Consider the following 57,671-nt stretch of genomic DNA (forward strand, 5'->3'; position numbering starts at 1 on the left):
CCATAAGAATGCTTTCAGTCTACGGCACTCTCTCCCTATATGGCGATTTTGTAAGCTACTCTTCTCTATCAACGTTTTTCGTTATTTAACTTTTATTGTATGTTCATTACGAACATATACTTCAACTTATTATAAGAAGTTTTTTATTTGTTCGCAACTGGGCTTTGTAAATAATACGTTAAAATCCCTGCTGCAACCGCAACATTTAATGATTCTGCCCCTCCGTAAATCGGAATATACAAGTTTTGATCCGTTTTCGCAAGAATTTCTTGGCGTACGCCACTTCCTTCATTTCCTACAATTAATGCAAAACTTCCAGCCGGGGTTACTTCACCAAATGGAACTCCATTTTCAAGAGCCGTTCCATATACAGGGACGTTATTTTCTTTTAACTTGTCTACCCATTCTTCTAAGTTCCCTTTTACAACCGGTAAATGGAAAATAGAACCCTGTGTAGAGCGTAGTACTTTACTATTATAAACATCAACGCACCCTTCTCCAAGCACAACGGCATGAATACCAGCTGCATCAGCTGTACGAATAATCGTTCCCAAATTACCTGGGTCTTGAAGGCCGTCTAATAAAAGAAATTTCCCATCAGTAAGAGCTACTTCTTTCTCATGTTTCTCACAAACAGCAAATACGCCTTGCGTTGTTTCTGTTTCGCGAAGTACTTTTACAATTGCTTCAGGCACAATATACATTTCAACATCATTAACTGTCCAATCTTTCGGAAGATCTGTCTGATCTGAAACGATAAGTTCTGTTACAACTCCTGCCTTTAACGCTTCCTCTACTAAATGGAATCCTTCTACAAAAAATAAACCTTTGTTATCGCGCTCTTTTTTCGTCTGCAGCTTTTTCCACTGCTTCACACGCGGGTTTTGTACTGAATCAATGTTTTTCATAATATGTATTTCCCTCTCTTCTTGTCTTATCATTATAGCCTATTTTTCATACATATTTACATTAAAAAGAACAAAAACTAACGTCAGTTTCAATTCTGAAGAAGAGGTGAAGATAATGAGTTTTAATTTACGCGGCGCTGTATTAGCGAATGTATCTGGAAATTCACAAGACCAATTACAAGAAACGATTGTCGATGCAATTCAAAGCGGTGAAGAAAAAATGCTTCCAGGTCTCGGCGTTTTATTCGAAGTCATTTGGAAAAATGCTGATGAAAATGAAAAACACGAAATGTTAGGAACACTGGAGCAAGGATTAAAAAAATAAACAATAAAAGGTCACCTTAGAAAAAAAACTAAGGTGACCTTTTATGTCTATAAAATTTTTCTTCTCCTAAACATTTCTACTTTACTAACGCTGATTGATGGAGTACAATGTTCAAAATACATTTAAACCGATCGATTTTTCTTCATATACATCATTAGATAAAAGGAGTGAATGTTTTATGCACCGTATTACGCTTGAACAAATTTTTAAACATCACATTACACAAAAATATGTAAACCGTTCTGGAATGGTCCACGCGATTGCTGTCGCTTACCATGCGTTTCACTTAGCCAAAAAGCATCACGCCTCAGTCGATGCTGCGACAAAGGCTGGCTTCCTTCATGATATCGGACATCATACGTGGTACACAAGCGGCGAATGGGACTATGACTTGTATAAAAAGAACGATATACATGCGATTAAAGGGGCAGAAAGATCTCATAAATTGCTTATTAGATTAGGAGAACATCCGAAACTAGCAAAAGAAATTTCTGTTGCAATTCTTCTGCACACTGATTCTTTCCTACTAGAACAAACACTTGAAAGAACACCTCTACAAAACGTTATTAAGTGGGCGGATGAAGCCGATGAAGAACCCGGTGGTGCACATCATTATAGAACGATTTCTTATGAAAAAGCATTGAAAGCAATTCAGCAATTAGACCGATTGGTAGAGCGTGAATTACAAATAGAGCAAAAGAAATCGAATGACAAGGCAGAACATAGTTATCAATGAGAAAGAGGCATCACTACAGAGTGATACCTCTTTTTATTATTTTATAACAACTTCAAAAGAAGCTAAATGCTTCTGAATAATACTTTTTATAAGTCCGCCGTACTGGTCGATAATAAAGTATAGTGCTTTTTCATTACTTTTCCTTAGCTGATTAGCAACGTTCTCTTCTGTAATTTTCATATGTCCCCTCCTCTCTAACGTTCTCTACATCTATTAATTCGTATCGTTACTTCTCATTTCTATCAATTTATACATATTCATTAATAATATCCAAAATAAACCTCATATAGTAAAATATAACTGATTACATAGAAGGAGATTATATATGTTGAGCTTACTTTGGGTTGTTTATATGCCACTTCTTGTTTTATGCGGATTTTTCGGTGGTATTTTTTTAATTATTACTAGCATTAAACATCGTAAATTATTTGTTGGTTTAATGGGACTACTTAGCTTCTCCTTTATCACGCTACCTTTTGTTTTTTGGAGCATGGGGGTTAATACCGATACAATCCTCCCTATTTCAACTACTTTATATTGGATACTGTTTTCTTTAACTGGATTATTGGCAGGATTAAGTGGATTACAAGCAAAAATTAAAGGTATACGTAACATGGGATTCATTATTTTTATCACTGGAATATTAGGGGTTATCTTCTGGGAACTCATGTCTATAGGTGATTCATTCTATATCTAATATTTTTTAGACAGCCACAAATCGGAGGTAATACAGAAGTGTTTGGAATATTAACTTGGACGATTTTGGCTCTTACTTTGATGTTATGCGAATTCATCGTGGGCATTTTTTTAATTGTTGCTGGAATTAAATATCGAAATTTTTATACATTCATAGCAGGATTGATTTGCATATTGCTTATCGTTGTTCCTATCATTTGTATAGGTTATGGAATAGACATAGAGCAGATGATCCCAATTTCAGGAACTTTATATTGGTGTCTCTTCTCTTTAGCTGGACTATTAGCTATTATAAGCGGAAGACAAATATCAAGTATTCGTTCTATGGGGACGATTTTGTTTATAACAGGATTATGCTCTGTGAGTGGTTATCACCTTTTATATCTCACTCTTTAAAAAGATAAAAAAGCAGGGAAATTAATTCCCTGCTTTTCTATTTCGTTTATTGCCTGATGGTAAGAAGAACGATAACACCCAAGCAATACCGGCTAATATTGTTGCAATTAAGAAGGCATCGTTAATACCGTTAATTGCAGATAGCTTTGAAATTTGTCCGAATAATAGTTGCGTGCTCATCGCATCTCCTGCTTGAGCTGATCCGGCTAATGCCGCTAAGCTTTGGCCCATACCGTGTACTTTATCAACTAAAATTGGGTTTGATGTTGTTAACATGTTGCCGTAATCCGCTACGTGAGCAGTCGTTTGTTGCGTCATAAGTGTGATTAATATCGCTGTTCCAATTGAACCAGCTACTTGTCTTGACGTATTTTGCGTTGCTGTACCGTGAGAAATTAATTTCATCGGCAGTGCGTTCATACCAGCTGTCATAATTGGCATCATAATGAATGACATACCAATTGAGCGTATAATATAATCCGTCATAATAACGCTATACGGTGTATCCATCGATAACGTTGTAAATTTATATGTCGCAAATGTTGTAATGGCTAATCCGACAATTGCTAACGGACGAATACCATACTTATCAAATAGTTTACCTGCAACTGGTCCCATAATTCCCATAATTAATGATCCTGGAAGAAGTAATAAACCAGATTCCATTGGCGTAAAGCCGCGAATATTTTGCAGATATACAGGAAGTAATAACATACCTCCGAATAAGGCCATCGTTACAATCGCGTTAATTACTAATGTGAAAGTGAACGTCGGATATTTAAATACTTGTAAATCAAGCATTTTATTGTCCGTTGTTAACTCTCTCCAAATAAATACTGCTAAACCAATGACACCGATGATCATTGTTATAACAACTTCTGCACTAGTCCAGCCATTATTTCCAGCTTCACTAAATCCGTACAATAAGCTTCCTAGTCCAATACTTGAACTAATAACACCAAATACATCTAACTTTGTTTTAGACACCGGCTGTGCTAGTGTGAAGAATTTTAAAGATAAGAACGTAATAATTAAACCAATCACAAACATACCGTAGAACATTAAGTTCCAGCTATAATTTTCAATTACCCAACCTGTTATAGTTGGTCCGATAGCTGGTGCTAAAATCATCGCTACCCCTAGTAACCCCATCGCTGCTCCGCGTTTATGAGGCGGGAATAATGTCATGAAGATATTCATACCAACTGGCATTAAAATACCTGCACCGACCGCTTGAATAATGCGGCCCGTCATCATCATTGTAAAGTTACCTGATGTAGCACAAATGATAGATCCTACCGTGAAAAATAACATTGCCGCTACGAATAATTTACGATACGTAAATCGTGAAACTAAAAAGGCACTAATCGGCACTAAAATTCCGTTTACAAGCATGAAGCCTGTAATTAACCATTGGGCCGTTGAAGTTGATACGTTAAATTCGTTCATTAACGGAGGCAATGCAACATTAATGATCGTTTGATTTAAAATAGAAATGAACATACCGAGAATTAATACAGTTACAACTGCCTTTACATTCACATTCTCTACCGGCAATTGTCTCTTCAGCATTTCTTTTTCCTGTTTTACTTGCTCTTGCTTCCCTGTTTCTAATTCCACTACGTTAGAAGCTTCTGTTTCTTGTTTTTGTTCAATTTCTTTCTCTTCTGTTTCTAACTTACTTACTTCTATTTTACTTACGGCTGGGACTTGTTCTTCTCCCACGTTCGTTTTTTTCTTTCGTAAAAGACGATTTACAAGGAAGAAGACGATTATACAAAATAGTGCATATCCTACAATTGCAATTGAGGACATCTCATCTCCCCCTTACTTATGAATACGAACTGACACATTCATTCCAGGAACAATATTTACTGATTTACTATGGTCTAAAGAAATTTTAACTGGTACAACTTGCTTTACTTTCGTATAGTTCGCTGTTGCGTTACTTGATGGTAACATTGAGAATGTATTTGCTGTTGTTAATCCAACTTGTTCTACTTTTCCTGTTAACGTTGTATCTGGGTATGCATCTACATACACATCTACTGTTTGGCCTTTTTGAACATCATCAATAGTTGTTTCTTCAATGTTTGCTGTTACCCATAAGTTATTCATATCAAATGCGTAAGCAATTGGGCTACCCGCTCCAACGAACGCATTTGTTGTTGCGTTTGATTGTACAACTGTTGCATTTTGCGGAATCGTTACGTCTACTGTTTGCTCACCATTTGCTCCTGCTACAGTAACAGCACCTAATTTATCGTTCTCATTGTAGTTTTTTCCTACTTCTGCTTTCCAGTCAGTTAATTTACCCGCTACTGGTGATGCAATTGGAATTACCTTCCCGTCAATTTTTGCATTGTCTGTTTTTAAATAGTTTTCCGTTTGATTGTAATAGTAATAACCGCCGATACCGCCGCCAACTAATACAATTAATGTGATAATGTTGATAATTATCATTCTTCGAAACTGATTCATTGCATTCCTCTCCTTATATCGCATATAATTTTTTTCTAAACTATTTACATCCTTAGTGTTTATATTGTTTAATTGTTAATTATATTAACCTTTAAACAAAAAAAGCACACCTTTTACGACGCAAACTATGTTTTGTCTGCATCCTAGCGGTGCTGATTTCTAAAGGACTATCGTTTATAATTATAAATAATTATCCCGAATCTACAACCAACAATTTAAACCTATATGTTGTTTAAACAACATTACACTATACATGTGTTGTTTAAGTTTAAAAAATTAAACGAGGTGAAGTAAAAATGTCTATTAAAAATACAAATGATCCACGTGTAAAACGAACGAGACAACTCATACAGGATGCTTTTGTCGCTTTAGTAGGCGAAAAGGGCTTTGAAAATGTAACTGTGCAACATATCGCGGAACGCGCTCCTGTAAATCGTGCTACATTTTATAGCCATTACCATGATAAATATGATTTATTAGAAAAAAGCATAGAAGAAATGTTAGAAAAACTAGCTGAAGTAATTAAACCGCAAAAACGAAATAAAGAAGATTTTCAGCTCACATTTGACTCACCACATCCAACCTTTTTAGCTTTGTTTGAACATATAGCAGAAAACGTGAACTTCTATAACGTTATGCTTGGTGATAAAGCCGCTGGAAACTACTCTTATAAAATGATGAAAACAGTCCAAACACATTTAACATTAAGCTTATCTATTTCACAGCCGGATGATGAAGAACTCATGGTTCCTCGTGACATTCTTATTAGTTATGTTACAGGGGCTCATATCGGAATGATTATGTCATGGTTAAAAAGAGGCATGATTTATACCCCGCATTTCATGGCAATGCAATTAACTCGCTTAATTATTTTAGGCGCCCATACTGCAGCAGGATTAGAAAGACCATTTTAAAAATGGAAAAAGCGAAGGAAATTATCCTTCGCTTTTTTCTATTAATTAAATGTAATGTTATGTACAGCCTCTTTATCAAGACGTTTAATAACTTCTACAATTAACTTCACTGCGTTTTCATAATCATCACGATGTAACATCGCTGCATGAGAATGAATGTAGCGTGTCGCAATCGTAATTGCCATAGACGGAATACCATTTACAGAAATATGAATTGCTCCTGCATCCGTTCCCCCGCCCGCTACAGAATCATACTGATATGGAATTTGTAATTCATCAGCAACATCAACAACGAAATCACGTAAACCTGTATGACCAATAACAGAAGCATCATATAGAATGATCTGCGGTCCATCACCCATTTTACTTTGTGCTTCTTTTGCTGTTACACCTGGTGTATCCCCAGCAATACCAACATCTACAGCGAATGCGATATCTGGCTTAATATAGTTTGCAGATGTTTTCGCACCACGAAGACCAACTTCTTCTTGTACAGTCCCAACGCCGTATACAACGTTTGGATGCTTTTCATCTTTTAATTGTTTTAATACGTCAATTGCAATTGCACAACCAATTCGGTTATCCCATGCTTTTGCAAGTAACATCTTTTCATTCTTCATCACTTGGAATTCGAAGTACGGTACAACTTGATCTCCTGGTCTTACGCCCCACTCCATCGCTTCTTCTTGGCTAGAAGCACCAATATCGATGAACATATCTTTAATGTCAACTGGTTTTTTACGAGCTTCTGGAGGTAAAATGTGCGGTGGTTTTGAACCAATTACACCTGTTACATCTCCTTTACGCGTTACAATCGTTACGCGCTGTGCAAGCATAACTTGCGACCACCAGCCACCAACCGTTTGGAAACGAAGGAAGCCTTTGTCATCAATTTGCGTAATCATAAAGCCAACTTCATCTAAATGACCTGCAACCATAATTTTTGGGCCGTTTTCTTCCCCAACTTTTTTCGCAACTAAACTTCCTAAATTATCAGTAGAAAGTTCATCTGCAAACGGCTCAATATATTTCTTCATTACTTCACGTGGTTCACGCTCGTTACCCGCAATACCGCGTGCGTCTGTTAATTCTTTTAGCATTGTCAATGTCTCGTCTAATTTTATCATTGCCAACACCCTCCTTTTTCTTCAGTCACTTTATTATACAAAAGGAAATTGAAATATTCAAAAATTAAATTAGTATCCTTGTGTTTGACGCTGATGATTTACTTCATTTTTATCTAAATATGCTTTTTCAATTTCTTCTTGTTCAAATTCAAGCGCTTGTCCAAGGCGAAGATAGCTTGTAAATAGTTCAATATAATTCGTGATAGAAGGTTGATCTGTAAAACGAATTACTTTCGCATATGTGTCTAAGAAAATTTCCACTTGTGTTTTATTCGTTTGCGCACATTTATAGAATAAGAAGTTTTTATCAATTCCTAAATCGATTCCGATTGATAAAATAAAATGTAAACCATCTACGTATTCTTCTAATATTACTTCACGTTCTGACGCTGGTTTATTGCTCCAATATTTAAAACAACGTGTTTCATTTGCAAGTTCTCCAATTTCTACAAGAAGAGCTAACATTTTTTCTTTTAACAATTTCTTCGGTTGTAATTCATGCTCTTTCACAATACGGTCATCTAATTCTTTTTGTAATTTAAATAGTTGTAGTAAGTCCATTCTATTGTCCTCCTCCAACATCGCATTTTCCGCAACAATGTTGTTTCATCTCAAAGTTCATTATTATTTTTCATTTCTTATTAACAAGTCAGCTACCTACATCTTTATAAAGATAGCTTGTCCTTAATTTGCAAATACGTTTCAATCATCACTCATAGATTGTTCACTTGATGAAAGTTCCATATCATCTTTCCATTATAGCAGTGTCGTTTCTGCTAGGAAAGATACACTTCTTCACGAATGAGTTCAAATAAAAAAAGTCAGGAGGATTCTCCTGACCTTATATATATATTCTTTTATATCGCTATAGCTTTTATATTGATTTTGTCATATCGATAACGACACGTCCGTTAATCTTTCCTACTTTCATGTAAAAACCCCCTCGTTATCGTTACAAAAGTTCTTACAAGCACATCTTAATATACTAGAGAGAAATAAATCATTTAATTGTGACGACACTAAGCGGGAAATTTCACAAGTTATTGAATGGTTATAATGAATACAAATAAAAAAACCTTAGAAGAAAGATCTTCTAAGGTTTTAAACAATTAGTTAATGTTGTTTTTTGCAACTGTTGCTAATTCAGCGAAAGCTTTTTCGTCATGAACAGCTAAGTCAGCAAGCATCTTGCGGTTAACTTCGATGCCAGCATTTTTTAAACCGTGCATTAAGCGGCTGTAAGAAAGACCATTCATACGAGCTGCTGCGTTGATACGTGTAATCCATAATTTACGGAAGTCACGTTTCTTTTGACGACGGTCACGGAATGCATACATTAGAGATTTCATAACCTGTTGGTTAGCAACCTTAAATAATGTACTCTTAGAACCGTAGTAACCTTTTGCTAATTTTATAACTTTTTTACGACGTTGACGAGTAACTGTACCACCTTTTACTCTTGGCATAATATTACCTCCTAGTTTGTTCTATATATCAGCCGAACTTATTTTAAGTTGTCAAGCATTTGACGAATGCGTTTGAAGTCACCAGCGCTAACTACACCAGCTTTACGTAGTTTACGTTTAGCTTTTGTAGATTTGTTAGCGAATAAATGGCTTGTGTAAGCGTGAGAACGTTTCAGTTTACCAGATCCAGTCTTTTTGAAACGCTTTGCAGCGCCGCGATGAGTTTTTTGTTTAGGCATAGGTATTTCCTCCTCTATCTATTACTTATCGTTTTTCGGTGCTAAAACTAAGAACATACTGCGTCCTTCCATTTTAGGCTTAGATTCAATTGTACTAACTTCAGCACAAGCTTCTGAGAAGCGATCTAAAACACGTTGACCGATTTCTTTATGAGTAATGGCACGTCCTTTAAAGCGAATTGACGCTTTAACCTTGTCGCCTTTCTCTAAAAACTTGACAGCATTACGAAGTTTTGTGTTAAAGTCATGTTCATCAATTGTTGGACTTAAACGAACTTCTTTCATGCTAATTACTTTTTGATTTTTGCGCTGTTCTTTTTCTTTCTTCTGTTGCTCAAAGCGGAATTTACCGTAGTCCATAATGCGGCATACTGGCGGTTTCGCATTTGGAGCAACCAATACTAAATCAAGATTAAGACCTGCAGCTAAGTCTAAAGCGTCATTACGAGACTTGATTCCAAGTTGATCGCCGTTTGCGCCAACTAAGCGTACTTCACGTGCACGAATTTGCTCGTTAATCATCATATCCTTGCTAATAGTAAGCCACCTCCAAGGTTTTCTTAGAATACGTTTTGCAATTGTAGAACCCGAACAAAAAAAGTGCGGGCACACGGCACCCACACTTGTAATATCTTTAGTAAGAAATACATTTACCTGCTAACTGCGAATGCGTCCATCAGGTGAGAAGCGGGTGCTTCTACTTGTCAAAACCATATTCTATTATCCTTGATGAGTTTATCATAGGACATGACGTCTGTCAAGAAGACGCGATGTGTTTTACTAACAACAAGAAATATTGTAACAAACAACCAGCATACTTGCAATACTTTTTTATGATAAGTATCGTTTGGTTATTTTTTCTAGATTTTCTTTTTTATAATACATAAAAAAGCCGCGGTATACCGCGGCTCTTTCTTATCGTTTTCCTTCTACTTTAATCATGTCAACAAACGCATCTAATGCGATTGTTTCTGATTTTTGTTCACCATATTTACGTACGTTAACGCCATTTTCAGTAACTTCATTGTCACCTACTACAAGCATGTACGGAATCTTTTGCATTTGTGCTTCACGGATTTTGTAACCAATTTTCTCTTCACGAGTGTCTAATTCAACACGGATACCAGCACGTCGTAATTCATCTTGTACTTTCTTCGCATAATCTAAATGTACTTGCGGAGAAACTGGAATTACTTGTGCCTGAACTGGAGCTAACCAAGTTGGGAATGCGCCTTTGTATTCTTCAATTAAGAAGGCTACGAAACGTTCCATAGTTGATACAACACCACGGTGAATTACAACTGGACGATGTTGTTTACCGTCTTCACCAACGTAAGCTAATTCAAAGCGTTCTGGAAGTAAGAAGTCTAATTGTACAGTTGAAAGTGTTTCGTCTTTTCCAAGAGCAGTACGAACTTGAACGTCAAGTTTCGGACCATAGAATGCCGCTTCACCTTCAGCTTCATAGTAATCAAGACCCATTTCATCCATAGCTTCTTTTAACATACCTTGTGCTTTTTCCCACATCTCATCATCAGCATAATACTTTTTAGTATCTGCTGGGTCACGATAAGATAGACGGAATGAATAGTTTTCTAAACCGAAATCTTTGTACACTTCTAAAGTTAAGTTTACAACACGTTTTAATTCTTCTTTAATTTGATCTGGACGAACGAAAATGTGCGCATCATTTAAAGTCATTCCGCGTACACGTTGTAATCCAGATAATGCTCCAGACATTTCATAGCGGTGCATTGTTCCAAGTTCCGCAATACGGATTGGTAATTCACGGTAGCTGTGAATATCATTTTTATAAACCATCATATGGTGAGGGCAGTTCATTGGACGAAGAACTAACTCTTCATTATCCATTTCCATTGATGGGAACATGCCATCACGGTAATGGTTCCAGTGACCAGAAGTTTCATAAAGCTCTCTACTTCCTAATACTGGAGTGTATACGTGATCATAGCCTAAGCTTGCTTCTTTATCAACGATATAACGCTCGATAATACGGCGAATTGTTGCACCTTTTGGTAACCAAAGTGGTAAACCTTGTCCTACTTTTTGGCTATTAGTAAATAGTTTTAACTCTTTACCTAATTTACGGTGGTCGCGCTCTTTCGCTTCTTCAAGCATACGTAAGTGCTCATCTAATTCTGCTTTCTTAACGAATCCAGTACCGTAAATACGTTGTAACATTTTATTATTGCTATCGCCGCGCCAGTAAGCACCTGCAACGCTTAATAATTTAAACACTTTAATCTTCCCTGTAGATGGAAGGTGAACACCACGGCAAAGGTCGAAGAATTCGCCTTGCTCATAGATTGAAATAACTGCATCTTCTGGAAGATCGTTAATTAAATCTAATTTTAACTCATCGCCGATTTCTTCAAAGCGACGAAGTGCTTCTGCACGTGGTACTTCATGACGAACGATTTCTAAGTTTTCGTTCACGATTTTTTGCATTTCTTTTTCGATTTTCTTGAAGTCTTCAACTGTAATTGCTTCTTCCATATCAATATCGTAGTAGAAGCCATTTTCGATTACTGGACCAATGCCAAGCTCAAGCTTAACATCTTTATATAAACGTTTTAACGCTTGTGCTAAAAGGTGGGCTGTTGAGTGGCGTAAAATATATAAGCCATCTTCAGAATCTAATGTAATAATAGACACTGCACCATCTTCTTCGATTGGTGTAACAAGATCGATCATCTCATCGTTTAATTTTCCAGCCACAGCTTTTTTCTTTAAGCCTGGGCTAATAGAAGCTGCGATTTCTTCAGTTGTTACTCCTTTTGGAAACTCCTTCACAGCTCCATCAGGGAAAGTAATTTTAACTACATCTGCCATCACTGGTCACTCCTCTTTTTTTTCAAAATAAAAAACACTCATCCCATAAAAAGGGACGAGTGTTGAATTCGTGGTTCCACCCTTGTTCCAATTAACCTTATTGTTAATTGCTCAAGTTCAACATAACGGTGTTGTCCGTTAGCAATTACTAGAAAAACGTTCACTGCTAAAGTTTAGAGGTGGTAAGTAATAATCTCGTAATAGGAAGCTCACACCCTAAGGCTTCCCTCTCTGAAAATCGTAGAAAACTACCCATGTCCTCATCATAACATTTCGATATATTTCATTTATGTAGGTAATTATATGCTCAAAAACTTAGAAAATCAAGGGCGTTACCTTTATTTTTTAAATTTTTCACGTTGCGCTCAAATTCATGTAATCCATGTAGTTGCACTCGTTCCTGAAATACATTTCGCAAAGTAATAATCATATTATGATCTTGTTCTTTCGTATATAAATAAATCTTTTTCGGCGAAATAGAAAGAAGTGGTGCAATTACTTTCGTATCAATATATACATCCTGTTTCTTTAATAATTCTTCATCTATATATTGAACCAATTTATCCTGTTTTAAACGTCTACCTTTATCATCATAGAAAATAAAACTTTCATCAAAAATAAGATGCACACAGGACAAACGTGATTTCCGGCTACTTACTTGTTGGCGAAGTGTCTCAATGAACATTTGATATTCCTGCTCCATCTTATACTCATCAATTGCAACTTCAGCAAGCCTAGCTATCATTTCCCTATATGTACGAAGACGAAAACGAACGTATGATGAAAACGAGAATGAGAGCGGATCACAAAGCCAATCATTCAAAGACGACGCAATATAAGATTCAAATTTTTGACGTGTTAAATCACGAGCTACTCCTTTTCTTCTTTCCTTTAAAATCTCATGTGCCATATGCAATATTTGATGACACTCTTCTTGTTCTTCATAAAAAAACTTTTCCTTTAAAATGGTGTGAATCCATTCATTTTGTTTCACATTCATAATGAAATATAGTAATACTGGCAATAAAATCTTTTCAATATAATTCGATTCACATAATGGTATATGGATAACAACCTTTTGTTCGTTTAAATATACACTTGTTTCCTTATATAAGGATTCCGTTCTTTTCGTTAGTTGTCTGTATACGTGCACAGCATCATTTTTTTCTTCGAAGCAAATTTCAATCACTTTTGTCCCCCCTTTTATCCCCGCTCTAAAGGATTGCATCTATACGTTACAAATCCTATAAGAGTCCGACCTATGGAAGTTCACTCTTAGTAGAAACCTATCTCCCATTGTTAGAACATCCACTCGATATGGCTTGCTAATTTTATATATATTAAGGGAGGGAGAAAAAAATGATACAAGCTACTCTGAAAAAATGATTAAAATAAAGTGAAACTTTAATCAGTGGAGGTTTTGTCCATCCTCCACTGATTATTAGTTGAACCAATCGGGCTTTTACGGGCAGTTGATCTCCCACCTAACTTCTTTGCTTTACAGCCGAATTTTGAGGTGGGAGTCTTACTGCCCGGCAAATAGCGGGATAAAAAAGAGCAAGCTTCTCAGCTCGCTCTTTACTTATTACGACGGTTCTTCCCGCCAATTGGGATTGGCTTCGCTAAATATTTAATTCGTTCCATAATACGGGCCGCTTTCATCTCTTCTGCTTCACCGCGCTGTGTATACGTTAAATGATGTTCCAACTGTTTGAAATCAAAATTAGATGTAAAGAACGTCGGTAAGTTTTCCAACATACGGAACTGTAAGATTGCACCGAGTACATCATCACGTACAAAACTTGACATCGCTTCTGCCCCGATATCATCTAACATTAATACTTGTACACGTTTGACAGCATCAATCTTTCCGCTAATCGAATTATCTTGAATCGAACTTTTGATTTCACGTAAAAATTCAGGGAAGTATACGAGCATCGAACTAATTTTCTTTCGCGCAAGCTCATTTGCAATTGCCCCTAAAAGATACGTTTTCCCTACACCAAATTTACCGTACAAATATAAACCTTGTGCTTTTTTACCTGGTTCGTATGTGTTTAAAAATTCATTCGTTGCACCTATTGCATCAATACGTGCATCTAAATCTGAAGGATCTAAATTTTCCATAGTTGCCTGCAAAATGTCAACTGGCATATATACACTTTGAACAAGTTTTTCATATTTTTTTCTCTCATCATATGCTACTTTTCTAATACAACGATCATATTGAATATCAATCATCTTACCTTGGATGACGAGCTTCGGCTCATATCCTTGTAGCATATTTTTACATGACCCTAAATCTGGACAATCCGCACACCCTACACTTTGTCCAATATATTCATATAACTTCACAAGACTTCGTTCAATCATAGAAGTCGTTACTTCACCTTTATGTTCGTCTATAAATTCTTTCACACGAGGGTGCGCCATCACTTCTGCCTTTAAGACTTCATATCTATTTTTAAAGTTTTTATTTTCCATTAATTTCGTAAATGAATTTTGAATATGCTCCATTTTCTCACCTCAAAGAGCGTTCATTTTCTTTTATTAATCACGCTTATATTTTTTCAATACTTCTTCTAATCGTTTCCGTTCATCTTCTAACGTACTTGCATCTTTTTTCGCACTTACGTCATTTTTTACAGGTTCTTTCTCTTCTTCTTTCGACTCTTCTTTAAGCCAATCTGGTACCATTTCTTTTCGCACTGTTTTCTTCGCTGTACGACCTTTTTTCTTCGTCTCAGCCCACTCTTGATATTGACGATTCTCTTCTTTCGCTAGCGCCATCGCCTCGCCTACTGTACCGACCTTTTTTCGCGCCCAATGTCCAGCAATCTTCTCGACATACGTTTTAGCAAGCTTCATATCTGAGCGTAGCATAACGTAATAAATAAGTACATTCACAACCCCTGGCGTTAACTTTTGGTTTATCATTACATCCTCAACGATTTGCAAGTCCGCTTTCGTCGCCTCTGCACCGCCTGAAATCTCTTTCAATAGTTGTTTTGGCGAGATTTCCTCTAACTGCTTCATTAGCATCTCTTCTTGCGTAGATGGCTCTTTCTCTTTCATTGTACGAGCAGCATGAGGTTGCACTCTTTCACTTAATACAGGTAACGCTTGACCATTTTCGAATTGATACCAATCGCGTGCTCCCTTCCGAAGCCTTTCGATATCAATTGTTTGTATCTCTGTCACTGCGCCAAGAACGATATTTTGCATCGATAACACATCCACACCGTATACATAAGCGAGTGTAATGACACATTCTCTCACTTGATCTGTAATCGCCTTTTTAGGAACAAGCGCTGATAGTCCGTCTACAAATAAAGAGAAATCAAAGAAATCATTCCAAACTTTCGGAGCATCCCCATTCTCGTTACTTGGCATAATTGTCGTTTTCGGGATACGCAGTTCTTCTTGCGCATATTCAAACTGACCTGGGTTAAACGAATCAAATATATCGTTGAAGGAGCGCGTAACATTTTCATAAGAAGCAAAATCGAATTCTTCTTCTAAGAAATATTGTTTTACTTGGTTGTATTTTGTCCGACTCAAGCGATTATATAAAAAGATACTTAAAACAATATCATCAAAAAACTGCTTCGGAGATAAAGGTGGTTGCAATTCATATATAAACATTCGAATATCTTTTTCTTTCTTAATATATACATTTAAAAGACCAATCGCTTCTAACTTTACTCGTTCCCCATATATTTCAGGAAGTTGCATTTGCATAGTCACCATAAGGGAGTGATGTGTATTCTCTTTTCCAAACACACGATCTTGCTCTAACTCTCCCCATAGTGTCATGTATAAGCTAAAAGCTCTACTACCTATTAACGGCTGATACAACATCGTTAATACTTTCCGGTCGTAATTATGTAACAACCCTTTCGCACTTACTTTATAACGATCAATCGGCAATAGCTCCATCCATGACTGTTTTTCCATTCTTGCCTTTCCTTTCTCTCATCCAATCTAACCTACATTTCACTCGTTCTATCTTTATTATATAATTTATTAGCGAAAAAGAGCTATTAGCTTCCGCTTCTAGCTCTCTTATCTCGTTTACTTACAGTATATAAAGAGATTCCTTCTACTCTCTCTCTTTTTGCAGTATATCTTTTAATTCTTCAATAAATACATTTAAATCTTTAAATTGACGATACACAGAAGCAAAACGTACGTAAGCAACATCATCAATATCACGAAGTTCTTCCATAACAATTTCACCAATCATATCACTTTTCACTTCTGATATACCTAAGTTACGAAGTTCACGCTCCACACTTTGTGTTACTTCCTCTAACTGTCTTAAAGATACAGGTCTTTTTTCACACGCTTTAATTAAACCGCGTAAAATTTTCTCTTTATTAAACTCTTCTCGTGTTCCTTCTTTTTTAACAACGATAAGAGGTGATTCTTCTACTCTTTCAAATGTCGTAAAGCGACTTAAACAACTTTCACACTCTCTTCTTCTTCGAATAGAGCGCCCCTCGTCTACCGGACGCGAATCTAACACTCTTGTTCCATTATGAAAACAGGATGGACAACGCAATTCATTCACTCCTTTACACTATAATCTTTATTCTTTCGCTACTCACCTACATGTGAAAATATATATACAATATTATATAACTCATTCTTCTATAATGACCACTCTAAGTTATTACATATCGTGATCCTATTTTATATAAACTAAAAAAGAGGTGCATTATACACCTCTTTACATTTTAAATCAATTATGTTCTTTTTTAAAGAGCTTTTGTTTCTCTCTGCTTAATTTCGAAGCTACCAGTGCCTCGAGGAAGCTCGATGCTCTCACGCGTTTTCGCGTTTAAACCTTCTGCAATATATTCTGCAGCAACATTTGGATCAATACGATCCCCACAAGTATAAACATCAATACTTGCGTAACCGTGCTCCGGAAAGCTATGAATTGTTAAATGTGATTCCGAGATAATTACTACTCCACTTACACCTTGTGGTGCAAATTTATGAAAAGCAACCTCACGTACTTCAGCACCAGCTCTTAGTGCTGCATCCACAAATAATTGTTCAATATATGGCATGTCATTAAGCTTGTCGAAATCGCAATCCCAAAGTTCAGCGATTACGTGACGACCCATCGTATCCATAGTATCCATTCTACAGTTCCCCCTTGTAAATTTATTCTAACTGTTCGAATTGAAAACTAATTTGCAATTTGGCTTGCTCCACTACCACGGGGGAAAGTTAGTCCAGAGAGGTCCTAACCCTTTAAGTAGTGACTACGTACCTCAGCTCTTAAGTTTACGAGTGTTAGTATACTTTGTTTATTTTCATTTTGCAACAACAGTTTTTTCGATTTTCTGTCATAATTTCCTCTTTACTTTTCCCTAAAAAAAATAAATGATTCACAAATACAGTAATCACAACGTTTTTGGTCTGTCCACTATTTGAAAATATACCCATATAATTTTTTTCTTTTCAGAAAAAAATAAAAAAAGAGAGCAAATATTCACTTGCCCTCTCCCTTATTCACTTAAATATGTTGCACATTTTCTTGTTTTGCTAATTCATCAACAACTAACGTTACAAGATCTACAACACGACGAGAGTAGCCCCACTCGTTATCATACCAAGCAAGTACTTTCACTTTACGATCACCCATTACCATTGTAGATAAACCATCAATAATAGCTGAGTGTGTATTTGTATTAAAGTCGATAGACACTAAAGGCTCTTCACTAAATTCTACAATTCCTTTTAACGCACCATTTGCAACAGTTTTGAATGCTTCATTAATATCTTCAACTGTTACATCACGTTTTACGTCTACTACTAAATCAACAAGAGACACGTTTGGTGTTGGTACACGAAGTGCCATACCATGAAGTTTTCCATTTAAATGCGGAAGAACTTTTGCAAGCGCTTTCGCAGCGCCCGTCGTTGTAGGAATGATTGACTGTCCGCAAGCACGTGCTCTTCTTAAATCTTTATGTGGGTTATCAATGTTTTTTTGGTCATTTGTATAAGCGTGAACAGTTGTCATTAAACCGTTTTCAATTCCAAACTGCTCATCTAACACCTTTACAACAGGTGCTAAACAGTTTGTTGTACAAGATGCATTTGAAATAACGGTATGTTTTGTAATATCTAATTGGTCTTCGTTCACACCAACTACAATTGTTACATCTTCATTTTTACCAGGCGCTGTTAAAATAACTTTTTTCGCTCCAGCTTCAACGTGAAGAATTGCTTTTTCTTTTGAATTAAATTTACCAGTTGCTTCAATTACAACTTCAACACCTAGATCTGTCCAAGGCAATTCCTTTGGATCACGGTTGTTTAAAAGGCGAATCATTTTCCCATCTACTAATAAGTGATCTTCAAATGCTTCCACTGTTCCGGCAAACTTACCGTGTACTGTATCATATTTAATTAAATGTGCTAACGTTTCGGACGGATAGCTTGCATTGATTGCTACAATTTCGAATGCGCTTTCTTTTATTGCTTGACGAAACACCATTCTCCCAATACGTCCAAATCCATTAATTGCCACACGAGTCATAATATGTTTTCCCCCTTGAATGCGTTATACTATTTATCTCCAATCCCAATAATAGTATAACACAAAAAGGAGATATGTCACTAAGCATTTTCATTAATTTCACAATTTTTTAATCAATAATGTTCCACTTCTTTAAAATCACCTGTAATTGTGTTTTCGTTTCCATAATTGTGCCATCATTATTTATCACTTCATCTGCATTCTTCACTTTTTCTTCTAATGGCATTTGAGATTGAATACGCACCGTTGCTTCTTCTTCTGAAAAGTTATTTCGTTTCATTAAACGTTCCAATTGCGTATTCGGTGTGACTGCTACAACTAAAACACGATCAACAAGATTTGTTAATTCACTTTCAAACAAAAGAGGGATATCTAACACAACCGCTTGCATACCTTCTTTTATGTACATTTCCTTTTGTGCATTCATTTCTTCACGCACTGCAGGGTGAACGATTTTGTTTAACTGCAATCGTTTTTCTTCATTATAGAAAACGACACTTCCAAGCTTCGGGCGATCCAGCTCCCCATCTTCTTGTAACACTTCCGTTCCAAACACCTCTACAATTTTGTTATATGCTGGTTTTCCTCGTTCTACAACTTCTCGCGCAATAATATCTGCATCAATAACCGGTATACTCATTTCACGAAACATTTCTGATACCGTACTTTTTCCGCTTGCAATGCCTCCTGTTAATCCAATTATTACTGTCATAATAATCCTCCTCATAATATCAAAGGCGCGAAACTAATGTTCCACGCCCATACTTACATTTTCCAAATTCCAATAATAATGAGTAATACTCCAGGCAGGAATGTAAATTTTTGTAACCATTTCATATTCGATAAAATCGTACCAAGCTTCATTCCAATAAATAAAAATAAAGAACTCATAACCGCAACTAATATCGCCATCATCGCCGGTGCATAACCTAATAAAGATGCACCGATTCCAGCACCAAACGAATCTACAGAAAGAGCGATGCCGAGAAGTAGCGCTTCTCCTGCAGAAATAGTTCCTGATTTATCAAAATCGGCAACAGTCGGCTTCCGCAAAATTTGAATCACTAACCCTAGAGAAGCAATTTCTAGTTTCCAAACCTTCTCTTCTTGCTTCGGTTCTTCTTTTTTATCACTTCGAAAAAATTGGTATAATACCCAAATCCCGATTCCAATAAGAACAAACCCACCGATACGCGTTGCGATAACAGGTGAAAATATTTTCGCGATCATATGTCCAATTCCCATGGAAACGAGCATGACAGCCGCTGAACAGATTCCGATAATTATAATTGATTTTAGTGGAATTCTTACACTTCTTAATCCGTATGTTAGCCCCACACTACAGCTATCTAAGCTTAATGTAAAAGCTAATAAAATAAGAGACAAATAAAGATACATCGGTAAGCTCCTCCCTTATACATAGCTCTGCTCTATGTATATGACAAATGCCTATCCGATGTTATCCCTTTTCTATATTCTAGGCTGACAAATTGGGCAGTAATGCGTTCCCCTTCCGCCAACAACTGTTTTTTCTAATAGCGTACCGCAAGTCACACACGGTTCTCCTTTTTTTCCATATACATTTAGAAGTTCCTGGAACGAACCAATTTGTCCTTGCGAATTAATATACGTTCTAATTGTACTTCCGCCACGCTTAACCGCTTCACCCAGCGTTGTAACAGTCGCCTCATAAATTCTTTCTACTTCTTCTTCTGTTAAAGATGCAGCTTCTCGTTCTGGATGAATTTGCGAACGGAATAATACTTCATCTACATATATATTTCCAAGCCCCACTAAAAGACGCTGATCTAATAATACAACTTTTATTTTGCGATTTGTCTTTTGCAATCTTTCTTGTAAGTACTGCGGTGTCAATTCAGCATCAAATGGCTCTGGTCCTAAATCAGCAAGAGGCATTTGAGCAAACTCTTCACCTTTCTTAAAGAGATGCATCGTACCAAACTTTCTCACATCTTTATAATGCAATTCAGTTCCATCTGTAAATAAGAAACGTACGTGTGTATGTTTATCAATTGGCTCATCCTCTTGATGAAGTAAAAACTTACCTTCCATACGCAAATGTGAAACAATTACATAGTTTGTTACATACAAAAGCAAAAACTTACCTCTTCGCTTTATATTCTCGATCATCTCGCCTCTTAGCATGTCTTTAAAGATTTCTGCATCGTCCGGTCGTTTCACTATTTTTGGGTAAGTGATAATTACATCTTCAATCACTTTCCCCGTTACAAGATTTTCAAGTGTCCGTCTAACATTTTCAACCTCTGGTAATTCCGGCATTTTATCACTTCCTTATTTCGCGTCGTACCAAGTTGGACCGTAAGAATAATCAACTTTTAACGGAACTGCTAGTTCAATTGCATGCTCCATTACTTCAGGTACAAGCTTCTCTAATTTTTCCACTTCTTCTTTTGGCGCTTCAAAGATCAATTCATCGTGTACTTGCAGAAGTAAGCGAGCTTGTAGGCCTTCTTCTTCTAAGCGATCCGCCATAATAATCATAGCCTTTTTAATAATATCCGCCGCACTACCTTGAATTGGTGTATTCATTGCTGTACGCTCTGCAAAGCTACGTAAATTAAAGTTACGGCTCGTAATTTCCGGAATGTAACGACGGCGATTTAATAACGTTGAAACATATCCTTTTTGCTTCGCATCTTTTACAATGTCAGCCATATATTCTTGTACTCCAGGGAAGCTTTCTAAATACCTTTCAATAAATTCCCCTGCCGCTTTTCTCGTGATTCCTAAGTTTTGTGAAAGGCCGTAATCACTAATACCGTATACAATGCCGAAGTTTACAGCTTTTGCTTGTCGTCTCATATTAGATGTCACTTCATCTTTTCCAACACCGAATACATCCATAGCTGTTTTCGTATGAATATCCATGTCATGTTGGAACGCTTCAACTAAACCTTCATCTTTTGCAATGTGAGCAAGCACACGAAGTTCAATTTGTGAATAATCGGCCGCGTACATAATCCATCCTTCTTCTGAAGGAATAAACGCCTGACGAATCTTCCTTCCCTCTTCTAAGCGAATCGGGATATTTTGCAAGTTTGGTTCCGTTGAACTTAGTCGTCCTGTTTGCGTTAACACTTGGTTAAAGCGAGTATGAATTTTAGATGAATCGTCATGTACAACTTTTAGTAACCCTTCAATATATGTAGAGTTTAGTTTCCCTAATTGACGGTAGTGTAAAATCTTCGGAATGATTGCATGATGATCCATAAGCTTGTCTAGTACATCAGCAGATGTAGAATAACCTGTTTTCGTCTTTTTAATAACAGGTAAATTTAAGTTTTCAAACAGAATAACCCCAAGCTGCTTCGGTGAATTAATATTAAATTCCGTTCCTGCAAGCTCATAAATCTCTTGTTCCATTTCCTTTAATCTACCCGCAAGCTCTTCTCCCATATTACGAAGACGATTCGTATCAACTGTAACACCTTTCACTTCCATGTCAGCTAATACACGAGCAAGAGGTAATTCTAACTCTGTAAATAGTTCATATTGCTCATTCTTTTCTAATTCTTCTACGAATGTTTGCTTCACATCGAATAATACATGCACTTTACGAGCGACATGCTCAGCTACTACCTCTTGCTCAGGAACAGCACGTTTCGCACCTTTCCCGTAAACTTCTTCGTCAGATTTTACCGCATGTGTTTCTTTCATTTTCGCAACAGCACGGAAATCTTTATCGGTATCAGCTGGATCAAGTAAATAAGCGGCAATTAATAAATCAAAGTCAATCCCTTGAATATCTACACCTTTCCACTTTAGGGCAACGATAGCACGCTTCGCATCAAATGTATGTTTTCTCATTTCTCCATTTGCAAGCCACTCTTTAAAAGCATCTGATTTAAGAGCAACATCGGCCGGAATGAAGTAACAACCATTTTCATTTTGAATACCAAAACCTTGAATATCGGCTTTATGATAGTTATCTTCTTGCACTTCAACAATAAGCGCACTATCTTGCTGAAGCATTTCTTCTGTAACTTCTTCTACAATATCAAATGTAATATCATCTAATTCAACTGGAGCCGTTTCCTCCGGCGTAACACCTAATTTATTTAAAAGGGATGTAAATCCTAAATTCTCGAACATTGGAATCAAATCGCTTGGTTCATACCCTTTATATGCCATATCATCTACATGCACAGTAATCGGTGCGTCTGTAATAATAGTCGCAAGTTCTTTACTCATAAGGGCTTGTTCTTTATTCGCTTCTAACTTTTCTTTTAATTTCTTTCCACTCACTTGATCTAAGTTTTCATATACTGCTTCTACCGTTTCAAATTGCGTTAATAATTTAATGGCTGTCTTCTCACCAACACCTGGTACACCTGGAATGTTATCTGATTGGTCTCCCATTAAACCTTTCATATCGATAATTTGCTTTGGTGATAAGCTATATTTCTCAAATAAAGCTTCTTTCGTATATTCATCTACTTCTGTAATCCCTTTGCGAGGAATACATACGAGTGTATTATCTGAAACAAGTTGCAGTAAGTCTTTATCTCCTGAAATAACTTTCACATGAAACCCTTGCTCACTCGCTTCTTTCGCTAAAGTCCCCATAATGTCATCCGCTTCATAGTTTTCTAATTCATAGCGCGGAACATTAAATGCATCAAGTACTTCGCGAATAAATGGGAATTGCTCTGATAGTTCAGGTGGCGTCTTTTGACGCCCTCCCTTATAATCACTATACGTTTTATGACGGAACGTTGTTTTCCCCGCATCAAACGCCACAAGCATGTGCGTCGGTTTTTCTTCCTCTAATATTCTCATTAACATCATCGTAAAACCATAAATTGCGTTCGTATGTATACCTTTGTCGTTATTTAAAAGCGGTAGTGCAAAGAAAGCACGATACGCGATATTATTACCATCTACTAATACGACTTTTTTTTCCAAACTACAAACCTCCCCATACAAATTTGAAACGATTTTCCCACAGAAAAAAAACCGTTCCTATCCTCTCTCTATATTAACATGACTAATAGAGAGAAGAAAAATAACGGTTTTTTTCTATCATATATAAACAGACTTACATTGGCATAAAAGGGAAGTGACGAGAATAGCATAACTACTCTCGTCCAAAATTACTCCTTGGATGAAGGGGTTTTCATATATTATATTAACAGAGCTTTATTAATATTTAATTAAGCCATTGTTAATATATTGTAAATATCCTTCATCCTATTTTTCAGTAGCTGATTTTGGTAAAACAACTGTAAATGTTGTACCTTCTCCAACCTCACTATCCACTGTAATCGTACCTTGATGTGCTTCAACTAAATGCTTTACAATTGATAAACCAAGACCCGTTCCACCCGTATTTCTACTTCTCGCTTTATCAACTCGATAAAAACGTTCAAATATACGAGGGATTTCTTCTTTACTAATACCAATTCCAGTATCCGACACTTTTATATACGCATTATATTTATCCTCTAATAATTCAACTGAAACAACGCCTCCAGCCGGCGTATATACGATTGCATTATTAATTAAATTAATAAAGATTTGTTTTAAGCGGCTCGGATCTCCAATAACGGAAACTCGTTTCAATACATTCACTTGTAAAGAGATTTCTTTTTCACCCGCTTTATTATCAAGCACCATGTGAATGTCTTCAAGAAGCCCCTTCATATCAACCGTACCCATATTTAATCTAAACCCTTGCTGCTCGATTTTTGACAAATCTAATAAATCTTCAATTAATCCTTGCATACGCTCACTTTCTTTTAAAATGATATGCAAGAAATGTTCGCAGAATTTTTTATTATCCATCGCTCCGTCCAAGAGTGTTTCTGAAAAACCTTTAATAGAAGTAATCGGTGTCTTCAATTCATGAGAAACATTCGCTAAAAAGTCTTTTCTCATTTGTTCTAATTTCTTTAACTCTGTAATGTCATGGAATACGAGAACAATCCCTTTCCACTCATGGTTTGTCCCAATAATTGGCGCTCCGTATACTTCGAAATGCTTGCGCTCAATACCTAGCGGCAATAACATTTGTTTACGCACTTTCACTTCTGTCATAAAAATTTCTTCCACAAGCTCAATAATTTCCGTATGGTGAAACGATTCATAATATAAACGGTCTAAATATTCTTCATCTGTTACGTGGAAAGTCTCCTTATAAGAACGGTTTACAAGGTTTATATAACCACGGCTATCAATTAAAATCATTCCGCTTCCCATATTTTCAATTAATGTGTGCAAACGATCTTGTTGCATTTCTTGTTCGAGTGTCATCTCTTGTAAATTACGAGCTAAAATATTAATTGCTTTACTCAGCATTCCTGTTTCATCCGAATGACTTTCATATGCACGCGCTTTATAATTACCCTTCGCTAATTCAATCGCAACTTTCGTAACTGATTCAATCGGCCTAATATATTGTCCTGTAATTTTGACACCTAGGAATACAACTACGAGACAAGCAATGACAAATCCGATAATTAATAATCCCCACGTTTTTTGGTGAACGTCCCTCAAAGTATCAATTGTACTTTTCACCAAAATGTATCCTTGTTTCCCTTCTACATCCTGGACGAACACAGCATGATAAAATTCATTCTTTTGATCTGTTTCTTTCGTAATGACTTTATTTTTTTGTTTTCCTGCTTCAGAAGAAAGTTCTTTAATCATCTCTTGACTAAATGCAGATTGTTTCCCTCCGCTATATTGAACTTTCTTTTTTTCATCCACAAATATAATAGAAGCTGGTATTTGTTCTTCTAACTTTTCAAATACATACGGCTTTTTTAAAACAGAATCAAACCCTTGCTCCTCTGCTAATACAGCAACATACCTTGTCTCTTTTACCATTCTTTCTTTAGCATGATCTATATAGTAATTTTCAAATACGGTTTCTAATAATACACCTAGTCCAACTAAAATAAAAACGATAAGAGAAACAAAAGTAAAAAGAAGCCTGGAACGAAATTTATTCATCCCCTTTTGGCTCCTCTAATTTATAACCTAAACCACGTATCGTTTTAATGTACGTCGGTTTTTTCGTATTTTGTTCAATTTTATCGCGCAAATGGCTAATATGGACATCAACAATTCTTGTATCACCGGCAAAATCATAATTCCATACAGCACTCAATAATTGGTCACGAGTTAATACACGACTTTTATTTTTTGCAAGATAAACAAGTAACTCAAATTCTTTCGGTGTTAGTTCCAGTTTCCTACCTTGGAAGTACGCTTCATAAAACTCCGGTAAAATTTTAAGCTCTGCAATTATGATACTATCTTCATCTGGCGTTTCCGAAACTTTTTCTTCTTGCTGTAATTTCGTGCGGCGCAAAATCGCTTTCACACGAGCAACAACTTCCCTTGGGCTAAACGGCTTCGTCATATAATCATCAGCCCCAAGCTCAAGACCCAGTACCTTATCAAATTCATCATCTTTTGCTGTTAGCATTAAAATCGGCGTCATAACACGCTGCAATCGTAATTCTTTACAAACTTCCATACCATCCATTTTCGGAAGCATTAAATCTAATATAATTAAATCCGGACGTTCTGTTGTCGCTTTTTGAAGCGCCATCTCTCCATCCATCGCTGTTATAACTTCAAAACCAGCTTGTTGTAAATTAAATTCAATTAAAGTTAAGATAAATTCCTCATCATCAACTACTAAAATACGATTGTTCATTCTTTTCCTCCAAGTTATAGACTTGAAACCTTCTTCATCCTAGTATTTTCCCCGTTATTCTCATCATACTAGAAAACAAGGTCTCCCTCAATATAATTGTCTATTCATGGAGCTCGTTTGTACTAGAGTTTCGGAAAATAAAAGCAATCGTAACTTCATTCCCTCTATCCGGTCGCTATCCAAACTTTATAGATGAATCTATCTTTTTTAAACTCTTTTTCCGTATGAACTATAAACTCTCGATTTTGCGCTAGGAAAAACGAAAGAGCATACGCTATTTTATAATCTGGTGTTTCATATCCATCAAATACTTTCCCGTACATTTCATTCGCGATTGAATCGGCCCACACTTCAGCTTCTCTTATCGTTTCAAAAATAATGTCTTCCCTTTCCCATTTCAAAGTTATATCACCCTTTCCAAACAAAAAGTAGCGCTAGCATACCCTTAATAAGAATATGACTAGCGCTACTTTTATATCATTCTAACTTTCATTTTTTAAAAATTATCTAATGCTTTTTCCATAATGGAAACAGATTTAAAAGGTGGTGTTACTGTTAATGAACCTTTTACAACAGTTTCTCCTTTTTCATCATGAGCAAATACAAGCATATCAATTGTATGTTCCTCCTCTGAAACAGCCACAACTTCAAAGTGGATTTGTAACGTTTCGTAATGGTGAACATGTTTCACGAACGTAAGGTCCTTCCTAGTAATATGACTACCTGGACCTGGTAAATATTTCGTAACCGCCGTTGTAATCAGCCCCGTTAGCATAATGCTTGGGACAATCGGCTTTTCATACGGAGTTTGGGATGCGTAATCATGCTGAATATATAATGGATTGGCATCATTCGTTAACCCTAAATACAATAACAAATCTTTATCCTCAATTTTTTCAGTGATAGATAATTTCTCTCCTACTGTAATTTCATCCATTTTACGACCAATTTGAACTTTTTTCTTTAACATGTTACAACCCCCTCCGATTTTTTCACCTTATTATCCTACTAAAAGCGATACCTTATCCGAAATTTACTATGATGAGGGCAATGTATAGTATAAGTCTATAGTTTCATTATAGGATACACCTAATGATAGCGTTTTCATATTATTTCAAAAAAACATTTCAATATATAGTAGAAAAAGATTCGGGGCCCCGAATCTTTTTCCACTTATATTTAATTATTAAACAAGAACTTTCATAACGTTACGTACAGATTCGACAGAGCGATCTAACGCTTCTTTTTCATCTGCAAGAAGTTCTAATTCAATAATTTTTTCAATTCCGTTACCACCTAGAATTACTGGTACCCCTAAGTAAATGTCACTATAACCATACTCACCTTCAAGGTATGCAATAGCAGGTAATACACGGCGTTGATCTTTCAAGATTGCTTCTGTCATTTCAACTAAAGAAGCTGCTGGCGCGTAATATGCACTACCGTTTCCTAATAAACCTACAATCTCGCCGCCACCTTTACGTGTACGTTCTACAATTGCCTCTAAACGCTCTTTCGGAATTAATGTTTCTAACGGAATGCCACCTGCATAGGAATAGCGTACAAGAGGAACCATATCGTCACCATGTCCACCAAGAACAAATCCTGTAATGTCTTTCACAGAAAGGTTTAATTCTTGTGAAATGAATGTACGGAAACGAGCTGTATCTAATACGCCCGATTGACCGATAACACGCTCTTTCGGGAATCCTGCTTCTTTAAATACAGAATATGTCATTGCATCAACTGGATTTGTTAATACAACAATAATCGCATTTGGTGAATGTTTTGCAATGTCGCGCGTAATACTTTTCATAATTTTAGAGTTTGTTGCTACTAAGTCATCACGGCTCATACCAGGCTTACGCGCAATACCTGCTGTAATAACGACAACGTCAGAATCAGCAGTATCTGCGTAATCAGATGTACCAATAATGTTAGCATCAAAACCTTGTACTGGGCTCGCTTCTAACATATCTAACGCTTTCCCTTTTGTTGGATTTTCCAGCTGTGGAATGTCCACTAATACAACATCTGCAAGTTCTTTTTGTGCTAATAAGAATGCTGTTGTTGCTCCTGTAAATCCTGCACCGATGACTGAAACTTTCTTGCGTTTGATTGTCATAATTTACCCCCCGCTTTAATTATGCGTTTTTGATTATCGCTACATCCATGTTTTTAATAAGTTCATTAGCGAACTCAGAACATTTCACTTCTGTTGCACCTTCCATTAAGCGTGCGAAATCATAAGTTACTACTTTTGATTCAATTGTTTTCTCAACTGAATCAGTTACTAAATTCGCAGCTTCGTTCCATCCTAAGTGCTCTAATAATAATACACCAGAAAGAAGAACAGAAGATGGATTTACTTTATCTAAACCTGCATATTTTGGAGCTGTACCATGTGTAGCTTCAAAGATAGCATGTCCAGTCACATAGTTAATGTTTGCACCAGGTGCAATACCAATTCCACCTACTTGTGCAGCAAGTGCATCCGAGATGTAGTCTCCGTTTAAGTTCATTGTTGCAACAACATCGAACTCACGTGGACGAGTTAAAATTTGTTGTAAGAAGATGTCTGCAATAGAATCTTTTACGATGATTTTCCCAGCAGATTCTGCTTCTGCCATCGCTTTATTCGCTGCATCTTTACCATCTTTTTCAACGATACGATCATATTCAGCCCAAGTAAATACTTTGTCGCCAAATTCTTGTTCAGCTACTTCGTAACCCCAGTTTTTGAAAGCACCTTCTGTAAATTTCATAATGTTTCCTTTATGAACTAATGTAACAGAAGAGCGTTTTTCGTTAATTGCATATTGAATCGCAGCACGAACAAGACGCTTTGTCCCTTCCTCTGAAATTGGTTTAATACCAATCCCTGATGTTTCTGGGAAACGAATTTTATTAACGCCCATTGCTTCTTTTAAGAATGCAAGAACTTTTTCCGCTTCTGGAGAACCTTGTGCATATTCAATACCAGCGTAAATATCTTCTGTATTTTCACGGAAAATAACCATATCAGTATCTTCCGGACGTTTTACAGGTGAAGGAACACCTTCAAAGTAACGAACTGGACGTAGACATACATATAAATCTAATTCTTGACGAAGCGCAACGTTTAGAGAACGAATACCACCGCCAACTGGAGTTGTAAGTGGACCTTTAATTGCGATTAAATATTCACGAATTAAATTTAAAGTCTCTTCTGGTAACCACTCGCCTGTTTGGTTGAATGCTTTTTCCCCTGCAAGCACTTCTTTCCAAACAATTTTCTTCTCACCATCATATGCTTTCTCAACTGCTGCTTCTAGTACGCGAGATGCTGCAGCCCAAATATCAGGACCAATTCCATCTCCTTCGATAAATGGAATAATCGGATTGTTTGGTACATTCATAACACCATTAGTTACAGTAATTTTTTCACCTGTCGTCAATGTGATAACCCCCATGTTTGAAATTTCATATGTATGCAACTGAGGGAATAACCCCTCAGTTCAAACCGTTAGTCAAATTAAAATATTCTAATCATTATATCTTTCCGAAAAAATCAGACTTTTGAAAGCGTATTTTCACTATCAAAATAGTGTTTTTCACTTATCGTTGCGCAATCGGAACATACACTTGATGCGTAGGTCCATCATAATCAGCACGCGGACGGATTAAACGGTTGTTTTCATATTGTTCTAGAATATGAGCTAACCAGCCTGACATACGGCTAATCGCAAAGATAGGTGTAAATAGGTCATGGTCAACTCCTAAACAATGGTATACAGAAGCTGAATAGAAATCAACATTTGGTGGAAGACCTTTTTCTTTTGTTACAATGTCTTCAATTTTGATAGACATATTATACCATTTGTCTTCTCCTAAAAGCACGCATAATCTCTTAGACATTTCGCGTAAGTGTTTCGCGCGTGGATCACCATGCTCATATACGCGATGACCAAATCCCATAATTTTCACTTTATTTTGAAGAGCATTATGAATATATGATTCTACATTTTCTTCTTCGCCAATTTCAGTTAACATCTTCATTACATTTTCATTTGCCCCGCCGTGAAGAGGACCTTTTAATGCACCGATTGCTGCTGTAATACCAGAATACACATCTGAAAGTGTAGCTACGCAAACACGTGCAGTAAATGTAGAAGCGTTTAACTCATGATCTGCATGAAGTACAAGTGCCTTATCAAAAGCCTCAATTTCAACTTCATTTGGCTCACGATCATTTAACATGTACAAAAAGTTTGCAGCTAATGATAGATCTTTTCTTGGCTCAACAACATCTAAACCTTTGCGAATTCTTGCATAAGCCGCAATTAAAGTTCCGACTTGAGCCTGTAATTTAACCGCTTTCAAATAATTAGACTTTCCATCCATTATTTCAGCGCTCTCATCATATAATGATAGCATGGAAATCGCAGTTCGTAAAACCGACATCGGGTGCGCGATTTTTAAATCTACTTGTTTCAAATATGTTAAAATTTCACCTGGTACTTTATAGTATTCAGATACAGTTTCACTAAATTCCGCTAGTTCTTTTTCGTTAGGAAGCTTGCGGTGCCATAATAAGTACACTACTTCTTCGAACGTAGCATTCTCAGCTAAATCATCAATATTATACCCAACATAAGTTAATGTATCATCAATAATAGAGCTCACAGATGATGTTGTTGCTACTACCCCTTCTAAACCTCGAATAACAGTCATGACATTCTCTCCTTTTCCTGAAAATTCTCCCAACCTTGCTCCTTATATCTATTTGCTCCCCTTATAAATTATGAACGCTCGTTCACTCTTTAGGCAAGCAAAATGCACGTTCATGCAAATTTGTTGCGATGTTCCCCTCTAATTGTCCATTACTTACAGGGAAAGCATGAGCGTGAATGTCTCTCCGAATCCTCACGCTCAGAACAACAAGTTAGTGAGGAAAATGAATTCCGAAGAGTTTATGATAAAAACAACATAAAACAATATCATTATAAAATTGTTTTATGTTGTTTTTATTTTATCTGGTGTAAAGTCTCTGCTGTTATGTAACTTTTCAAAGTTTCTAATCCTATTATAAACAATTATCTGACTTTTGTGAACAGAAAGAATTCAAAATTTTTATATTACTATAAAATTCCTTATTTAAACATTTGTATAATACTCATAACTGCATAGGCAATTCCAGCCCCAATTAACGGACCTACAGCAACTCCATTAAATAAAGCTACAGCTATAATTGTCCCAAAAACAAGTGCGGTTGTAATATGAGGATCAGTCGTTAATAATTGCACCCCACCTTTCGCCAATAAAGCAACCGCTACTCCTGAAGCTAAAGCAATCCATGCATAGTATGATTTCGCCGCTTCTCCAAGCTGTTTAAACCCTATTTCCCCCGTCGCAATTGGGACAAGCACCGCAATTGTAATAACCGTCACACCGAGGTTAATTCCTTTCGTTTGTAAATAAGGAAAGGCTTTATCGCCTAAAAACGTAAACTTCAATAAAAATAATACTCCAACAGCTACAGTAAGCGATTGGTTTTTAGCAATAAGTCCTATAATAAGTAGTATGAATAAAAATAACGTTGACTGACTAATCATGATTGCACTTCCTTTCTGAAAATAATGAACTTGTTTCCAAACAAAAATACCCTTAAACCTATCGTTATACATGCTATACCGATGCATATTTGACAATTATATAAAGAAAAAAATTGATTTTCATATACATTCCAAAATTACAAACAAAACTTTAACCAGAAAAAAATAAAGCATGCATATACATTTAAAAGCGGATGTCTCTCCTTTCTTTTATAATAAGAAACAGGTAAAATAAAAAAGAGAGAAAATGAAGTTTTTACCATATAGTAGAAGCGTCACCAACAAGCTTCTGTAGTCATTAATCCGCTGCAAAAGCAGGCTAAATCCATCATTCCACTATAACATAAAGTGCAACTTTGATCAGTGAATCTCACTAGTTATAAGTTGAACGAATTAGGATAATCCAAATTGGAATGGGAGGTATACATCTTTGAACCGAAACTTACTATATATGATATTACGACTCATATTTGTCATTGCAGCAACGGTAGTTGGGTTCTATGCATTGCTGCACATGTCAGGTCTGATCTACCCTTTTATTATCGCTTTTGCATTCGCTTATTTGATTAATCCTGTCGTCAATTTCCTTAATCAAAAACTACAATTCCCTCGCGCATTAGCGGTACTCGTTAGCTTAATTCTCGTATTCGGAGCTATCGTCGGACTCGTTACATACCTTGTAACTGAAGCAATATCTGCCACAACATACTTACTACAAATTGTCACAGTGAAGTTTCCAGATATCGTTGCATTCGCCCAAGAATTTGCACTTAATCATATTATGCCTCTCTATGATGATTTAATTTCTAAATTTAATCATCTTGGAGAACCACAGCGATACACTATTACACAAAACATTCAAAACTTAGGCACCGGAGCAACGACACAAATGAAAGAACTTTTAACCGCCATTATAAGCGGATTAACAAATTTCATTAGTGCATTACCAACAACTTTAACTGTCCTTGTATTCGTCTTATTAGCCACCTTCTTCATTAGTTACGATTGGCACCGTCTTGCTCATAAAGTAAGAAAACTTCTACCTAATCGTGTACACGGATACGGAAAAACTATTTTTGTCGATTTAAGAAAAGCTTTGTTTGGTTTTGTTAAAGCGCAACTTACACTCGTATCTATGACAACTATCATTGTACTAATCGGCCTTTTAATATTACGCGTGCCATACGCAATTACTATCGCGATTATTACAGGGGTTGTAGATTTACTCCCGTATTTAGGAACTGGAGCCGTCTTCGTTCCTTGGGTTATATACGTATTTTTCACAGGTGATACTGCATTCGCCATCGGTCTTCTCATCCTATACATCGTCGTGATTGTCCAAAGACAAATCATGGAGCCAAAAGTACTTTCATCTAATATTGGACTCGATCCATTAGCGACACTCATCGCTCTATTTGTCGGCTTTAAGCTCTTTGGTTTTTTAGGATTAATCATCGGTCCAGTCATATTAGTACTACTTAATACATTACACAAAGCTCATGTATTCCACGATTTATGGAAATTCATTAAAGGCTCACCATCAAAATAATGTTTTCTAACTCATACACAACAAAAAATCAACTGTAATCAGTGGGAAATTCCCACTGATTATTCACTGTACTTTTTGCACTACTACATTTAAAAGGGGATTTCCTAAAAAAGGATAATTCTCTTATTTTTTTGCATAAAAACGCATATTTCAGGCCGGAAATACATTTTTATTCTATTTATTCTATAATTATTACTTACATTTATTACTTTTTATGTAAATGAATAAATATACAAAACAAGGCAGGTGAACCCTTTAATCAGTAATTTTTCTTCTCCTATCTAACTTCTGCTCACTAGTCGAATCTTACTACATGCAAGAACATCACCCTAATGTAACACTTTTCATTCACAAGAACCCTCTGTATCCTATCGTTTAATAACTAACAATAATCCACCCCCAACAAGAAGCTAACAATTGACAATAAATAGCAAACAAAAAAAATAACGCGTAGATCACTATAATCTACGCGTTATTTCTGAACAATAATAGTAGTTCTCTTTCTAAATTTCCAATCAATCCACTTCATAACAACCGGCTTCAATAAAGCCCTCGTTACAGGAACAACAAAGATAAAACCTATTATATCCGTCACATATCCAGGCAGTACTAAAAGAATACCTCCTACGAATATAAAAATACCATCTAGAACCGTATCACCGGGCATTTCTCCTCTATTTAACCTAAATTGAATCTCTCTAAGCACTTTAAACCCTTGTCGTTTCGCCAAATATACACCAACAATACCCGTAAATACAATCATAGCGAACGTAGACCATAAACCTATTACATGACTTGATCCTATCAATACCGCAATCTCGATCGCCGGTATTACAATAAGTAAGAATAGTAACCACTTCACAGCTCCACACTCCTTCATATTTCATTCAAAAGGTGAAAGCATCACTTTCCACCATCCACCTTACAAAACCCCTTATGAGCCTCTTAAAACGCTCATACAAGCTTTACAAAGGACGAATAACCCTCTTCCACTAAACATTATAATAAACGTTTTTCAAAGCGATTTCAGGCATTTAAAGCTAGCTCTATACTTTTTTGTGTAAAAAAAAGAGAAGGACTCCGATCCTTCTCTCCGTATTACTTCTTATAGCACTTCCGCATGTCCATTATAAACAATTCCGCGCGCTGCATCAACTGTTACTTCTTGGCCACTTTTTAAAGTTGTTGTTACGCCGTTTACACCAACGATAACAGGAATACCGATTGATACACCTACAACAGCTGCATGGCTTGTTAGACCGCCTTCTTCTACAACTAGAGCTGCAGCTTTTTCAATTGCAGGAATCATATCTTTATCAGTGCTTGTTGTAACAAGGATATCACCTTTGTTTACGTTCGCTACAGCTTCAGCAGCTGTTTTCGCTACAACTACTTTACCTTTTGCAGCTTTACGACCGATTCCTTGTCCTTTAGCAACTTCTTCACCAACAACGTGGATTTTCATTAAGTTTGTTGTACCAGTTTCAGCAACTGGAACACCAGCAGTGATTACTACAGTATCTCCAAGTCCGATTAGACCCGCATCCATACCTGTTTGAATTGCTGTATCTAACATTTCGTCAGTAGAAGCTGCACGTTTTCCAGCCATAAATGCTTGAACACCCCAAACAAGTGCAAGACGACGTCCTACTTGCTCGTCAGATGTTACAGCTACGATTGGAGATTTCGGACGGTATTTAGAGATCATTTTCGCAGTATGTCCACTTTCTGTTGGAGCTACGATTGCAGCTACATCAAGAGCAAGTGCTGTGTGCGCAACAGATTGGCTAATTGCATCTGTAATTGTTGGAGTGAACTCTTTAATACGTTTTTTGAACATATCTTCATATTGTAATGATTTTTCAACACGTACCGCAATGTTAGCCATCATTGTTACAGCTTCTACAGGGTATTGACCCGCAGCAGTTTCACCTGAAAGCATGATTGCATCTGTTCCATCGAAGATTGCGTTTGCTACGTCACTTGCTTCCGCACGAGTTGGACGTGGGTTACGTTGCATAGAATCTAACATTTGTGTTGCAGTAATAACTGGTTTTCCTAATACGTTACATTTTTTGATTAGACGTTTTTGTACTAATGGTACTTCTTCTGGTGGAATTTCTACACCCATATCACCACGAGCAACCATTAAACCGTCAGAAACTTCTAAGATTGAATCGATGTTGTCGATACCTTCTTGGTTTTCGATTTTTGGTACGATTTGGATGTATTGAGCGTTATGCCCTTCTAATAATTCACGAATTTCTAATACGTCAGATGCTTTACGTACGAAAGATGCTGCGATGAAATCAACTTTTTGCTCGATACCGAAAACGATATCTTGTACGTCTTTTTCAGTGATACCAGGAAGCTTAATGCTTACGTTTGGTACGTTAACACCTTTTTTATTTTTTACAGTTCCGCTGTTTAATACTTTTGTACGGATGTCTCCGTCAGCTTTCTCGATTACTTCTAGTTCGATAAGACCGTCATCGATTAGAATACGAGAACCTGGATCAACATCATCATAAAGACCAGCATAAGATACAGAGAACTTCTCTGCAGTTCCTAATACTTGTTCAGTAGAAAGAATTACTTCTGCACCTGTTACAAGCTCAGCTTGTCCGTCTACGAAGTCATGTGTACGGATTTCTGGACCTTTTGTATCAAGTAAGATACCAACTGTTTTACCAGTTTTCTTTGAAGCTTCACGAATATTTTTAATACGAGCTCCATGCTCTTCATGGCTACCATGAGAGAAGTTTAAACGAGCAACGTTCATACCCGCTTCCATTAATTGCTCTAATTTCTCAATACTTTCACTAGCAGGACCTATAGTACATACAATTTTAGTTTTACGCATATTGCACCTCCGAAAATTATGAAACCGTTCCCAAATACAAGGCATTAAGCCAATTAGATAGATAATTCTTTAGATAATTGATACATATCTTTATCGATTGTATGCTTTTGAGCTAACGCTTCGATAATGTCATGATCAACAAGTTTATTATTTTGAATACCAACACAACGTCCGCCATTACCAGCAATTAATAATTCAACTGCTCTTGCGCCAAGACGACTAGCTAATACACGGTCTTGTGCACTTGGTGATCCACCACGTTGCACGTGACCTAATACAGTTACACGAGTATCAAAGCTTGTTGCTTCTTCAATGTGCTTACCGATGTCAATTGCACTTCCAACACCTTCAGCTACAACGATAATACTGTGCTTTTTGCCACGTTCACTACCTCGTTTCAGACGAGCGATAACATCTTCCATGTCATACTTTTCTTCTGGAATTAAGATAGTTTCTGCACCATCAGCTAAACCAGCCCATAATGCGATATCTCCAGCGTGACGTCCCATTACTTCGATAACATATGTACGTTCATGAGATGTAGCTGTATCACGGATTTTATCAATTGCATCAATAACAGTATTTAAAGCTGTATCGAAACCAATTGTGAAGTCTGTTCCAGGGATATCATTGTCGATTGTACCTGGTACACCTACACATGGGAATCCTTGCTCAGTTAATTTTTTTGCGCCTTGGTAAGAACCATCTCCACCAATAACAACAAGTCCTTCAATACCATGTTTCTTTAATTGCTCGATTCCTTTTAGTCGTACTTCTGGGTCTTTAAACTCAGGACATCTTGCTGTATATAATTTTGTACCACCGCGGTGGATAATATCGCCAACAGAACCAAGTTCTAATTTTTCAATATGACCAGAAATTAAACCAGCGTATCCATGGTAAATACCATATACTTCAATATCATGGAAAATCGCTTTACGAACAACTGCACGAATGGCAGCATTCATACCAGGTGAATCTCCACCACTCGTTAATACACCAATACGTTTCATTTGTACTCACCTCATAAAGATTATTTGCCTTATAATAAAATAACACGAAAAAATACAAAAACACAATGGAGAAGATGTGTCTTTTCATAATAAAAACGTGCATTCGCGAAGAGGAACGCACGCTTTTCTTATTTTATCCCAATGGAAGCGTTTGAAAACGAAACTTGCCCAATTTTCATATATTTTTCATAACGTTTTTCGATTAATTCATCTTTCGAAATTCCGCTTAATTGTTCAAAAGTTTTCTTAAGCATTAAATCTATATTTTCTGATTGTTTCAAAATATTACGATGCGCTCCGCCTTTTGCCTCTGGAATAATTTCGTCAATTACACCTAATTCTTTCAAATCTAATGCTGTAATTTTCATCGCTTCTGCAGCTTCTTTTGCTTTACCAGCATCTTTCCAAAGAATCGCCGCCGCACCCTCTGGTGTAATAACAGAATAAGTGGAATTTTCTAGCATATGAATGTAATCTCCTACTCCAAGACCTAACGCACCACCGCTACCACCTTCACCGATAACAATGCAAATAACAGGTACAGTTAAACCCGCCATTTCAAATAAATTACGAGCGATAGCTTCACTTTGTCCACGTTCTTCAGCTGCTTTACCAGGATAAGCTCCCTTCGTATCGATGAAACAAATAATGGGACGATTAAACTTCTCCGCTTGTTTCATTAGACGCAGTGCTTTTCGATATCCTTCTGGATGAGGCATCCCAAAATTACGACGAATATTTTCTTTCGTATCTTTTCCGCGTTGGTGCCCAATTACAGTTACAGGCATCCCCTTATATTTCGCAATGCCGCCGACAATCGCTGCATCGTCGCCAAATAGGCGATCTCCATGACATTCAAAAAAATTAGTAAATAAGTGCTCAATATAATCGAGCGTTGTCGGTCGTTCTGCATGACGAGCAATTTGAACACGGTCCCATACTTTCATATTGCCGTATATATCTTCCTCTAGTTTTTCTAGCTTGTCTTCCAAAATACGAATCTCCTCACTGAAGTCCATCTGGCTGTTTTTCGTATAGTCTTTCAGTTCACGAATCTTATTTCTTAGCTCAACAACTGGTTTCTCAAATTCTAGCTCTGCCATACAGCCATTTCCCCTCCTTGATGAACTTCTAAAATCTTACGGAGTGATTCTCTCATATCATCACGATGCACCACCGCATCTAATTGACCATGCTCTAGTAAAAATTCTGCCGTTTGGAAATCTTCTGGCAGTTTCTCACGCACTGTTTGTTCAATTACGCGTCTACCAGCAAATCCGATAAGTGCACCTGGCTCTGCAAAATTGTAATCACCAAGTGAAGCGAAACTCGCTGAAACCCCGCCCGTCGTCGGGTGAGTCATAACAGAAATAAATAACCCTCCTGCATTACTATGCTTTTTCAAAGCTACGCTTGTTTTCGCCATTTGCATTAAACTTAATATCCCTTCTTGCATACGGGCACCACCCGACGCAGTAAAGATAATAAATGGAACCTGTAAGTCGTATGCCTTTTCAACCGCACGAGCAATTTTTTCTCCTACAACAGAGCCCATGCTGCCCATTCGAAAACGAGAATCCATTACTGCAACAACAACAAGCATGTCATCAATTGTTCCTTCACCAGTTACAACCGCTTCATACAATTCAGTCTTCTTACGATCGTTTTCTAGTTTCTCTTCATATCCCGGAAACTCAAGTGGATTTAGTGAAACCATCTCTTTGTCATACTCACGAAATGAACCTTCGTCCAATATACTATCAAGGCGTTCCCATGCATTCATCGGATGATGATATCCACAATTCACGCATACTTTTAAATTTTTAAGAAGCTCTTTCGTATACATGATTTTTTTACATTTCGGACATTTTGTCATAACGCCATCTGGTACATCTTTTCGTATTTGTTCTGAAGGTATTGCAGCGTACTTTTTCTTTTTCACGAATAAATCTCTTAGCACAATTTGACCCCCTTCGTTGAGAGCTAAGGTTAGCGTAAGAAGAAAATGGGGCTAACACCAATGTTTGATGTTAGCCTTATCTTCTCAATCTGTCTAATAACCTCTCTCTTTACGTTTAACTTTAACCGCTATGCGGTAGAATGTTTGTCATAACGTGTCATGGTCATTTCGACAAATTTTATACATTACGAGTGAAACTGTATATTCTCTACTAATTCATCGTAAATTTTTAACGCATCATTTTCTTGTTTCACTTCCAAAGTAGCATAAAGCTTTCTATAGATTTCGATAGAATCTCCTGAAACTTCACAAGAAAGAGTTGCAACGTAATCATTTACGATCATCCAAATGCGATAGAGTAAATAATTATCGAATTGTTCAATAAGTGTTTTAAAGAACGTTTGATGAAGCATCGGAATTGAGCTTTCATTTTCTTCAAGCACTTGGTGTAATTTACTTAGTACTTCAGAAAACGTTTCTTTCGGTAAATTACATACAAGTCGAATCATATCTTTCTCAAGCAATCGTTTTGTTTGTAATAAATCACGAATTGTTTTCTCATCTTGCAGTAGAAACGGAGCAATTAATTGTACAAGACCGTTATCGTAAAAGTTTCGAATAAACGTCCCCTCACCACGTCTCGTTTCAATTAATCCTACCAGTTCTAACGCACGTAATGCTTCTCTTACAGAGGAACGTCCAACATTTAAGCGTGAACTTAACTCACGCTCAGATGGCAAACGATCCCCTGCTACTAAACAATCCTCTTCCATAATGGATCGGATTTTTTTTACAATTTCGAGATATACTTTTGTATTTGATGATGTCAATGGAAATTCCTCGCTTATTCTTTACCAATCAGCGCTAATTGTTTTGTTTTCTCAGCGACTTCATTTGGATCTACTTGACGGCGAGCTACTCCTGTCTCCATTGCTGCTTTCGCAACGTAAGCCGCTACTTGAGGCGCTACACGCGCGTCAAATGGCGCTGGAATGATATGGTCTGCATTCAACTCATCCTCTGATACAAGCTCTGCAATGGCTTGTACAGCTGCCATCTTCATTTCTTCATTAATTTGTGTCGCATGTACATCAAGTGCGCCGCGGAAAATACCTGGGAACGCTAGTACATTATTTACTTGGTTCGGGAAGTCAGAACGACCTGTTCCAACAACAGCTGCGCCCGCTGCTTTTGCCAATTCTGGCATAATTTCTGGAACCGGATTCGCCATTGCAAAAATAATTGCATCGTCATTCATTGTACGAACCATCTCTTCATTTAATGCACCTGCTGCAGATACACCAATGAATACGTCCGCACCTTGTAAAACGTCAGCTAAAGAACCTTCGATACGATTCTTATTTGTATATTTTGCAACTTCATCCTTCACCGGATTCATACCGACAGGACGACCTTCATAGATTGCACCTTTACGGTCACACATAATAACGTCACGTACACCATAGCGATATAAAAGTTTAATGATTGCAATACCTGCTGCACCTGCACCATTTGCGACAACTTTAATGTCGGACATTTTCTTTCCAACTAACTTCAGCGCGTTCACAAGACCTGCTACTGTTACGATAGCTGTTCCGTGTTGATCATCATGGAATATCGGAATGTTTGTCTCTTTTTTCAAACGTTCTTCAATAACGAAGCAGTTTGGTGCTGCGATATCTTCTAAGTTTACACCGCCAAAAGTTGGCTCCATTAATTTTACAGTTTCAACAATTTTATCTACATCGTTTGTATTTAAGGCAATCGGGAATGCATCTACGCCAGCAAAGCTCTTGAATAATACAGCTTTACCTTCCATTACTGGAAGAGATGCTTCAGGTCCAATGTTACCAAGACCAAGTACAGCCGTTCCATCTGTCACAACTGCTACCATATTTCCCTTCATTGTATATTCATATACCTTACTTTTATCGTCATAAATTTCTTTACAAGGCTCTGCAACCCCTGGAGAATATGCAAGACTTAAATCTTTTGCATTTTCTACTTTTACTTTTGATACAGTTTCTAATTTTCCTTGATGCACTTTATGCATATGAAGTGCTTCTTCACGAAGTGTTGACAAACTATCCACTCTCCTCAAATTATTCTGGCTGATATCAACTTCTCCAAGTGGTCTGACCACGAACACTACTACTATAATAATCGAAGTGTAGGGAAATTGTCCATTATATTTTCACAACGACATTTTCGTCCCCTACAATTTCACGAAGTGCTCCTAAGCATTCTTCACTTGGATGAATCGATAAACTTCGAGATAATTGTACCATTTTATGTTCCTTTTCATAATAAATTAGTACTTTCGTAAAACCTGAATAGTCAAACAATATTTTCGTAACTTGATTTACAAGCTTTTTTTCATATTGAGACGGCAATTTCACGTAAACAGATGCTTCTTTCATTCCTTCATAAACATCCATTTCTTCTAGCGGATATAGTCCATTCACGATCCATTGCAACTTATGATTTCTTTGCTCTATCGTACCATCAACTAAAACAATTTCCCCTTCTTGTAACCTGTGTGAAAAATGTATATACGTTTCTGGAAAAATGACGGCTTCCATTTCATCATTTTGATCACAGAATGTAATAAACGCCATCTTTTGCAACTTTTTCGTACGAATAACTTTCACACTTGTTATATATACGATTGCTCTTTGTACTTTTTTCTTATGTCGCATCGCCTGAGCAAGGGATGGGATTTCTAATTCTTTTCCTAACTCCGCATACTGCGCTGTCGGATAGCTAGATAAATAAAAACCGAGTGCTTCCTTCTCCTTATTTAACTGTTCAATAAAGGATAGCTCTTCTCCTTGTACATATTTCGATTTCGGAACAGCATCCCCTAAATCAAAGTCACGTGCAAGATTTGCATACTCTAACGCTCCTTTAAGACTTTTCCATAACGTCGTCCTCGAAACACCAAAATCGTCAAAACATCCAGACCAGACAAACGCTTCTAAATTTCGCTCTGTTACAAATTTTGATGGCATACGAAGACAAAACTCAAATAAATCTTCGAACATTTTTTTCTCTCGTTCTTCGAGTAGCGCAGTCACGGTAGCCATTCCGATATTCCGAATCGAAAGTAAACTATATCGAATCGCATTCCCTTCTATTTGGAAGTTGTAACCACTTCTCTGAAGAGACGGCGGTAAAACGTGAAAACCTTTCCGCTTCGTTTCTCGTACATACTGCACAATCTTATCTTCATTTCCAATTGCGCTTGATAATAACGCAGTCATAAATTCCAGCGTATAATTCGCTTTTAAATATGCAAGCTGATATCCGATCATACTGTAAGCTACAGCGTGACTTCGGTTAAAACCGTAATTCGCAAATCTTACAATTAAATCGTAAATTTGTTCTGAAGATGTCTCATCGTATCCGTTTTCCAAACAACCTTGAACAAAGTGCTTGCGTTCTTGATCTAAAATATCACGATTCTTTTTACTCACAGCACGGCGCAGTAAATCCGCTTCTCCAAGCGAAAATCCAGCCAACTTCGATGCGATTTGCATTATTTGTTCTTGGTATACGATTACGCCGTATGTTCGTTCTAAAATGGGCTTTAAATCCTGATGTAAATATTCAATTCGTCTTTCCCCATGCTTCGATTCAATAAAGGTTGGAATTTGTTCCATCGGTCCTGGTCTGTATAAAGAGTTAACAGCAACTATGTCTTCAAATTCATTCGGTTTTAACCCGCGAAGTACATTTCGCATACCACCTGATTCAAGCTGGAATACACCTGTTGTATCCCCTCTTCCTAACAATTGAAACGTCTTTTCATCTTGAAGAGGTAAATTTCTTATATCAATTTGTTTCCCAGTTTTTTTAACAATAAACTTTATAATATTTTCAAGTAATGTTAAATTACGTAAGCCTAAAAAATCCATCTTGAGCAATCCAAGTTCTTCTAGTGCATCAGCTGGATATTGCGTAACATAAACATCGTTATGCCCTTCTTGAATCGCTATACTTCCCGTTAACGGTTCTTGGCTCATTATAACGCCAGCTGCATGAATAGACGTATGACGCGGTAATCCCTCTACACGTTTTGCAATTTCAAACACACGCTCATGCAAAAGATTCCCTTGTATAAACTCACGGAGCGATTGCGATTCCTCATATGCATCTTTTAACGTTATACCAAGCTTTGATGGGATAAGTTTTGAGAATATGTCGATATCTCTTGGCGGGAGCCCCATTACACGAGCAATGTCTCTAATTGCGGCTTTCGCTGCAAGAGTTCCGAACGTTACAATTTGAGCAACACGAAGCTGACCATATTTATCTTTCACATATCGAATCATCTCATCACGTCTTATATCTGGAAAATCAATATCAATATCTGGAAGTGTCACACGTTCAGGGTTTAAAAACCTTTCAAATAATAAGTCATATTCAATTGGATCAATATCTGTAATTTCCAATACGTAAGAAACGAGTGAACCCGCTGCCGATCCACGGCCTGGCCCAGTTAAAATCTGATTTTCATGTGCATATTTCATAAAGTCCCATACGATGAGGAAATAATCGCTAAATCCCATACGAGAAATCACATGTAATTCATGATTCAAACGCTGTATATGCACTTCTTTTGGCGTACCATATCGTTTACTTAAGCCTTCTTCACAAACACGGCGCAAATACGTATCATTCGTCTCGTTAGATGGAACAGGAAACTTCGGTAGTTGATTTACATGGAAAGGAATTTCTACTTGGCAACGTTCCGCGATTGTTATTGTATTTTGAATCGCTTCCTCAGCATGAGAAAAGAGTGCTTCCATTTCATCCGATGACTTTAAATAATACTGATCCGTTTTCATTCTCGGCCTATCTGGATCAGTCATTTTCGTTCCGCCTTCAACAGATAATAAACATTCATGAACAAGTGCGTCACTTTGATTAATATAGCGAACATCGTTTGTTGCAACGACTGGAACGTTTACCTTATTAATAAATTCAGGCAGTTTTTCTTGTAAAAGCAGTTCATCTTGAATCGCATGATGCTGCAAACTTATATAAAAATTGCTGAACATATTTTGATACGTATGAGCTACTTCTTCAGCCTGACTCTCTTTGTCTTCTAATAATAACTGTTCAATTTCTCCGTCTTTCCCTGGTGAAATTGCAATTAATCCTTTCGCATAATGAGCAAGCCACTTCTTCGGAATACCTTCTTTTGACTTCGTCATAATGCTGCTAGAAATCTTTAATAAATTTTGATAGCCTATTTCATTCTCAGCAAGTAAGACGAGTGGATAAGACCTTTCTTCTTCTTCACTAAAAATAGAAGCTGTTAAGCCGATAATAGGCTGTATACCATTTTTCTTGCATGCTTTATAAAACGGAATAACTCCATACATAACATTTTCATCTGTAATGGCCAGCGATGAAAATCCAAGCTCTTTCGCCCGAATGACAAGCTCATCAATTTTGCAAGCACTTTTTAATAAACTAAAAACGGTTTGACATTGTAAATGCACAAACTTCACTGTTGTACCCTCTCTTTACCTATTTGACTACTTTTATTATAGGTGATGAGGAAAGCGGAAATCAAAACATACTTCTCATACTTTGTCCATATATATGAAGAAGAAAGGGGAATGACGATGGATGTAAGAGAACATACTTTTTTCTCTCTGCTTATTATTAGTTACTTTATTGCCTTTGGAGTTATACTTGGTGGTTCATTAATTGGCGGATTTGGTGCATTTCTCATAGGAAAACCAGCTCTAACTTATATTAGTCAATTTGCTCAAAACTTAAGAATTTGGGCACTCGTTGCAGCAATTGGCGGAACGTTCGATACCTTTTATAGCTTTGAAAGAAGCTTCTTTGGCGGAGATATGAAAGATATCGTAAAACAAATTCTCCTTATTTTTTTCGCAACTGGTGGTATGCAAACTGGTCTTATTATTATTAAATGGCTTACACAGGAACATGTATGAGAGTACCGAGTGCCAATACAGCCAAAAGGTGGTATTTAGTTTTAGCTGGTGCTGCTGTTGGAGGAGTGTTGAGCTGGTTTACTTTTTTGTACATATACGGTGTTTTTCAGCAGGAACAAGCTAGTAAAATAGCAGAACAAAAAGAAATCATCGAAAAACAAGAAGCAAAACTCCACGTCCTTCTCGAAGACCAAGAGAAATTGAACACAGAAAATAAACGGCTCTTAACAATTCAAGAAATCAAAATAAAAATTATAAATCGAAAAAAATATGATTTAGACAATCTTACACTTGAAAACATGACCACTTCTATCCATAATGATCTCCAGCATCTTTTAACGAAAAACATTCAAAGCATCGCAAAAAATAAAGACCTACTCAAAAAAGTCATCGAAAATAAAACGTACAAACATTACGATCGTATATACCGCTTTAAAGTAGATACAGTCTCTTTTGATACCGTACTTGAAATTAGCATTGATATAGAGAAAGAAAAATAAAAAAAGGAGGGCCTCAGCGCCTCTCCTTCTCTTTCGTTCAACATACAACTTCTTTATTTACACAGCTCACGTAAATCAGCAAAAAGGCGATCCGCTTCTTCCCAAGAAGATGCTTTTGCACCAGAAGCCATCGGATGTCCTCCGCCATTATATTGCATTGCTAATTTATTAATAACTGGTCCTTTTGAGCGAAGACGAACACGAATAACATCATCTTCCTCTAAAAATAGAACCCATGCCTTTAATCCATCAATATTACCAAGCGCCCCGACAACACCAGATGCTTCAGTAGAAAGTACATCAAACTCTTCTAGTACCTCTTTCGTTAATTTAATGTATGCTGCGCCTTCTTCTACCATCGTGAAATTTTGTAAAATATAACCGTTTAAACGAGCAATCTTTTCTTTTGTCTTATACATTTCATTGTATAAATCTGTGAATTTCACGTCCATATCAACAAGCTCACTTACGTAACGAAGTGTTTTCGCTGTTGTATTTGGGAATAAGAAACGACCTGTATCACCGACAATACCCGCTAAAATAAGGCGAGCTGCTTCTTTTGAAATCGTTAATCCTTTATCTTTTCCATAAGAATAAAACTCATAAATCATTTCACTTGTAGAACTAGCTGTCGTATCCACCCACGTAATATCTCCGTACGGGTCTTCATTCGGATGATGATCAATTTTAATTACCATCTTTCCTTTTGCATAACGTTGATCACAAACACGCTCTTGATTTGCTGTATCACAAACGATAACAAGTGCATCTTCATATACACTATCTTCAATATCATCCATTACTCGTAAAAACGCTAAAGAAGGCTCGTTGTACCCAACCATATAAATATTTTTCTCTGGAAACGATTCTTGCAGAATTGTACCAAGTCCGCACTGAGAACCTAACGCATCTGGATCCGGACGTACATGACGATGAATAATAATTGTATCAAACTCTTTAATTGCTCCTAAAATTTGCTCATGCATATGTATAATCTCCTTTTTATTCAACTTCTTCATTTTATCCCGCATTAACGTGTAGTAAGACTCCCACCTCAAAAGTATTAAAAACAATGGGGCAAAATTAATTTGGAGCCCGGATGCACGTAAAAGCCCGATTGGTGAGGGCTAATAATTAGTACGTGGGATCTCCCCACACTAATTAAAGTTTCACTTTATCCCCCATTATAACGGAAAACATTTCATACATGCGAACAATTGCTTTATAATAAAAATTAGAAAGTTTAGATTTTTCTTTTTTTCTAAATTGTTATTTTTATACCAATCGATGGGAGCGTGTATTATGCCAGTATTCGTCTTTTGTATTATCATCTCATTTGTGTTGTACCTCTTCTACAAAACAAAATTCTTTCGTACAAACCGTCCAATGGAGAAAGGTTGGCTCTCAGGAAAATCCGCAATGGCACTCGGCTTATTCGTCCTATTCTTTGGGATAAACCAATTCTTTTTAGAACTTTCAACTGCACGCATTATCGTTGGTGTTTTGTTTATTTTACTTGGCAGCGCGAGTACATTTAATGGATTCCGCCAATATAAACATTTTTTACCATTAGCAGTCAAAGAAGCCGAATCTTATAAAACAACGTAAAAAAAGCATCAATATTGTGATGCTTTTTTACGTCCCTTCACTTTCAAAATCGTATATGCAACAAACGCAGATGGTATATTAAAGAGATTACCTTGCACGTGAAAATGTAATTGTTCTTCTTCAAAAGACATCTGTTTGTATAATTCTTGCTGAGATAATCCTGTTCTTTTCTTTTTTTCATGCAATCCTTGTAAATATAAATATTGAATTGGTATCATCACAAGAAAGTAAAAGAGTGCGATACCACCAAAAAAGAGTACTTCTGATGACATATGGCATACCACCTTCCGACATCTATTATCTTATAATACAGTTATAACATAGTATAAACTATAATTGAATTAATATTCTGTTTTTTAACCATATAATTATGTCTCCGCATATATCCTGCTAAAACTCTTCCACATCTTTAGCAATAGCTTCAAAGCCCAATAAAACAAAAAAGATGGAACAAACCAAAGCGATTTGTTCCATCTTTTTATTTATCAATCAATTGCACCATAAGTAACGCTTTCCCGACAACATTACCTTCATGATGCACTTCTACATCAACCTTACCAAATTTACGCCCAATTTCTAATACTTTCGGATGAACTGATACAACATTATCAATTTGAACTGGCTTTACGAAATAAATGGTTAAGTTTTCAACAATTAAATCGCTCTTCTTCTGCGCACGAATGACGCGGTTTGTTGCTTCTGTCACAATTGTTGTGAATACACCGTAAGATAACGTCCCAATTGAATTCGTCATTTGTGGCGTCACTGAAAATTGATATAAATGCTCATTTTTCGCTTCTTTCGGCGTCATAAATTGATTCGTTACAATGTCATCAATTGTTTCCCCAACTTGCGGTTGACGTTGAATCATTTGCAGCGCCTGAAGTACATCTTGACGGCTAATAATTCCTTGCAATTTATTTCCTTCGTCAACAACAGGAAGTAATTCAATACCTTCCCACACCATCATACGTGCCGCAGCTGCAACAGACATTTTTCCATTTACCGTAATCGGATGCTTTGTCATCACTTTATCAATTGGTGTTTCTTTCACGACACCAATCATATCTTTTGAAGTTACGATACCTAATACCTTTTTATTTTCATCAACAATTGGATAACGTCCATGCATCGTTTCTTCATTATACGCATGCCATTGCTGTACTGTATCATTTGGCTTTAAATATAACGTTTCTTCAATTGGCGTTAAAATATCCTCAACGAGTACAATTTCTTTCTTGATAAGTTGATCATAAATTGCACGGTTAATTAAAGTCGCGACCGTAAATGTATCATAACTACTCGAAATAATTGGAAGCTTTAATTCGTCTGCTAATTTCTTCACATGATCTTCCGTATCAAATCCGCCCGTAATTAACACTGCTGCCCCAGCTTCTAATGCTAATTGATGTGCGTTCGTACGGTTACCGATGATAAGTAAGTTCCCTGCTTCTGTATAGCGCATCATCGCTTCTAATTTCATAGCCCCGATTACGAATTTATTTAATGTTTTATGTAGTCCTTCTCTGCCCCCAAGTACTTGACCATCGACAATGTTAATGACTTCTGCATATGTCAGTTTTTCGATATTTTCTTTCTTTTTTTGTTCAATTCGAATTGTTCCGACACGTTCAATTGTACTAACATACCCTTTATTTTCTGCGTCTTTAATTGCACGGTAAGCTGTCCCTTCACTTACACTCAAATCTTTCGCAATTTGCCTCACAGAAATTTTATGCCCTACTGGCAGGCTATTAATATGTTCTAAAATTTGATTATGTTTGGTAGCCAAATGGTTTCACCATACTTTCTTTTCCCTAAATTCTTCATGTGTTGTATTTTCAGTATACTATATTTTCAAAACTGTTACACTCTCTCTTTGTATGTCTGTACTATTTTTTTTATAACAAAATGCGCCTTACATTACACCGATCATTCTATTACAACAATGTAATGGTATTGTCATCTCGTTCGATAGTTTGTCCAGACGCTTCCATATACAATTAAGACAAGAAATGAAACAAAGGAGTGGATACATTATGAAAAAATTTTTAGAGGTTGTAGGTGCTGTATTTTTAGCTTTCGTAGACGGGAAAAAAGTTGCAATGGAGTTGAATGAAACACCCGAACAGCCACGTACAAAAAGAAAAGAATTACCTAAACAAATACAAACTTTAAAAACTGTACTACACACATAAAAAACCCTTCACTTGTCGTTTCAAATGAAGGGTTTCTTTTTTATAGTGTAATACTTTCTCCAGCTTCTAATACTTTCCCTGTACAATTTTGTAGCTTTTCTACAAATTGATATGGATCTTGTTCAATAACCGGGAACGTATTATAATGCATCGGTACAACTGTTTTCGCACCAGTCCATTTTGCAGCTAAAACAGCATCTTCTGGCCCCATTGTGAAATTATCGCCAATTGGTAAAAATGCTACATCAATATTATTAAGTTCTCCAATTAACTTCATATCAGAGAATAACGCAGTATCTCCTGCATGATATACCGTTTTCTCCTCTGCCGTAAACAAAATACCAGCTGGCATACCTGTATATGTAATCGTCTTATTTTCTTCATCAATATAACTAGATCCGTGGAATGCTTGTGTGAATTTCACTTTACCAAAGTCAAATTCATGTGAACCTCCAATATGCATTGGATGTGTATTTACACCTTGCCAGCCTAAAAATGTCGCTAATTCAAATGGTGCCACAACGACCGCATTATTTTTCTTTGCTAACGCTACTGTATCCCCAACATGATCACCGTGTCCGTGCGATAAAATAATCGCATCAACTTTTACATCTTCAGCCTTTAAATCTGTTTTCGGATTTCCTGTTAAAAACGGATCAATTAAAATAACTTTTCCATTCGTTTCAATCTTTACAACTGAATGCCCGTGATAAGATACTTTCATCCTTACATTCCTCCCCTATTCACATTCTCACTTTTTATTCTACATGATTTCTCAATTACCTGTCTTTTCTAACATCTATTTACTTGTCATAACGCTTTCATCCGATGTAAAGTTATATTTGTAATTAAATATCTCGGGGGTGCCAATCGATGAATGCTAGATTAGAAAATTTAATGCAATGGCTAAAAGAAAAAAACGTAGAAGCTGCGTTCTTAACTTCTACACCGAACGTTTTCTACATGACGAACTTCCACTGTGAACCACATGAAAGACTACTTGGTATGTTTGTATTCCAAGAAAAAGAACCTATTTTAATTTGTCCTAAAATGGAAGAAGGTCAAGCGCGTAACGCTGGCTGGGCACATGAAATCATCGGATTTACTGATACTGACAGACCATGGGATATGATTGCAAAAGCAATTAAAGATCGTGGTATTGATGCAAATGCAGTTGCAATTGAAAAAGAGCATTTAAACGTAGAGCGCTACGAAGAATTAACAAAATTATTCCCAAATGCAGCTTTCAAATCAGCTGAAGAGAAAGTTCGCGAGCTTCGCTTAATTAAAGATGAAAAAGAACTTTCTATTTTACGTGAAGCAGCTAAAATGGCAGACTATGCTGTTGAAGTTGGTATAAATGCAATTAAAGAAAATCGTAGTGAGCTAGAAGTATTAGCAATTATTGAGCATGAATTAAAAACAAAAGGCATCCATAAAATGTCATTTGATACGATGGTATTAGCAGGTGCAAACTCTGCTCTTCCACACGGTATTCCAGGTGCAAACAAAATGAAACGCGGCGATTTCGTACTATTTGATTTAGGTGTAATCATTGAAGGTTATTGCTCTGACATTACACGTACAGTAGCATTTGGTGATATTTCTGAAGAACAAACTCGCATTTACAACACTGTACTTGCTGGACAACTACAAGCAGTTGAAGCATGTAAACCAGGCGTTACATTTGGTGCAATTGACAACGCTGCTCGCTCTGTTATCGCAGATGCAGGTTACGGAGACTTCTTCCCACACCGCCTTGGTCACGGACTTGGAATTAGCGTACACGAATATCCAGATGTAAAAGAAGGCAATGAGTCTCTATTAAGAGAAGGCATGGTCTTCACAATCGAGCCAGGTATTTACGTACCAAACGTAGGCGGCGTTCGTATTGAAGATGATATTTACATCACAAAAGACGGATCAGAAATTTTAACGAAGTTCCCGAAAGAATTACAATTTGTGAAATAATAAAGTGAAACTTTAATCAGTGGGGGTTTTGTTCATCCCCCACTGATTATTAGCCTTCACCAATCGGGCGTTTACGGGCAGTTGATCTCCCACCTAACTTCTTTGCTCCAGCCGAATTTTGAGGTGGGAGTCTTACTGCCCGTTAATGCGGGATAAAAAAGGTAGCTTGATCGCTACCTTTTTTCTATCTTCTCTACTATTTCAAATTTCTCTACAATCATTTTTGCTGGGTAGCTTTCAAGTATTTGAGAAGACCATACATTTATTTTATCCCCTGTTTTTAATTGATCATATGCGTTTTTATCCTTAAAGCTCAAGACTGTATCTGATGGATGCTCTTTATTCATTTGTTGTTCCATATAATTTTGCAACTCTACTTTTGTTTTAAAAGTTTTATCACTGTCAAAAAATATTGTGCCACCTCTCAATATTACATACCCTTCTTTAAGTTCTTCTTTTACTCCTACTTGCTCTACTGTTTTCGTAGTACACGCTGATAATATTATTAGAAACACACCTAAAAATAAAATATTAATGAAGAAGAACATGGCTTTCCTCATAACGATTCCTCCCATATCGAGTCATTCAAAAGAAATTATTTCTTTTCTATTCCTTCCACGCATTATACTATTAACATGCAGAATTTTCTGAAATAAGGAGGTTTATATGTTACAACAACAGTTAGAAGAAATTCGTACTAATAATTACATAATGGATAACACAATTCATATTGATTCCTTAAGTTCCAGTATGCTTCAACATATCGGTGTTACTGATAGCTATTTAAGAGACAAACTCATTTACTCTACTTTTTACCATCTAATCAAGAAGGACTATATTTCACACACTCACTTACAGACACTATTATCCGAAAGTTTAAGTGAGCACTATTTATTTTATGAAATTCATTCAGATAACGATGACGCTGTATTTACCCGTGCATTTACAACATTATTAATCGCACTCATTATTGATGCTGATACAAATCATAATTTCTTATCACAGACTGATATTTTAAATGTGAAAGATAAATTAATTCTATATATGAACAAAGAACATGATTTCCGTGGGTATGTGCAAGACCACGGCTGGGTACATAGTATCGCTCATGCTTCCGATACATTTGAAGCACTTATTAATAATCCTAAACTGGAAACTTCACATTACGAAGAAATACTACAAACTTTATTAAACAAAGTTTGTGTCCATTCCATTTATTACAAATATGAAGAAGATGAGCGTATCGTTTATCCGATTGTCGCAATGCTACAAAATGATCTAAAGGAAGAAGTACTCATAATAGCCCTCGGTGATTTAGTAGCTCAATTACAAACTCAAAAACAAACACTACACATTGAATCGTATGAATTTCTATACGGAAATATAAAATCTTTCTTACGTAGCTTATTTTTCAGACTACGCACACTGTCTATATGTAAAAAAACCGAATGCGAAATTGAAAAATTACTACAAGAGCTTCCTAAATATTATTAAAAAAGAAGGCCCTTTAAAAAGTGCCTTCTTCTATTTCACTAATATTTAATTGAAATTTCACGATCCAAACTGAGAAAAGGTGGACAAGAAACGCAAACACCATACATGCTCCACTTAAAAAAGTTAATATAGGATGCGAATACACGTGCCCTAAACCATAGGATATTACCACGAGAAATATTGTTATGTAAATATAAATTGCTCCATGTATTTGCTTCATATTAGCCTCCTTTTCCCATATTATAACATAAATTTTCTGATTATTCACATTAATTAACTGTAATTAATATTTCTCCACTGTTACACCTCTAACAGCCGCCTTAATATAAGGTGCTCCTTGTAAACTTTGTAAATCCTCTGTTTTTCCGGTTACGACTACTCCGTATATTGGTATGTCTTTTGGGTTGGTGTTTTTTACTTCCTTATAGTTTGTCCTAAAATGGTCTTGAAATCCCCCTTTATTTTCACTTAAAGATTTCATAGAACCAATAAATCCTATAGAGTTTCTTTTAATATCCTCGTACTCATCTTTCTTTCTATCAGCATAACTCCCCTGAAATCCAAACACAGCTTTTGATTTCTCTATTAATAATGATTCAAACGTATCATGGCTCATTCTGCTCTCCTTTCTATATACTCAACGTTTGAGAGTGTAAAATGTATACAACTTTTCTAAAAAAATTCATAATAAAAAGCACATCTTCGCCAATGTGCTTCTCTCAAAAATACTATTCTATTATTTCATCGCTTCTTTCACAACATTTTGAATCATAACGACTTCCGTTTTCATATCGACAGCCGGAGCATCCTCATCAATACATTCATACCAAAACTCCAAATGCTTTTTATCAATTTCATGATGAGAATTTTCGACATGAGCCCCACCTTCTCCTTGCACAGAATACCAATATAAGTACTCTTCTCCATCTCTTATTTCCCGGAAAATTGTCTCTACATACATCTTTTCGTCGTTTAATGTCAAAAGCACTTCTTTCATATTGTCATTAAGAAGCTGCATCCATTCATCTACACGATGACTTTTCCCTTGCTTTACTTTGAATCTTGTTAATTCTACGTTCATTTTTATTCCCCCACTTTCTTGCGAACAAATAAAACATATTCTACCGGATTATGAAAACTTAATTTACTAGCTAATTTTTGCGAAGGAATATTGTCTACATTACAATCCCAGCACGGTGTAATATGATTTTGTAGACAATGTTCAATGAAACGTGTCGTGACACGTTTAGCTAATCCTTTTCCTTGATATGCTTCATGCGTTGCAATATCGATTTCAGCAAAGCTATTCCCGTTAAATATTGAAACACATTCAGCTACAATCATCCCATCTTGTTCTATATAAAAACCAAAGCCACTATTTAAAAACACTTCTTTTGATCCCCAATACTCTTTGTAATAGTCCTCTGTAAATTCATTACTTCTTTCTATATTGCTTTTATCAATACACTTAACTTCATATGTATTTTTGTTTAAATCTCGTTTTCTAGCTTCAAAAATTTCTCTTTGAAATTGAAATGTCATTCGTGGAATTTTCCAAAGTGTATTACTAAAACGCTCCTCAATCATCATTTCCCACTCTTTACTCGAAGTGAACAGTGTAAATCGTTTCTCTGTTTTTTCAATAGCTGTTTCAATGTATGAAACTAAATCTTCGTTAAAACTTTGGTCATAAGTATCACCAAACAAATAATAAATGCCGTTAGCTGTGACGATTAGTCCTGCTGTTAATTTCTCATTTATAAAAATCTCACCATTTATGTTTTGATCACAAACTGCATACGCAAAAGTCGTTGTTCGTTGATTCCCTTCTAAAAGTGGAATTACTTTATCGTATTCTTCAATCTCTAACCTTCTCATACGACCTCCACAATAACCGTATCCGCCTCTATATTTTCAAAACAAAGATTTACCGTTCTCTTTAATGCTCTCGTTCTATGAATTGTTCCTGCTGGAATTAAAATGGAATCGTTCAGCTTTAAAACTGCTGTTTCTCTATTTTGAAAATCAATAAGTAATTCCCCCTCTAACACAATGAATAATTCATCCGAATTAGAATGATAGTGCCAATCATATTCGCCAGTAAACACAGCAATTTGTAAGCAATGACTATTCACATTTGAAACGACGAAGTTTTTATGTTGGTCTTTAATATCTTTTGTTAATTCTAATAGATTTACTGTTTCCATAGTTCTCCCCACCCAATTCCCTCTATCGATTTTCATTTCTCGTTTAATTCCAAATTATCACAAAAATACACATTGTAACAAGCGAGATTTCTCGTAAAGTTTTATTTACTTTTTACCTATAAATGGATATTATAAATGTAACAAATTTACAAAAAGGAGACTTTGTGCATTTGATTAAAAATAAGGTGAAACAATTCCGCGTCGTTAGAGACATCACCCAAGAGCAATTAGCCTCCTCTGTTCAAATCACTAGACAATCCCTCATCGCTATCGAGAAGAATAAATACAACCCAAGTTTAGAATTAGCATTGAAATTATGTGAGTTTTTCAACTGTAAAGTAGAAGATTTATTTCAATTAGATAAAACTGGGGAGGAAAAAGAATGAAAAATACTTTTAATCAAGAATTCATTTTACATCTTACCATTTTAGTGTTAGGATCGACTTTTCTTTATTTCAATAGTAGTGATGAAGAAAAGATTCGTTCCGTCCTTCTATTCACTGGCGTATACATACTCTTAGCCTTGGTACTATTTGTAGTGAAACGAATATTCTTTAAGAACAAAAAGAAAGAGTCCGAGAAATACCCATTACCTGAGACAGATGAAAGAATTGAAAAAATGGGTTTAAAATTTATGGCGCAAATTTTCGGTCTTTCTCATTTAATTGGCTCTGCGATACTATTTGTTTTATATATCACTAACGAAAATTCGACGATACGAGTAGAGTATGCCCTGTATTACTTGTTTGGAATTCTTTTCTTCACAATGATGTTCGGCTTGAAAATTGTGAAGAAATTAGATAATTAGTTTAAACAAAAAGACCCTTCCTACAAAGGAAAGGTCTTTATTTTATTTCTATTATGATAAAGCAGGAGCTTTTTCAAGAAGCTCTTTCGCATCAGCATATTGTAAGCCGTGCGCTTCTGCAACCGCTTCGAATGTTACATAGCCATCTAATGTGTTAATACCTTTTAATAATGCAGCGTTGCCTAGGCAAGCTTCTTTGTAGCCTTTGTTAGCAATTTGCACTGCATATGGTACTGTTACGTTTGTTAATGCAAGAGTTGATGTACGTGGAACCGCACCTGGCATATTTGCAACTGCATAGTGAACAACACCATGTTTCTCATAAGTTGGGTTGTCATGAGTTGTAATACGGTCAGTTGTTTCGAAAATACCACCTTGGTCAATCGCAATATCTACAACGACAGAACCTGGTTCCATTGATTGAATCATTTCTTCTGTTACAAGTTTTGGCGCTTTTGCACCTGGGATTAATACTGCACCGATTACAAGATCAGATTCTCTTACAGCTTCTGCAATGTTGTACGGGTTAGACATTAACGTTTTTACTTGGTTTCCAAAAATATCATCTAATTGACGAAGACGTTCTGCACTTAAGTCGATGATTGTTACATCTGCACCTAAACCTACTGCAATTTTCGCTGCGTTTGTACCAGCTTGACCACCGCCGATAATTGTTACTTTACCGCGTTTAACCCCTGGAACACCTGCAAGTAAAATACCTTTTCCGCCTTTGTTTTTCTCAAGGAACTGTGCACCGATTTGCGCAGACATACGACCTGCAACTTCACTCATTGGTGCAAGTAATGGTAAAGAACGATTGTCTAACTGTACTGTTTCGTATGCAATTGATACCACTTTGTTATCAATTAATGCTTTTGTTAATTCTGGCTCTGGAGCTAAGTGTAAATATGTGAATAAAATTAAACCTTCACGGAAATAACCGTATTCACTTGCAACTGGCTCTTTTACCTTCATAACCATATCTTGATTCCATGCTTCTTCAGCAGTTTCAACAAGTTTCGCACCAGCTTGTACGTATTCTTCATCTGTAAAGCCTGATCCTACACCTGATCCTTTTTGAACAAAAACTTCATGACCATTTTGTACTAAATGTACAGCTCCCGCTGGCGTCATTGCCACGCGGTTTTCATTGTTTTTAATTTCTGTTGGAATACCGATACGCATTATTAGTTCCCCCTTGAGTTATGAAATGACCCCTGAATCATTTTTTTAAAGCGCTTTCTACACTCTTATATTCTAACATAATATCTCAATATTTGACAAAAAATAATACAAGTTTTCCGATAGATTTAACCTTACATTAAAGGACAGTATTATCCGTACCTCTCAGTATAAAGGATAAACTGTCCAATTATTCGAAACTTCACTTTATTTAATTCTATCGATGTCTATGAATAACATCAACAGCGCCGGTTACTTCAATAATCGTACCAGTAATCATATCGGAATCTTCTTCACATAAAAACGAAATGGTTCTTGCAATATCTTCGCCTGTTCCAGAT

At 36.4% G+C, this 57,671-nt stretch carries 60 protein-coding genes, 2 pseudogenes and 3 other annotated features (2 of these 65 running past the window's edge); of the genes and pseudogenes, 14 read left to right on the forward strand and 48 right to left on the reverse strand.

The features are described from left to right. Positions 1-81 (reverse strand) — a binding site (T-box leader); it reaches 148 nt to the left of the window's first position. Positions 82-143: 62 nt separating this feature from the next. Beyond that, positions 144-941, reverse strand: a complete 798-nt coding sequence (locus tag NSQ47_RS16225) for a TrmH family RNA methyltransferase (RefSeq protein ID WP_002160277.1) — start codon at positions 939-941, stop codon at positions 144-146. An 82-nt stretch (positions 942-1,023) separates the two neighbouring features. Between NSQ47_RS16225 and sspI the strand changes: the two genes are divergently transcribed. Continuing rightward, on the forward strand, positions 1,024-1,233 hold the full coding sequence (gene sspI, locus NSQ47_RS16230) for a small acid-soluble spore protein SspI (RefSeq protein ID WP_000009511.1): 210 nt from the start codon (positions 1,024-1,026) through the stop codon (positions 1,231-1,233). A gap of 178 nt (positions 1,234-1,411) precedes the next feature. Then, the gene (locus NSQ47_RS16235) at positions 1,412-1,969 is read left to right on the forward strand and encodes an HD domain-containing protein (RefSeq protein WP_002160276.1); all 558 of its coding nucleotides are present in this window, start codon (positions 1,412-1,414) and stop codon (positions 1,967-1,969) included. Positions 1,970-2,014: 45 nt separating this feature from the next. On the opposite strand, the pseudogene NSQ47_RS16240 reads toward NSQ47_RS16235, so the two are convergent. Next, positions 2,015-2,149: pseudogene (locus NSQ47_RS16240) on the reverse strand (DNA replication protein); the annotation flags it as partial. A gap of 145 nt (positions 2,150-2,294) precedes the next feature. Between NSQ47_RS16240 and NSQ47_RS16245 the strand changes: the two are divergent. Both NSQ47_RS16245 and NSQ47_RS16250 read left to right on the forward strand, forming a co-directional pair. Continuing rightward, positions 2,295-2,666, forward strand: a complete 372-nt coding sequence (locus NSQ47_RS16245; protein ID WP_341037386.1) for a DNA-binding protein — start codon at positions 2,295-2,297, stop codon at positions 2,664-2,666. Positions 2,667-2,704: 38 nt separating this feature from the next. Next, positions 2,705-3,061 (forward strand): ammonia permease, encoded by a 357-nt coding sequence (locus NSQ47_RS16250; RefSeq protein ID WP_341037388.1) that lies wholly within the window; start codon positions 2,705-2,707, stop codon positions 3,059-3,061. Positions 3,062-3,082: 21 nt separating this feature from the next. On the opposite strand, the gene NSQ47_RS16255 is transcribed toward NSQ47_RS16250, so the two are convergent. Further along, positions 3,083-4,876 (reverse strand): DHA2 family efflux MFS transporter permease subunit, encoded by a 1,794-nt coding sequence (locus tag NSQ47_RS16255; protein WP_002160272.1) that lies wholly within the window; start codon positions 4,874-4,876, stop codon positions 3,083-3,085. Between the two features lie 12 nt (positions 4,877-4,888). Further along, entirely contained in the window at positions 4,889-5,542 is a 654-nt protein-coding gene (locus tag NSQ47_RS16260) for an HlyD family secretion protein (protein WP_002112181.1), read from the reverse strand. Between the two features lie 296 nt (positions 5,543-5,838). Here NSQ47_RS16260 and NSQ47_RS16265 point away from each other — a divergent pair, with 296 nt between their 5' ends. Next, a complete protein-coding gene (locus NSQ47_RS16265) occupies positions 5,839-6,456 on the forward strand; it encodes a TetR/AcrR family transcriptional regulator (protein ID WP_002067422.1) in 618 nt (205 codons plus the stop codon). Positions 6,457-6,497: 41 nt separating this feature from the next. Here NSQ47_RS16265 and NSQ47_RS16270 read toward each other — a convergent pair whose 3' ends face one another. From NSQ47_RS16270 to NSQ47_RS16385, 24 genes are all read right to left on the reverse strand, one after another. Continuing rightward, positions 6,498-7,583 (reverse strand): M42 family metallopeptidase, encoded by a 1,086-nt coding sequence (locus tag NSQ47_RS16270; RefSeq protein ID WP_016106319.1) that lies wholly within the window; start codon positions 7,581-7,583, stop codon positions 6,498-6,500. Between the two features lie 69 nt (positions 7,584-7,652). After that, positions 7,653-8,144 (reverse strand): dUTP diphosphatase, encoded by a 492-nt coding sequence (locus tag NSQ47_RS16275; RefSeq protein WP_002112184.1) that lies wholly within the window; start codon positions 8,142-8,144, stop codon positions 7,653-7,655. 548 nt (positions 8,145-8,692) lie between these two features. Further along, complete coding sequence (gene rplT / locus NSQ47_RS16280) at positions 8,693-9,049, reverse strand: 50S ribosomal protein L20 (protein WP_001138364.1); 357 nt, start codon at positions 9,047-9,049, stop codon at positions 8,693-8,695. Positions 9,050-9,087: 38 nt separating this feature from the next. After that, positions 9,088-9,288 (reverse strand): 50S ribosomal protein L35, encoded by a 201-nt coding sequence (rpmI, locus tag NSQ47_RS16285; RefSeq protein WP_001125945.1) that lies wholly within the window; start codon positions 9,286-9,288, stop codon positions 9,088-9,090. 21 nt (positions 9,289-9,309) lie between these two features. After that, positions 9,310-9,813 carry a translation initiation factor IF-3 gene (gene infC, locus NSQ47_RS16290; protein ID WP_002015470.1) on the reverse strand — a complete coding sequence of 168 codons (504 nt, stop codon included), beginning with the start codon at positions 9,811-9,813 and terminating at the stop codon, positions 9,310-9,312. A gap of 63 nt (positions 9,814-9,876) precedes the next feature. Further along, positions 9,877-9,997 (reverse strand) — a sequence feature (ribosomal protein L20 leader region). Between the two features lie 206 nt (positions 9,998-10,203). Beyond that, positions 10,204-12,141 (reverse strand): threonine--tRNA ligase, encoded by a 1,938-nt coding sequence (thrS, locus tag NSQ47_RS16295; RefSeq protein WP_002160268.1) that lies wholly within the window; start codon positions 12,139-12,141, stop codon positions 10,204-10,206. Positions 12,142-12,189: 48 nt separating this feature from the next. Further along, positions 12,190-12,417: a binding site (T-box leader), on the reverse strand. A 31-nt stretch (positions 12,418-12,448) separates the two neighbouring features. Then, positions 12,449-13,330 (reverse strand): putative sporulation protein YtxC, encoded by an 882-nt coding sequence (ytxC, locus tag NSQ47_RS16300; RefSeq protein WP_002112187.1) that lies wholly within the window; start codon positions 13,328-13,330, stop codon positions 12,449-12,451. Positions 13,331-13,719: 389 nt separating this feature from the next. Further along, the gene (gene dnaI, locus NSQ47_RS16305; RefSeq protein WP_002015473.1) at positions 13,720-14,658 is read right to left on the reverse strand and encodes a primosomal protein DnaI; all 939 of its coding nucleotides are present in this window, start codon (positions 14,656-14,658) and stop codon (positions 13,720-13,722) included. Between the two features lie 33 nt (positions 14,659-14,691). Further along, positions 14,692-16,098: a replication initiation and membrane attachment family protein gene (locus NSQ47_RS16310; RefSeq protein ID WP_002160267.1), complete on the reverse strand. Its 1,407-nt coding sequence runs from the start codon at positions 16,096-16,098 to the stop codon at positions 14,692-14,694. Positions 16,099-16,243: 145 nt separating this feature from the next. Further along, positions 16,244-16,705: a transcriptional regulator NrdR gene (gene nrdR / locus NSQ47_RS16315; RefSeq protein ID WP_001203686.1), complete on the reverse strand. Its 462-nt coding sequence runs from the start codon at positions 16,703-16,705 to the stop codon at positions 16,244-16,246. A gap of 196 nt (positions 16,706-16,901) precedes the next feature. After that, complete coding sequence (gene speD, locus NSQ47_RS16320; protein WP_002003660.1) at positions 16,902-17,285, reverse strand: adenosylmethionine decarboxylase; 384 nt, start codon at positions 17,283-17,285, stop codon at positions 16,902-16,904. Positions 17,286-17,671: 386 nt separating this feature from the next. After that, positions 17,672-18,700 carry a glyceraldehyde-3-phosphate dehydrogenase gene (locus NSQ47_RS16325; protein WP_002112190.1) on the reverse strand — a complete coding sequence of 343 codons (1,029 nt, stop codon included), beginning with the start codon at positions 18,698-18,700 and terminating at the stop codon, positions 17,672-17,674. Positions 18,701-18,809: 109 nt separating this feature from the next. After that, positions 18,810-19,412: a dephospho-CoA kinase gene (gene coaE, locus NSQ47_RS16330; RefSeq protein ID WP_341037392.1), complete on the reverse strand. Its 603-nt coding sequence runs from the start codon at positions 19,410-19,412 to the stop codon at positions 18,810-18,812. Positions 19,413-19,465: 53 nt separating this feature from the next. Next, positions 19,466-20,098, reverse strand: coding sequence for a sporulation membrane protein YtaF (gene ytaF / locus NSQ47_RS16335; protein WP_002160264.1), 633 nt, complete (start codon positions 20,096-20,098; stop codon positions 19,466-19,468). A 72-nt stretch (positions 20,099-20,170) separates the two neighbouring features. Further along, entirely contained in the window at positions 20,171-21,001 is an 831-nt protein-coding gene (gene mutM / locus NSQ47_RS16340) for a DNA-formamidopyrimidine glycosylase (RefSeq protein WP_204208454.1), read from the reverse strand. 12 nt (positions 21,002-21,013) lie between these two features. Further along, complete coding sequence (gene polA / locus NSQ47_RS16345) at positions 21,014-23,647, reverse strand: DNA polymerase I (RefSeq protein ID WP_341037393.1); 2,634 nt, start codon at positions 23,645-23,647, stop codon at positions 21,014-21,016. Positions 23,648-23,932: 285 nt separating this feature from the next. Then, positions 23,933-25,696: a sensory box histidine kinase PhoR gene (gene phoR / locus NSQ47_RS16350; protein WP_002112194.1), complete on the reverse strand. Its 1,764-nt coding sequence runs from the start codon at positions 25,694-25,696 to the stop codon at positions 23,933-23,935. Beyond that, positions 25,689-26,408: a two-component system response regulator PhoP gene (gene phoP / locus NSQ47_RS16355; protein WP_002112195.1), complete on the reverse strand. Its 720-nt coding sequence runs from the start codon at positions 26,406-26,408 to the stop codon at positions 25,689-25,691. Before phoP ends, phoR begins: the two co-directional genes overlap by 8 nt. Positions 26,409-26,572: 164 nt before the next feature. Beyond that, the gene (locus NSQ47_RS16360; protein WP_002034283.1) at positions 26,573-26,809 is read right to left on the reverse strand and encodes a hypothetical protein; all 237 of its coding nucleotides are present in this window, start codon (positions 26,807-26,809) and stop codon (positions 26,573-26,575) included. A 95-nt stretch (positions 26,810-26,904) separates the two neighbouring features. After that, positions 26,905-27,378, reverse strand: a complete 474-nt coding sequence (locus NSQ47_RS16365; protein ID WP_016106325.1) for a MaoC family dehydratase — start codon at positions 27,376-27,378, stop codon at positions 26,905-26,907. 216 nt (positions 27,379-27,594) lie between these two features. After that, positions 27,595-28,533: a malate dehydrogenase gene (gene mdh, locus NSQ47_RS16370; RefSeq protein WP_002160261.1), complete on the reverse strand. Its 939-nt coding sequence runs from the start codon at positions 28,531-28,533 to the stop codon at positions 27,595-27,597. Between the two features lie 19 nt (positions 28,534-28,552). Continuing rightward, positions 28,553-29,845 (reverse strand): NADP-dependent isocitrate dehydrogenase, encoded by a 1,293-nt coding sequence (gene icd / locus NSQ47_RS16375; protein ID WP_002112198.1) that lies wholly within the window; start codon positions 29,843-29,845, stop codon positions 28,553-28,555. Between the two features lie 160 nt (positions 29,846-30,005). Then, positions 30,006-31,154, reverse strand: a complete 1,149-nt coding sequence (gene citZ, locus NSQ47_RS16380) for a citrate synthase (RefSeq protein WP_002112199.1) — start codon at positions 31,152-31,154, stop codon at positions 30,006-30,008. A gap of 386 nt (positions 31,155-31,540) precedes the next feature. Next, the gene (locus NSQ47_RS16385; RefSeq protein WP_098778160.1) at positions 31,541-32,002 is read right to left on the reverse strand and encodes a DUF441 domain-containing protein; all 462 of its coding nucleotides are present in this window, start codon (positions 32,000-32,002) and stop codon (positions 31,541-31,543) included. A 430-nt stretch (positions 32,003-32,432) separates the two neighbouring features. Between NSQ47_RS16385 and ytvI the strand changes: the two genes are divergently transcribed. Next, complete coding sequence (ytvI, locus tag NSQ47_RS16390) at positions 32,433-33,551, forward strand: sporulation integral membrane protein YtvI (protein WP_002160259.1); 1,119 nt, start codon at positions 32,433-32,435, stop codon at positions 33,549-33,551. A 472-nt stretch (positions 33,552-34,023) separates the two neighbouring features. On the opposite strand, the gene NSQ47_RS16395 is transcribed toward ytvI, so the two are convergent. The 8 genes from NSQ47_RS16395 to dnaE form a co-directional block, all read right to left on the reverse strand. Continuing rightward, positions 34,024-34,413: an FxsA family protein gene (locus tag NSQ47_RS16395; protein WP_002160258.1), complete on the reverse strand. Its 390-nt coding sequence runs from the start codon at positions 34,411-34,413 to the stop codon at positions 34,024-34,026. Positions 34,414-34,656: 243 nt separating this feature from the next. Further along, on the reverse strand, positions 34,657-36,414 hold the full coding sequence (pyk, locus tag NSQ47_RS16400) for a pyruvate kinase (RefSeq protein WP_002160257.1): 1,758 nt from the start codon (positions 36,412-36,414) through the stop codon (positions 34,657-34,659). A gap of 53 nt (positions 36,415-36,467) precedes the next feature. Continuing rightward, on the reverse strand, positions 36,468-37,427 hold the full coding sequence (gene pfkA / locus NSQ47_RS16405; protein WP_002034288.1) for a 6-phosphofructokinase: 960 nt from the start codon (positions 37,425-37,427) through the stop codon (positions 36,468-36,470). 128 nt (positions 37,428-37,555) lie between these two features. Then, the gene (gene accA, locus NSQ47_RS16410) at positions 37,556-38,530 is read right to left on the reverse strand and encodes an acetyl-CoA carboxylase carboxyl transferase subunit alpha (protein WP_000818786.1); all 975 of its coding nucleotides are present in this window, start codon (positions 38,528-38,530) and stop codon (positions 37,556-37,558) included. Then, positions 38,518-39,387: an acetyl-CoA carboxylase, carboxyltransferase subunit beta gene (gene accD / locus NSQ47_RS16415; RefSeq protein ID WP_341037396.1), complete on the reverse strand. Its 870-nt coding sequence runs from the start codon at positions 39,385-39,387 to the stop codon at positions 38,518-38,520. The genes accA and accD overlap by 13 nt, the downstream gene beginning before the upstream one ends. A 185-nt stretch (positions 39,388-39,572) precedes the next feature. Next, complete coding sequence (locus NSQ47_RS16420) at positions 39,573-40,217, reverse strand: FadR/GntR family transcriptional regulator (RefSeq protein ID WP_215579812.1); 645 nt, start codon at positions 40,215-40,217, stop codon at positions 39,573-39,575. A gap of 14 nt (positions 40,218-40,231) precedes the next feature. Further along, the gene (locus NSQ47_RS16425; RefSeq protein ID WP_179117546.1) at positions 40,232-41,440 is read right to left on the reverse strand and encodes an NAD(P)-dependent malic enzyme; all 1,209 of its coding nucleotides are present in this window, start codon (positions 41,438-41,440) and stop codon (positions 40,232-40,234) included. A gap of 133 nt (positions 41,441-41,573) precedes the next feature. Continuing rightward, entirely contained in the window at positions 41,574-44,906 is a 3,333-nt protein-coding gene (dnaE, locus tag NSQ47_RS16430) for a DNA polymerase III subunit alpha (protein ID WP_002160253.1), read from the reverse strand. 42 nt (positions 44,907-44,948) lie between these two features. Here dnaE and NSQ47_RS16435 point away from each other — a divergent pair, with 42 nt between their 5' ends. Both NSQ47_RS16435 and ytrI read left to right on the forward strand, forming a co-directional pair. Continuing rightward, positions 44,949-45,362, forward strand: coding sequence for a YtrH family sporulation protein (locus NSQ47_RS16435; protein ID WP_078172708.1), 414 nt, complete (start codon positions 44,949-44,951; stop codon positions 45,360-45,362). Further along, the gene (ytrI, locus tag NSQ47_RS16440; protein ID WP_078179665.1) at positions 45,359-45,862 is read left to right on the forward strand and encodes a sporulation membrane protein YtrI; all 504 of its coding nucleotides are present in this window, start codon (positions 45,359-45,361) and stop codon (positions 45,860-45,862) included. The genes NSQ47_RS16435 and ytrI overlap by 4 nt, the downstream gene beginning before the upstream one ends. A 53-nt stretch (positions 45,863-45,915) precedes the next feature. On the opposite strand, the gene NSQ47_RS16445 is transcribed toward ytrI, so the two are convergent. Further along, positions 45,916-46,848 (reverse strand): DHH family phosphoesterase, encoded by a 933-nt coding sequence (locus NSQ47_RS16445; protein ID WP_002199190.1) that lies wholly within the window; start codon positions 46,846-46,848, stop codon positions 45,916-45,918. 316 nt (positions 46,849-47,164) lie between these two features. On the opposite strand from NSQ47_RS16445, the gene NSQ47_RS16450 reads away from it, so the two are divergent. Beyond that, a complete protein-coding gene (locus NSQ47_RS16450) occupies positions 47,165-47,470 on the forward strand; it encodes a YtpI family protein (protein WP_002088950.1) in 306 nt (101 codons plus the stop codon). A gap of 8 nt (positions 47,471-47,478) precedes the next feature. On the opposite strand, the gene NSQ47_RS16455 is transcribed toward NSQ47_RS16450, so the two are convergent. After that, positions 47,479-47,742: a DUF3949 domain-containing protein gene (locus NSQ47_RS16455; RefSeq protein WP_002112213.1), complete on the reverse strand. Its 264-nt coding sequence runs from the start codon at positions 47,740-47,742 to the stop codon at positions 47,479-47,481. A gap of 206 nt (positions 47,743-47,948) precedes the next feature. Then, positions 47,949-49,262, reverse strand: a complete 1,314-nt coding sequence (locus NSQ47_RS16460; protein ID WP_204208462.1) for a CBS domain-containing protein — start codon at positions 49,260-49,262, stop codon at positions 47,949-47,951. A 247-nt stretch (positions 49,263-49,509) separates the two neighbouring features. Between NSQ47_RS16460 and NSQ47_RS16465 the strand changes: the two genes are divergently transcribed. Next, entirely contained in the window at positions 49,510-49,668 is a 159-nt protein-coding gene (locus tag NSQ47_RS16465) for a hypothetical protein (protein ID WP_002112214.1), read from the forward strand. Between the two features lie 40 nt (positions 49,669-49,708). On the opposite strand, the gene NSQ47_RS16470 is transcribed toward NSQ47_RS16465, so the two are convergent. After that, the gene (locus NSQ47_RS16470) at positions 49,709-50,392 is read right to left on the reverse strand and encodes a metal-dependent hydrolase (protein WP_002112216.1); all 684 of its coding nucleotides are present in this window, start codon (positions 50,390-50,392) and stop codon (positions 49,709-49,711) included. 149 nt (positions 50,393-50,541) lie between these two features. On the opposite strand from NSQ47_RS16470, the gene pepQ reads away from it, so the two are divergent. Then, on the forward strand, positions 50,542-51,639 hold the full coding sequence (gene pepQ, locus NSQ47_RS16475) for a Xaa-Pro dipeptidase (RefSeq protein ID WP_002160249.1): 1,098 nt from the start codon (positions 50,542-50,544) through the stop codon (positions 51,637-51,639). A 173-nt stretch (positions 51,640-51,812) separates the two neighbouring features. Here the strand turns inward: pepQ and NSQ47_RS16480 are convergent, their stop codons facing one another. After that, positions 51,813-52,199, reverse strand: coding sequence for a DUF3221 domain-containing protein (locus tag NSQ47_RS16480; protein WP_204208464.1), 387 nt, complete (start codon positions 52,197-52,199; stop codon positions 51,813-51,815). Positions 52,200-52,305: 106 nt separating this feature from the next. On the opposite strand from NSQ47_RS16480, the gene NSQ47_RS16485 reads away from it, so the two are divergent. Then, the gene (locus NSQ47_RS16485; RefSeq protein ID WP_341037399.1) at positions 52,306-53,133 is read left to right on the forward strand and encodes a DUF2785 domain-containing protein; all 828 of its coding nucleotides are present in this window, start codon (positions 52,306-52,308) and stop codon (positions 53,131-53,133) included. 13 nt (positions 53,134-53,146) lie between these two features. On the opposite strand, the gene NSQ47_RS16490 is transcribed toward NSQ47_RS16485, so the two are convergent. The 5 genes and pseudogenes from NSQ47_RS16490 to NSQ47_RS16510 form a co-directional block, all read right to left on the reverse strand. Next, positions 53,147-53,353, reverse strand: a complete 207-nt coding sequence (locus tag NSQ47_RS16490) for a hypothetical protein (RefSeq protein WP_002160248.1) — start codon at positions 53,351-53,353, stop codon at positions 53,147-53,149. A 63-nt stretch (positions 53,354-53,416) separates the two neighbouring features. Further along, a pseudogene (locus NSQ47_RS16495) lies at positions 53,417-53,710 on the reverse strand (anti sigma factor C-terminal domain-containing protein); the annotation flags it as partial. Between the two features lie 159 nt (positions 53,711-53,869). Beyond that, positions 53,870-54,214, reverse strand: coding sequence for a DUF6176 family protein (locus tag NSQ47_RS16500; protein ID WP_341037400.1), 345 nt, complete (start codon positions 54,212-54,214; stop codon positions 53,870-53,872). A gap of 2 nt (positions 54,215-54,216) precedes the next feature. Next, positions 54,217-55,011, reverse strand: coding sequence for a GNAT family N-acetyltransferase (locus tag NSQ47_RS16505; RefSeq protein ID WP_341037401.1), 795 nt, complete (start codon positions 55,009-55,011; stop codon positions 54,217-54,219). After that, positions 55,008-55,340 (reverse strand): cupin domain-containing protein, encoded by a 333-nt coding sequence (locus tag NSQ47_RS16510; protein WP_341037402.1) that lies wholly within the window; start codon positions 55,338-55,340, stop codon positions 55,008-55,010. The genes NSQ47_RS16505 and NSQ47_RS16510 overlap by 4 nt, the downstream gene beginning before the upstream one ends. Positions 55,341-55,462: 122 nt before the next feature. Here NSQ47_RS16510 and NSQ47_RS16515 point away from each other — a divergent pair, with 122 nt between their 5' ends. Beyond that, positions 55,463-55,726, forward strand: coding sequence for a helix-turn-helix transcriptional regulator (locus NSQ47_RS16515; protein WP_002199181.1), 264 nt, complete (start codon positions 55,463-55,465; stop codon positions 55,724-55,726). Then, complete coding sequence (locus NSQ47_RS16520; protein WP_078175060.1) at positions 55,723-56,148, forward strand: hypothetical protein; 426 nt, start codon at positions 55,723-55,725, stop codon at positions 56,146-56,148. Before NSQ47_RS16515 ends, NSQ47_RS16520 begins: the two co-directional genes overlap by 4 nt. Positions 56,149-56,199: 51 nt before the next feature. Here NSQ47_RS16520 and ald read toward each other — a convergent pair whose 3' ends face one another. Continuing rightward, entirely contained in the window at positions 56,200-57,333 is a 1,134-nt protein-coding gene (ald, locus tag NSQ47_RS16525; RefSeq protein WP_002112237.1) for an alanine dehydrogenase, read from the reverse strand. Between the two features lie 214 nt (positions 57,334-57,547). After that, positions 57,548-57,671, reverse strand: the 3' end of a protein-coding gene (locus tag NSQ47_RS16530) for an SDR family oxidoreductase (RefSeq protein WP_033711008.1). 668 nt of this gene lie beyond the right edge of the window; the window shows 124 of its 792 coding nt (coding positions 669-792); the start codon falls outside the window, past its right edge — the gene reads right to left on this strand; it ends in the stop codon at positions 57,548-57,550.

The sequence above is a fragment of the Bacillus sp. FSL R10-2780 genome (assembly GCF_038006125.1).
Lineage (GTDB): Bacteria > Bacillota > Bacilli > Bacillales > Bacillaceae_G > Bacillus_A > Bacillus_A cereus_U.

Bases quoted from the DNA above. Each gene is read 5' to 3' on its own strand.
- NSQ47_RS16225 (WP_002160277.1), bottom strand. From the start codon at position 941: ATGATAAGACAAGAAGAGAGGGAAATACATATTATGAAAAACATTGAT.
- sspI (WP_000009511.1), top strand. From the start codon at position 1,024: ATGAGTTTTAATTTACGCGGCGCTGTATTAGCGAATGTATCTGGAAAT.
- NSQ47_RS16235 (WP_002160276.1), top strand. From the start codon at position 1,412: ATGCACCGTATTACGCTTGAACAAATTTTTAAACATCACATTACACAA.
- NSQ47_RS16245 (WP_341037386.1), top strand. From the start codon at position 2,295: ATGTTGAGCTTACTTTGGGTTGTTTATATGCCACTTCTTGTTTTATGC.
- NSQ47_RS16255 (WP_002160272.1), bottom strand. From the start codon at position 4,876: ATGTCCTCAATTGCAATTGTAGGATATGCACTATTTTGTATAATCGTC.
- NSQ47_RS16260 (WP_002112181.1), bottom strand. From the start codon at position 5,542: ATGAATCAGTTTCGAAGAATGATAATTATCAACATTATCACATTAATT.
- NSQ47_RS16265 (WP_002067422.1), top strand. From the start codon at position 5,839: ATGTCTATTAAAAATACAAATGATCCACGTGTAAAACGAACGAGACAA.
- NSQ47_RS16270 (WP_016106319.1), bottom strand. From the start codon at position 7,583: ATGATAAAATTAGACGAGACATTGACAATGCTAAAAGAATTAACAGAC.
- NSQ47_RS16275 (WP_002112184.1), bottom strand. From the start codon at position 8,144: ATGGACTTACTACAACTATTTAAATTACAAAAAGAATTAGATGACCGT.
- rplT (WP_001138364.1), bottom strand. From the start codon at position 9,049: ATGCCAAGAGTAAAAGGTGGTACAGTTACTCGTCAACGTCGTAAAAAA.
- rpmI (WP_001125945.1), bottom strand. From the start codon at position 9,288: ATGCCTAAACAAAAAACTCATCGCGGCGCTGCAAAGCGTTTCAAAAAG.
- infC (WP_002015470.1), bottom strand. From the start codon at position 9,813: ATGATGATTAACGAGCAAATTCGTGCACGTGAAGTACGCTTAGTTGGC.
- thrS (WP_002160268.1), bottom strand. From the start codon at position 12,141: ATGGCAGATGTAGTTAAAATTACTTTCCCTGATGGAGCTGTGAAGGAG.
- dnaI (WP_002015473.1), bottom strand. From the start codon at position 14,658: ATGGAGCATATTCAAAATTCATTTACGAAATTAATGGAAAATAAAAAC.
- NSQ47_RS16310 (WP_002160267.1), bottom strand. From the start codon at position 16,098: ATGGAAAAACAGTCATGGATGGAGCTATTGCCGATTGATCGTTATAAA.
- speD (WP_002003660.1), bottom strand. From the start codon at position 17,285: ATGGATACGATGGGTCGTCACGTAATCGCTGAACTTTGGGATTGCGAT.
- NSQ47_RS16325 (WP_002112190.1), bottom strand. From the start codon at position 18,700: ATGACTCGTGTGGCAATTAATGGATTTGGACGTATTGGGAGAATGGTG.
- coaE (WP_341037392.1), bottom strand. From the start codon at position 19,412: ATGACAGTAATAATTGGATTAACAGGAGGCATTGCAAGCGGAAAAAGT.
- ytaF (WP_002160264.1), bottom strand. From the start codon at position 20,098: ATGTATCTTTATTTGTCTCTTATTTTATTAGCTTTTACATTAAGCTTA.
- mutM (WP_204208454.1), bottom strand. From the start codon at position 21,001: ATGCCGGAATTACCAGAGGTTGAAAATGTTAGACGGACACTTGAAAAT.
- phoR (WP_002112194.1), bottom strand. From the start codon at position 25,696: ATGAATAAATTTCGTTCCAGGCTTCTTTTTACTTTTGTTTCTCTTATC.
- phoP (WP_002112195.1), bottom strand. From the start codon at position 26,408: ATGAACAATCGTATTTTAGTAGTTGATGATGAGGAATTTATCTTAACT.
- NSQ47_RS16365 (WP_016106325.1), bottom strand. From the start codon at position 27,378: ATGTTAAAGAAAAAAGTTCAAATTGGTCGTAAAATGGATGAAATTACA.
- mdh (WP_002160261.1), bottom strand. From the start codon at position 28,533: ATGACAATCAAACGCAAGAAAGTTTCAGTCATCGGTGCAGGATTTACA.
- NSQ47_RS16385 (WP_098778160.1), bottom strand. From the start codon at position 32,002: ATGATTAGTCAGTCAACGTTATTTTTATTCATACTACTTATTATAGGA.
- pyk (WP_002160257.1), bottom strand. From the start codon at position 36,414: ATGCGTAAAACTAAAATTGTATGTACTATAGGTCCTGCTAGTGAAAGT.
- pfkA (WP_002034288.1), bottom strand. From the start codon at position 37,427: ATGAAACGTATTGGTGTATTAACGAGTGGTGGAGATTCACCTGGTATG.
- accA (WP_000818786.1), bottom strand. From the start codon at position 38,530: ATGGCAGAGCTAGAATTTGAGAAACCAGTTGTTGAGCTAAGAAATAAG.
- NSQ47_RS16425 (WP_179117546.1), bottom strand. From the start codon at position 41,440: ATGCATAAAGTGCATCAAGGAAAATTAGAAACTGTATCAAAAGTAAAA.
- ytrI (WP_078179665.1), top strand. From the start codon at position 45,359: ATGAGAGTACCGAGTGCCAATACAGCCAAAAGGTGGTATTTAGTTTTA.
- NSQ47_RS16445 (WP_002199190.1), bottom strand. From the start codon at position 46,848: ATGCATGAGCAAATTTTAGGAGCAATTAAAGAGTTTGATACAATTATT.
- NSQ47_RS16450 (WP_002088950.1), top strand. From the start codon at position 47,165: ATGCCAGTATTCGTCTTTTGTATTATCATCTCATTTGTGTTGTACCTC.
- NSQ47_RS16455 (WP_002112213.1), bottom strand. From the start codon at position 47,742: ATGTCATCAGAAGTACTCTTTTTTGGTGGTATCGCACTCTTTTACTTT.
- NSQ47_RS16465 (WP_002112214.1), top strand. From the start codon at position 49,510: ATGAAAAAATTTTTAGAGGTTGTAGGTGCTGTATTTTTAGCTTTCGTA.
- NSQ47_RS16470 (WP_002112216.1), bottom strand. From the start codon at position 50,392: ATGAAAGTATCTTATCACGGGCATTCAGTTGTAAAGATTGAAACGAAT.
- pepQ (WP_002160249.1), top strand. From the start codon at position 50,542: ATGAATGCTAGATTAGAAAATTTAATGCAATGGCTAAAAGAAAAAAAC.
- NSQ47_RS16480 (WP_204208464.1), bottom strand. From the start codon at position 52,199: ATGAGGAAAGCCATGTTCTTCTTCATTAATATTTTATTTTTAGGTGTG.
- NSQ47_RS16485 (WP_341037399.1), top strand. From the start codon at position 52,306: ATGTTACAACAACAGTTAGAAGAAATTCGTACTAATAATTACATAATG.
- NSQ47_RS16490 (WP_002160248.1), bottom strand. From the start codon at position 53,353: ATGAAGCAAATACATGGAGCAATTTATATTTACATAACAATATTTCTC.
- NSQ47_RS16500 (WP_341037400.1), bottom strand. From the start codon at position 54,214: ATGAACGTAGAATTAACAAGATTCAAAGTAAAGCAAGGGAAAAGTCAT.
- NSQ47_RS16505 (WP_341037401.1), bottom strand. From the start codon at position 55,011: ATGAGAAGGTTAGAGATTGAAGAATACGATAAAGTAATTCCACTTTTA.
- NSQ47_RS16510 (WP_341037402.1), bottom strand. From the start codon at position 55,340: ATGGAAACAGTAAATCTATTAGAATTAACAAAAGATATTAAAGACCAA.
- NSQ47_RS16515 (WP_002199181.1), top strand. From the start codon at position 55,463: ATGGATATTATAAATGTAACAAATTTACAAAAAGGAGACTTTGTGCAT.
- NSQ47_RS16520 (WP_078175060.1), top strand. From the start codon at position 55,723: ATGAAAAATACTTTTAATCAAGAATTCATTTTACATCTTACCATTTTA.
- ald (WP_002112237.1), bottom strand. From the start codon at position 57,333: ATGCGTATCGGTATTCCAACAGAAATTAAAAACAATGAAAACCGCGTG.